General features: G+C 51.2%; 44 protein-coding genes and 1 pseudogene (1 of these 45 running past the window's edge). 8 read left to right on the top strand and 37 right to left on the bottom strand.

Translation table 11 applies throughout. From position 1 onward, the window contains the following. The 5 genes from ACFQ2I_RS12800 to ACFQ2I_RS12780 form a co-directional block, all read right to left on the bottom strand. Window positions 1-854: part of a choice-of-anchor Q domain-containing protein coding region (locus ACFQ2I_RS12800; RefSeq protein WP_377564705.1), annotated on the bottom strand (this coding region is incomplete at its 3' end). The annotated region extends 2,858 nt beyond the left edge of the window; the window shows 854 of its 3,712 annotated nt. Between the two features lie 32 nt (window positions 855-886). Continuing rightward, complete coding sequence (locus tag ACFQ2I_RS12795; RefSeq protein WP_377564703.1) at window positions 887-1,414, bottom strand: phage tail protein; 528 nt, start codon at window positions 1,412-1,414, stop codon at window positions 887-889. A 31-nt stretch (window positions 1,415-1,445) separates the two neighbouring features. Further along, window positions 1,446-1,976 carry a phage tail protein gene (locus ACFQ2I_RS12790; protein ID WP_377564701.1) on the bottom strand — a complete coding sequence of 177 codons (531 nt, stop codon included), beginning with the start codon at window positions 1,974-1,976 and terminating at the stop codon, window positions 1,446-1,448. A gap of 46 nt (window positions 1,977-2,022) precedes the next feature. After that, on the bottom strand, window positions 2,023-2,541 hold the full coding sequence (locus tag ACFQ2I_RS12785; RefSeq protein WP_377564709.1) for a phage tail protein: 519 nt from the start codon (window positions 2,539-2,541) through the stop codon (window positions 2,023-2,025). After that, complete coding sequence (locus tag ACFQ2I_RS12780; protein ID WP_377564699.1) at window positions 2,538-2,840, bottom strand: DUF6916 family protein; 303 nt, start codon at window positions 2,838-2,840, stop codon at window positions 2,538-2,540. The genes ACFQ2I_RS12785 and ACFQ2I_RS12780 overlap by 4 nt, the downstream gene beginning before the upstream one ends. 185 nt (window positions 2,841-3,025) lie before the next feature. On the opposite strand from ACFQ2I_RS12780, the gene ACFQ2I_RS12775 reads away from it, so the two are divergent. Beyond that, a complete protein-coding gene (locus ACFQ2I_RS12775) occupies window positions 3,026-4,543 on the top strand; it encodes a PhoX family protein (protein WP_377564697.1) in 1,518 nt (505 codons plus the stop codon). A gap of 238 nt (window positions 4,544-4,781) precedes the next feature. Here the strand turns inward: ACFQ2I_RS12775 and ACFQ2I_RS12770 are convergent, their stop codons facing one another. Both ACFQ2I_RS12770 and ACFQ2I_RS12765 read right to left on the bottom strand, forming a co-directional pair. Continuing rightward, on the bottom strand, window positions 4,782-7,889 hold the full coding sequence (locus tag ACFQ2I_RS12770) for an ATP-binding protein (RefSeq protein WP_377564695.1): 3,108 nt from the start codon (window positions 7,887-7,889) through the stop codon (window positions 4,782-4,784). A gap of 179 nt (window positions 7,890-8,068) precedes the next feature. Continuing rightward, entirely contained in the window at window positions 8,069-9,025 is a 957-nt protein-coding gene (locus tag ACFQ2I_RS12765) for an acetylxylan esterase (RefSeq protein WP_377564693.1), read from the bottom strand. A gap of 338 nt (window positions 9,026-9,363) precedes the next feature. Here ACFQ2I_RS12765 and gap point away from each other — a divergent pair, with 338 nt between their 5' ends. After that, a complete protein-coding gene (gene gap, locus ACFQ2I_RS12760; RefSeq protein ID WP_377564691.1) occupies window positions 9,364-10,431 on the top strand; it encodes a type I glyceraldehyde-3-phosphate dehydrogenase in 1,068 nt (355 codons plus the stop codon). 63 nt (window positions 10,432-10,494) lie between these two features. Here the strand turns inward: gap and ACFQ2I_RS12755 are convergent, their stop codons facing one another. The 4 genes from ACFQ2I_RS12755 to ACFQ2I_RS12740 all read right to left on the bottom strand — a co-directional run bounded on the left by ACFQ2I_RS12755 (window position 10,495) and on the right by ACFQ2I_RS12740 (window position 15,084). Further along, window positions 10,495-11,493: a calcium/sodium antiporter gene (locus ACFQ2I_RS12755; protein ID WP_377564689.1), complete on the bottom strand. Its 999-nt coding sequence runs from the start codon at window positions 11,491-11,493 to the stop codon at window positions 10,495-10,497. 152 nt (window positions 11,494-11,645) lie between these two features. Continuing rightward, window positions 11,646-12,395, bottom strand: coding sequence for a response regulator transcription factor (locus ACFQ2I_RS12750; protein ID WP_377564687.1), 750 nt, complete (start codon window positions 12,393-12,395; stop codon window positions 11,646-11,648). A gap of 18 nt (window positions 12,396-12,413) precedes the next feature. Next, window positions 12,414-14,093: a sensor histidine kinase gene (locus ACFQ2I_RS12745; RefSeq protein ID WP_377564685.1), complete on the bottom strand. Its 1,680-nt coding sequence runs from the start codon at window positions 14,091-14,093 to the stop codon at window positions 12,414-12,416. 37 nt (window positions 14,094-14,130) lie between these two features. Then, window positions 14,131-15,084: an aldo/keto reductase family protein gene (locus ACFQ2I_RS12740; RefSeq protein WP_377564683.1), complete on the bottom strand. Its 954-nt coding sequence runs from the start codon at window positions 15,082-15,084 to the stop codon at window positions 14,131-14,133. A 90-nt stretch (window positions 15,085-15,174) separates the two neighbouring features. Here ACFQ2I_RS12740 and ACFQ2I_RS12735 point away from each other — a divergent pair, with 90 nt between their 5' ends. Continuing rightward, entirely contained in the window at window positions 15,175-16,035 is an 861-nt protein-coding gene (locus ACFQ2I_RS12735; protein ID WP_377564681.1) for an AraC family transcriptional regulator, read from the top strand. A gap of 162 nt (window positions 16,036-16,197) precedes the next feature. Here the strand turns inward: ACFQ2I_RS12735 and ACFQ2I_RS12730 are convergent, their stop codons facing one another. The 6 genes from ACFQ2I_RS12730 to ACFQ2I_RS12705 form a co-directional block, all read right to left on the bottom strand. Continuing rightward, window positions 16,198-17,784, bottom strand: a complete 1,587-nt coding sequence (locus ACFQ2I_RS12730) for an extracellular solute-binding protein (RefSeq protein WP_377564679.1) — start codon at window positions 17,782-17,784, stop codon at window positions 16,198-16,200. Window positions 17,785-17,865: 81 nt separating this feature from the next. Beyond that, window positions 17,866-18,750 carry a carbohydrate ABC transporter permease gene (locus tag ACFQ2I_RS12725; protein WP_377564677.1) on the bottom strand — a complete coding sequence of 295 codons (885 nt, stop codon included), beginning with the start codon at window positions 18,748-18,750 and terminating at the stop codon, window positions 17,866-17,868. Between the two features lie 52 nt (window positions 18,751-18,802). Continuing rightward, a complete protein-coding gene (locus ACFQ2I_RS12720) occupies window positions 18,803-19,771 on the bottom strand; it encodes an ABC transporter permease (RefSeq protein ID WP_377564707.1) in 969 nt (322 codons plus the stop codon). A 547-nt stretch (window positions 19,772-20,318) separates the two neighbouring features. Next, entirely contained in the window at window positions 20,319-20,807 is a 489-nt protein-coding gene (locus ACFQ2I_RS12715; RefSeq protein WP_377564675.1) for a hypothetical protein, read from the bottom strand. Then, complete coding sequence (locus tag ACFQ2I_RS12710; protein WP_377564673.1) at window positions 20,773-22,569, bottom strand: ABC transporter ATP-binding protein; 1,797 nt, start codon at window positions 22,567-22,569, stop codon at window positions 20,773-20,775. Before ACFQ2I_RS12710 ends, ACFQ2I_RS12715 begins: the two co-directional genes overlap by 35 nt. Window positions 22,570-22,593: 24 nt before the next feature. Beyond that, on the bottom strand, window positions 22,594-23,115 hold the full coding sequence (locus ACFQ2I_RS12705) for a hypothetical protein (RefSeq protein ID WP_377564671.1): 522 nt from the start codon (window positions 23,113-23,115) through the stop codon (window positions 22,594-22,596). 234 nt (window positions 23,116-23,349) lie between these two features. Between ACFQ2I_RS12705 and ACFQ2I_RS12700 the strand changes: the two genes are divergently transcribed. Together ACFQ2I_RS12700 and ACFQ2I_RS12695 are read left to right on the top strand one after the other, a co-directional pair. Next, the gene (locus ACFQ2I_RS12700) at window positions 23,350-25,476 is read left to right on the top strand and encodes an ATP-binding protein (RefSeq protein WP_377564669.1); all 2,127 of its coding nucleotides are present in this window, start codon (window positions 23,350-23,352) and stop codon (window positions 25,474-25,476) included. Then, window positions 25,473-26,216: a response regulator transcription factor gene (locus ACFQ2I_RS12695; RefSeq protein WP_377564667.1), complete on the top strand. Its 744-nt coding sequence runs from the start codon at window positions 25,473-25,475 to the stop codon at window positions 26,214-26,216. Before ACFQ2I_RS12700 ends, ACFQ2I_RS12695 begins: the two co-directional genes overlap by 4 nt. Window positions 26,217-26,269: 53 nt before the next feature. Here ACFQ2I_RS12695 and ACFQ2I_RS12690 read toward each other — a convergent pair whose 3' ends face one another. The 12 genes from ACFQ2I_RS12690 to ACFQ2I_RS12635 form a co-directional block, all read right to left on the bottom strand. Further along, window positions 26,270-27,664 carry an extracellular solute-binding protein gene (locus ACFQ2I_RS12690; protein WP_377564665.1) on the bottom strand — a complete coding sequence of 465 codons (1,395 nt, stop codon included), beginning with the start codon at window positions 27,662-27,664 and terminating at the stop codon, window positions 26,270-26,272. Window positions 27,665-27,747: 83 nt separating this feature from the next. Beyond that, a complete protein-coding gene (locus ACFQ2I_RS12685; protein WP_377564663.1) occupies window positions 27,748-28,788 on the bottom strand; it encodes a zinc-dependent alcohol dehydrogenase in 1,041 nt (346 codons plus the stop codon). After that, window positions 28,788-29,669, bottom strand: a complete 882-nt coding sequence (locus tag ACFQ2I_RS12680) for a carbohydrate ABC transporter permease (protein WP_377564661.1) — start codon at window positions 29,667-29,669, stop codon at window positions 28,788-28,790. Before ACFQ2I_RS12680 ends, ACFQ2I_RS12685 begins: the two co-directional genes overlap by 1 nt. A 12-nt stretch (window positions 29,670-29,681) precedes the next feature. Beyond that, a complete protein-coding gene (locus tag ACFQ2I_RS12675) occupies window positions 29,682-30,644 on the bottom strand; it encodes an ABC transporter permease (protein ID WP_377564659.1) in 963 nt (320 codons plus the stop codon). Between the two features lie 112 nt (window positions 30,645-30,756). Continuing rightward, on the bottom strand, window positions 30,757-32,385 hold the full coding sequence (locus ACFQ2I_RS12670) for an extracellular solute-binding protein (protein ID WP_377564657.1): 1,629 nt from the start codon (window positions 32,383-32,385) through the stop codon (window positions 30,757-30,759). 375 nt (window positions 32,386-32,760) lie between these two features. Beyond that, a complete protein-coding gene (locus ACFQ2I_RS12665; RefSeq protein WP_377564654.1) occupies window positions 32,761-34,266 on the bottom strand; it encodes a glycoside hydrolase family 3 protein in 1,506 nt (501 codons plus the stop codon). A 591-nt stretch (window positions 34,267-34,857) separates the two neighbouring features. Continuing rightward, the gene (locus ACFQ2I_RS12660; RefSeq protein ID WP_377564652.1) at window positions 34,858-35,988 is read right to left on the bottom strand and encodes a cytochrome P450; all 1,131 of its coding nucleotides are present in this window, start codon (window positions 35,986-35,988) and stop codon (window positions 34,858-34,860) included. Between the two features lie 234 nt (window positions 35,989-36,222). Further along, window positions 36,223-37,989: a hypothetical protein gene (locus ACFQ2I_RS12655; protein WP_377564650.1), complete on the bottom strand. Its 1,767-nt coding sequence runs from the start codon at window positions 37,987-37,989 to the stop codon at window positions 36,223-36,225. 17 nt (window positions 37,990-38,006) lie between these two features. After that, window positions 38,007-39,599, bottom strand: a complete 1,593-nt coding sequence (locus tag ACFQ2I_RS12650; protein ID WP_377564648.1) for an extracellular solute-binding protein — start codon at window positions 39,597-39,599, stop codon at window positions 38,007-38,009. Window positions 39,600-39,677: 78 nt separating this feature from the next. Beyond that, entirely contained in the window at window positions 39,678-40,550 is an 873-nt protein-coding gene (locus ACFQ2I_RS12645; RefSeq protein WP_377564646.1) for a carbohydrate ABC transporter permease, read from the bottom strand. 15 nt (window positions 40,551-40,565) lie between these two features. Continuing rightward, window positions 40,566-41,474 carry an ABC transporter permease gene (locus tag ACFQ2I_RS12640; RefSeq protein ID WP_377564644.1) on the bottom strand — a complete coding sequence of 303 codons (909 nt, stop codon included), beginning with the start codon at window positions 41,472-41,474 and terminating at the stop codon, window positions 40,566-40,568. A 195-nt stretch (window positions 41,475-41,669) separates the two neighbouring features. Continuing rightward, a complete protein-coding gene (locus tag ACFQ2I_RS12635) occupies window positions 41,670-44,006 on the bottom strand; it encodes a helix-turn-helix domain-containing protein (protein WP_377564642.1) in 2,337 nt (778 codons plus the stop codon). 336 nt (window positions 44,007-44,342) lie between these two features. Between ACFQ2I_RS12635 and ACFQ2I_RS12630 the strand changes: the two genes are divergently transcribed. The 3 genes and pseudogenes from ACFQ2I_RS12630 (at window position 44,343) to ACFQ2I_RS12620 (ending at window position 47,235) form a co-directional block, all read left to right on the top strand. After that, window positions 44,343-44,501 (top strand): hypothetical protein, encoded by a 159-nt coding sequence (locus ACFQ2I_RS12630; RefSeq protein WP_377564640.1) that lies wholly within the window; start codon window positions 44,343-44,345, stop codon window positions 44,499-44,501. Between the two features lie 87 nt (window positions 44,502-44,588). After that, window positions 44,589-45,320, top strand: a pseudogene (locus ACFQ2I_RS12625) (glycoside hydrolase family 2 TIM barrel-domain containing protein). A 748-nt stretch (window positions 45,321-46,068) separates the two neighbouring features. Then, window positions 46,069-47,235: an IS4 family transposase gene (locus ACFQ2I_RS12620; RefSeq protein WP_377564638.1), complete on the top strand. Its 1,167-nt coding sequence runs from the start codon at window positions 46,069-46,071 to the stop codon at window positions 47,233-47,235. A 346-nt stretch (window positions 47,236-47,581) separates the two neighbouring features. Here ACFQ2I_RS12620 and ACFQ2I_RS12615 read toward each other — a convergent pair whose 3' ends face one another. The 8 genes from ACFQ2I_RS12615 to ACFQ2I_RS12580 all read right to left on the bottom strand — a co-directional run bounded on the left by ACFQ2I_RS12615 (window position 47,582) and on the right by ACFQ2I_RS12580 (window position 57,297). After that, window positions 47,582-48,448 carry a DUF4362 domain-containing protein gene (locus ACFQ2I_RS12615; protein ID WP_377564636.1) on the bottom strand — a complete coding sequence of 289 codons (867 nt, stop codon included), beginning with the start codon at window positions 48,446-48,448 and terminating at the stop codon, window positions 47,582-47,584. Between the two features lie 747 nt (window positions 48,449-49,195). Beyond that, window positions 49,196-49,705, bottom strand: coding sequence for a DinB family protein (locus tag ACFQ2I_RS12610; RefSeq protein ID WP_377564634.1), 510 nt, complete (start codon window positions 49,703-49,705; stop codon window positions 49,196-49,198). Window positions 49,706-49,807: 102 nt separating this feature from the next. Then, complete coding sequence (locus ACFQ2I_RS12605) at window positions 49,808-50,956, bottom strand: Gfo/Idh/MocA family protein (protein WP_377564632.1); 1,149 nt, start codon at window positions 50,954-50,956, stop codon at window positions 49,808-49,810. Window positions 50,957-50,986: 30 nt separating this feature from the next. Continuing rightward, the gene (locus ACFQ2I_RS12600; protein ID WP_377564630.1) at window positions 50,987-52,381 is read right to left on the bottom strand and encodes an L-arabinose isomerase family protein; all 1,395 of its coding nucleotides are present in this window, start codon (window positions 52,379-52,381) and stop codon (window positions 50,987-50,989) included. Beyond that, entirely contained in the window at window positions 52,381-53,442 is a 1,062-nt protein-coding gene (locus tag ACFQ2I_RS12595) for an amidohydrolase family protein (RefSeq protein ID WP_377564628.1), read from the bottom strand. The genes ACFQ2I_RS12600 and ACFQ2I_RS12595 overlap by 1 nt, the downstream gene beginning before the upstream one ends. Before the next feature lie 19 nt (window positions 53,443-53,461). Next, entirely contained in the window at window positions 53,462-54,919 is a 1,458-nt protein-coding gene (locus ACFQ2I_RS12590) for a xylulokinase (protein ID WP_377564626.1), read from the bottom strand. A 16-nt stretch (window positions 54,920-54,935) separates the two neighbouring features. After that, window positions 54,936-55,724, bottom strand: coding sequence for a DeoR/GlpR family DNA-binding transcription regulator (locus ACFQ2I_RS12585; RefSeq protein WP_377564624.1), 789 nt, complete (start codon window positions 55,722-55,724; stop codon window positions 54,936-54,938). Beyond that, window positions 55,702-57,297, bottom strand: a complete 1,596-nt coding sequence (locus ACFQ2I_RS12580; protein WP_377564622.1) for an aminotransferase class III-fold pyridoxal phosphate-dependent enzyme — start codon at window positions 57,295-57,297, stop codon at window positions 55,702-55,704. Before ACFQ2I_RS12580 ends, ACFQ2I_RS12585 begins: the two co-directional genes overlap by 23 nt. Window positions 57,298-57,671: the final 374 nt, after the last annotated feature.

Here is a 57,671-nt window from a genome sequence, read left to right as displayed (position 1 = left end):
TTGCCGCTGAACGTACTGTTCATGATCACCGTATTTGCAGCATAGACAGCAGCGCCTCCGCCGACCCCCATACCTCCGCTGCCCGTTCCCTTTGCCTCATTGCCGATGAATGAGCTATTTGTAATTTCATGCTTTCCAGTACCGGCATCAGGCATGGCAGCCATGCCTCCACCCGCCCATGTGTCCGCTACATTATTCTGAAAGGTAGAAGAATCAATACTTAGATCGATATCGCCGTCAACGAACAAGCCGCCTCCGTTCACAGCAGCAAAGTTGTCTTCAATAACTGCACGGTCCAATACAAGCTTGCCGCCGGCCGGTCCGGATACATACAACCCGCCTCCGGAGCCGTGATTCCCCGTTCTATTGTTGCTCACTACGACATCTCGCAGCGTTAGCGTTCCGTTGCCCGTATCTGCGAATATGCCTGCTCCGCCGAAATTCGTCCCCTCCGGAGCTTGTCCGTTCATAACCGACAATGCTTCTAGATGGACATCCCCGAATGAATCCGATGCATATTCGTTAACAACGACGACACGATCGCCATTGCCAATGAGCCTCGTCCCTCCGGCACCGCTGCTGAATCCGATCAACCTAACGGCCGCTTCCACTTGCAACGGTCCACCGGAGAGTACATAATCGCAAGCCCCCAGCTGAATCGTCTCCACAGCCCCTGATGCGTTGCTCGCCGCAATGGCCGCCCGCAATTCATTCACACGATCCGTACCGCACCCTACCGTTCCCGCTTCTGCCCTCGTCCCCATTCCCGATATCACCAGCAGAGCAACGGCCAACAGTAAGCTTATACGCGCAGCCACAGGGGCTGAGCGTCTCTTGTCTCTATGCAATCCCATCTCCTCGTCTCCTTCTTCCAGGTTGGATCACCTTACGACCGGCTAGGATATACCCCTACCAAGGCAATGACAAAATGGATACCTAAATAAGGGCTCATATTGGCGTGCGCTTGTCCGCCTCCGGCTATGGACAAGACATCGCGGTGCATCACTTCTCCGCCTGCAGGCGCAGCATAAAGCTCGCCTCCTCTTCTTCCCGAGGTTTGACTCGGGAGCGCATTGAGCGGATTTCCTTGCGGGACAACCGCAGATCCATGCTTTAACTGATGGGCATGCTGAGGGATATCCGCCTCTGTTAATGTAATCGTTGATGAGCCCCCTTGCTCCCCTAATCTTCTCATTGTCAACCCCGGCCCCTGCCCGGGATGCATAGGCACTCTTCCCTGCAAGTTCGGCAGAGCGAATGTCGTTCGACCGTCGCCGCCATATGTTGTGCCCAGCAAGGAGAACAATGCTGTATTCTGAGCAAGGGGCAATAGCTGTCCATCGCAAAATGCCCAGCCCCGCGGAGCGAAGTTGCCGCCGAACATCATAATCGTACCGATAAATGGTTCAATCATATGTAAATATCCTCCGTTCTTTTATCCCCAGTTAATTATGCGTAGGGAATATTCCCTGCAGAGCAATAATAAAGTTGATAACCAAATAAGGCTGCCTGTTCTCATGCGCCTGTCCTCCGCCAACGCTCGCCACTGCGGAGCCGCTCATCGCACGATCCACACCGCCGGCGCCATTCCCCCAGCTATGGTAATTGCTGACCGTTGTTGCGCCATAGATAGCACCGCTCGGCGATCGAAGAGAGGCTGCTTCGCCGCTCGCTCTCAACGCATGTGTATGGGAGGGCAGCTCTGCTCCAGTAAGCGTGTGTGTCTCCGAGCCGCTCTTCTGCCCCCAAGCATAATGACCGCCGTAATTCAAATATCCAACATGCAGTGGAGACCTGCCTCTTAAATCCGGCAGGGCAAAAGTCGTACGTCCATCCCCGCCGTACGTCGGCCCAAGCAGACTGAATAGGGCTTGATTCTGATTGATAGGCAGTAGTTGACCGTCACACAGCGCCCAGCCTTGGGGGGCAAAATTAAAGGAAACCATTCGAATTTCTCCTAAATGTGGTTCCGACATTGTATCTCCTCCATCTCATAAACTCTTTCAGTCTTCCAGCCTCTATTTAATACCTTGAAGGGTAAATGCCATATAACGCAATAATAAAATGAACGCATACATACGGCATCATGTTGTTATGGGGCTGACCCCACCCGGTACCCAGCAAAGCTGTGCCGTCCATATCGCCAATTGGAGCACTTCCGGCTTCACTGTAAGAGGCCAATGTCGAAAGAGCCGGCACTGCGCCGACAGGATTGCTCGTATTACCTTGCTCCCCTCGCGCCTGCATGCTGTGACTATGCGGAGGAAGCTGATTGACGGTTAGTGTGACATCCTCCACTCCGCCTTTGGCTCCTAAGTGGTATGTTGACAATCCAGGTCCCGTCCCTTGATGAAGAGGAATCCGTCCGCGCAAATCCGGCAAGCCGAATGTCGTTATCCCATCGCCTCCGTACATGGTTCCGATCAGACTGAATAAGGTATCATATTCCGAGACAGCCAAGAGCTGACCATCACAAAACGCCCAGCCTCTCGGCGCAAAGGTACCTGCAAACATTTGAATTTCTCCAACAAACGGCTCTATGGACACGAATCTGCCTCCTCGTCTCTGTTGTTTACGACAGCCTCATAGATAACGCCGGATTCCGCCCTGGCGATGGGCACCAGGAAGAGATCGTAATCGCCCCGCTCCTCATGAGATAAAGAAATGATCTGCTGCTTCAGCAACGGCTCTGTCGGGCCTTGAAATAATAAATTGTATGTACGAGCGTGTCCGAGACTCTTCACTTCCACAAGTCGAAATGTCGCAATCGACTCTGCAACGCGAGCGATGAAGGGCGTGTTCAGGACCTGTTGCCATTGTTCTTCAGTTGATAACCGCATAGCAGCCTCCTTAAAAGCAGATATATGATTCCATAGCATTATAGAAAGAATAAATTTCTATCTTTTCCCTTCCAATATTATAGCGTCGATTGTATGATAGTGAAAGATAATATACAGAACTAACAATTAATTCTATAAAACTATTCATAATTTAATAACAACAACAAAATAATATGGAGGTTTCCATGAACGAAAATCGTAACCAACAATCCATATCACGCCGAAAATTTTTGGCTTATCTTGGCTCTACTGCAGCTACCGCAGCTATCGCTTCTTCCGGTCTGTCCCCACTGGTAGAATCGGCGGCAGCTTCCGGCTCGGCCTCGTCAGCCGCCGTCAAACCGATTGCATTCCCACAATTAGCTCCGCAAAAAACCAATCGACTCACTGTTGCATCGGGATACATGACAAGCCCTATCACATCGTCGTCTCTTCTATCTAACGCCAACTATATACGTCAGGTAGAATATGGGCAGGGCAACCTCGAAAATACCGGCGTCCTATGGGCATGCGGCCAGACTGTCGCTCATGAAGCGCCGTTGTCCGGTTCCGGATCTCTTCTAATTGATATACAGCGTCGACATAAGGGACTTTGGACGAAGTCGGGCAGCTTCCGGGAGCTGAATGCGAACAGCCGTCTTGCCTTTACCGGACCAGTAAGAAACGCTCGTTCATTGAACGGCGCTTCAATCGCGCAAGGCGTATGGAGCAATGGGTACGGCGGGAAGACGCCGTGGGGCACCATGCTGGCAGGGGAATCGCTATATAACAAGGGCGCTCATAAGGCTGGCATTAATCCGCAATCCTACGGATGGACGGCTGAAATCCACTCCAACGACACCGGCATCACTGCCAATAAACATACCGCCTTGGGACGCTTCTCGCACGGCAGCATGAATGTCGCCATCGCGGCAAGCGGCCATGCTGTCGTCTATATGACGGGGGAACAAGTATTCTTCAAATATATTAGCCGAGGAACATACGATCCGGCCGCAGGCGTTGGAAATTCTCGCTTGCTGGAGGATGGCAAGCTGTACGCAGCCGATCTGAGCAACGGACAATGGCTCGAACTGTCCGTTGAGCCGATAAGACGCATTCTGAGTAACCCGTCATATCGGATGCCGGCAGGGGTACAGCGTTTGCGCGAAGAGCTGCTTGACATGCTGAAGGAGCAAGCGGATGTGCTGGCTTATGCAGAGGAATCGGCACTGGTGCTGGGAGCAACGCTGCTGGAGCACGCTCGAGGAGTCGCGCTTCATCCCGGCGACCATTCCGTATTCCTCTCACAGACGGGCAATGATCGGGCCGGACACGGACACGGCAGCATCATTAGAATGGTGGAACAGAATAACGATGCTGCGACAACCGACTTTCAATCCGACCAAATTGTGACAGGCGGCCTTCGTTCGGCGATCAGCTCTCCCGGTCCGCTGGCATTCGATCCTTTCGGTCGATTATGGGTGGCGACGGATATTGCGGCTGAGCAGCTTCACCAGGGCGCTTATGCTCCTTTTGGCAATAATGCGCTCTATATGCTTACGCCATCAGGCGACGCGTTCGATAAGGCGCAAGCCTTCGCATACGCGCCTGGATCTGCGGTGTTGTCCGCGCCTGCATTTGCACCTGACGGTTCTATCTTTGCAGCCGTATGCTCCTTGGAGCATCCCGAGCATAATGCGGTTATCGCTATAACGAAAGCGTGAAGCACGCTACCAGCCATAGAGGAGTTGTCCCAACTCCGAGACAAATAAGCCTCCAAACCCGCTTGAGAGCGGGTTTGGAGGCTTGCTTCATTACACCTCACCTTATGCTACACATGCTCCAGGTAACGCTCCGGCCCGCTGTATCCGCAATGCCTTCGTATAGCTTCGGGTCCCACCACACATGGAACACGTCGATTACGACGCCGACCTCGATACAGTCTCTTCTCCAGTGCCCGCTTCACACGTTCGGAATACGAATGATGATCGTCGTGCCTTTCCCCTGCTCGCTTTCAATCTCTAATCCGACGCCGTAATGATTGCGCAGCCTGCGCTCGATATTGATCAGACCTACACCGCCGCCTGAATGAGGCCGATTGCTCCCCAGATTCGCGAGCACATTCGCGGAAATTCCGATTCCATCATCGGTAATCGCAATGCACAGCCGGACCCCGTCACGCCGTACAGACAATCGCACCTTTCCGCCTTCCACCTTGCCCATAATGCCGTGCCTTATCGCATTCTCGACCAGCGGCTGTATAATAAGGGGCGGTATGTCTCCCTGCAGCCCCTCCTCTATATCCATTACCATTCGCAATCGGTCGCCGAATCGCGCCTTCTCTATCTTGAGATAAGAGTGCACCAGCTCCAGCTCCTGAGAAATCGGAATAAGCTTGTCCCGGTTGTGGAAGTCGAAGCTATGGCGTAGGAATAGACTGAGCTCGATCAGCAAGCCCTGTGCCTTGCCAATATCCTTATAGCTAACCGATAGAATGGTAGAGAAGGCATTGAATAAGAAATGCGGCTTGATCTGCGCTTGCAGGAAGGCCATCTCGGAGCTGATCAGCTCGCTAATGGACGTCTTCATACTAAGCAACGTCCGAATACGGGCCCGCAATTCACCCGCTTCAACCGGCTTGCTCAAAAAGTCGTTCACGCCTGCATCAAATGCGGCCAGCTTATCCTCCGGCCTGCTTCTGGCCGTCAGAAGCAGCACAGGAAGCTCGGACAGCGTGTAGCGCTTTCGGATAGTTCGGCATACCTCATAACCGGTCAGCCCAGGCATCATCAGATCAAGCACCGCAAGATCGATACGGCGGTTATTCTCCAGCTCCTCCAGCGCTTTGATACCGTCCGGCACAGCTATCACCTGACAGTTGTCAGCGCTCAGCAGATGATGCAGCACCTGTCGATTGACAGGATCGTCATCCGCGACAAGAATCGTATAGGCATTCTCGTCCCGTGACAATAACACATCCTTCGGAAGAATCTCCATCCGGCCAGCAGCCGCTTCCCGCATGTTCGGCGGATACTCCGCCGGCTTCTCCATTCCCTCTAACTGCCCGCCTGCCGCAGCATGTCCGTCACTGTGCTCTGCCTGTGGTAACGTGAAGGTGAACACGGAGCCTTTATTCACTTGCGATGACACGCGAATTGTACCGCCTTGCAGCTCTACCAGCTGCTTGGTCACGGTAAGGCCAAGCCCTGTTCCTCCATTAGAAGCGTCTCCTTGCTCGTAGGAATCGAAGATGCTGTGAAGCTTGCTGCCGACAATGCCGATACCCGTATCATGAACGGCAATGACCACCATGCCGGCTCTCTCATAGGCTTCCACCCTTATCTCTCCGGACTTCGTGAACTTCAATGCATTACCTATGAGATTGTACATAATCTGCAGCACTCTGTCTTCATCCGCATAGATCCAGATCGGCTGGGCAGGCAAGCCGTTGAGTAGCCGAATATCCTTATCGCCGGCCAAGAAACGGAACATGTCCAGCACAACTTGTACAAGCGGTCCCAATTCCACCTCTGCCCTTCTGAGCGCAAGCGTACCATTCTTCATCTTGGACATGTCCAGAATATCGTTAATGAGATTGGACAGTCGCCTGGAGACGGAGATAATCGTGCCCACGTTGTGCTTCTCCTCCGGATTCAGACGATCGGAAGCCCTCTCAAGCACCGATTGGGACAAGTTAATGATCCCATGGAGAGGCGTGCGAAGCTCATGGGAGGTGTTGGCAAGAAACTCATCCTTCAGCCGATCTAACGACAGCAGCTTCTCCGACAGCGTCTCTACCGTACTGAATGCATGGGAGAAACGTCTGGCGAGCTCGCTCGCCTCGATCACGATTAGCGCGAATATGCCAACAAGGAAATATTGCCTCCCTAGCCAATAGTAAGAATCGGGATACTCCAGCAGCAAGATATCGTGGAACATGGCTGACATAAGTATGATCGCCCCGACGACTTGCAGTACGGCGCCGCTTCGCCCTCTCCTGACAGCAAGCATTAATCCGTATAAATAGTATAAGCAACTGGCCAGTATGAATATATGATACATATTCGTCCAGCGCGTATACCATTCCAAAGGGGTTGCAATGACTGACAGCATAAAGAGGCAGCTGACGATCGTCATTCCCCGAACGACCTTGCGCGAGAATTCCTCCGGATACAGCTCGCGCAGGAACAGAGCCGTAAGCGTCATGCCACCGTAATAAGTCATATACTCAATAAAGACAAGTGTTCTAATGGAAATATCAGGAAGCAAGTGAAGCAGGAACATATCCTTCATCGCCAACGTCCGGAACACAACCACTAAGCAGATAAGACCGAAATAAAGAGCGGAACGGTTACTGCGGCGAAGCAAGAAAATAATCAAATGATAAAGTCCGATCATGAACGTGCTCCCTACAATGAACATGCTGACCGCGAACTGTTCCTTGTTCCTGCTTGCAATGCCATCCTCCGTTCCGAGCTCGATAGCGAACCACATGCCCCCTCGGGCGTAAATATAATTGGAAATATGTACAACAATATCAAAATCCTCCGCCGGAGGCCGAAACGTAATCGATTGCGGCTTGTAGGCCGCTTCCGCATGCTCTCGATCTTTCGCCACCTTGCCGTTAACGGCTACGCTTTCTCCATGAATGATAATGTTGTATGCCGTAGACATAATCGGAATTTTCAAGGCCAGATCGGGCAGATTGCCGTCGGTCTTCACTCTGAGACGATAAGTCGCATAACCGTAACCGGGCAAGCTGCGGCCATCGCGTTCATACTGATTCCACACACTTGGCACATTCGCATACATGGCATTCGGCATTGGAGCCTTACCGTTAAAGTCATCGCCTGCAAGCAATTGCTGCCAATAAAAATGCCATTGTCCTGCCAGCATAATCACTTTCGTCCGCTCGTAATCCCACTTCGTCAAATCAAGCTCGCCTTGTTCAACTGTTATCGCCGGCTGCCTGACGACGTTGCCGCGTTGCTGAATGATGAAGCTTCCTGCTGCAACTGCCGCGATCATCGCCAGAATGACGATCAGAACAGTTCTCTTATGCTTAACCATTATGCACTTCCCTCTATTCGAACATAACTAGCAATCTTCTCCCGCTCCAAAGCCGTATCTATTAAAAGTATACCATTTTCTGTCTCGCACCAAAACGAAAAACCCGAAACAAAAGCTGCTGCTGCAACCATGTTCCGGGCTTAAAAAAGTATTGTCGTGTTTCTCCAGCCCCGCTCGACTTATTTCAGGAAAAATGCAATCGTGCGGTCGGATGCGCCGGGCAGACCTTCATGCCCGAAGTCGGGATAAATGACAAGGTCCTTCGGCGCCGTTATTTTGTTATAAGCTGCGAACTGCGTAGACGGCGGACACACGGTATCCATCATCCCCACGAACATGAGTACTTCTCCGCGTATGCGATCTGCCAAATACTGCAGGTCGATGTAACCCAGCTTCTCGAACACCTCGTCCTCCCGCGCATGTGTCGGATCGAAGTGGCGGAAGTAGGTGCGAAGCTCTTCGTAAGCGTCCTTCGCCAAATCCATCTCCCATACGCGCTTAAAGTCGCATAGAAACGGATACAGAGGTGCCAGCTTCTTCACTCTCGGCTCCAGAGCGGCACATGCGATAGTCAGCGCTCCGCCTTGCGAACCGCCCGCTGCATACACTCGTTCCGGGTCGACCTCGGGAAGACCAAGGGCAATATCCGCCAATTGAGCTGTATCCAGATAGATGTGACGGAACAGAAGATTGTCGGGATGGTCGTCCAATCCGCGAATAATATGGCCGCGATGCGTATTGCCCTTCACCCCGCCCACATCTTCAGAGGAACCGCCTTGGCCGCGGCAGTCCATGGCGAGCACAGAGAAGCCTAGCGACGCATAGGACAGCTTGCCGGACCAGTCACCGGCATGACCTGTATAGCCATGGAACAGGACTACCGCCGGATGAGGCTCCTGCACGCCCTTCGGACGGACATATTGGGCGTGAATGCGCGCGCCCCGAACGCCTGTGAAGTATAGGTCAAAGCATTCCGCATTGGGTGTCTGGAAGGAGCTTGGCACCATCTCGATCTGCGGATCTACAGCTCGCAGCTCCGCCAGCGCCCGGTCCCAGTACGCATCGAAATCAGCGGGGCGGGGATTTCTTCCCGTATACGCTTTCAGCTTCTCTAGCGGCATATCTACTAATGGCATTGTCAGGTCAATCCTTTCGATATGTAATACACCCATTCTACTAGCTACTAACATTTTTTACTATTGTCATTTTCGCCGTTATTCCGCGTCAATTCATCATTTTGGACGATTTCCACCAAGCTTCTAAGGTTACACGCCCCAATTTCACTTCTTTTCACCCGCTTTCCTCGCATTCATCACTCTCTAGCCTATGCCGCATGCCTTGCTCCTACCAGCCCTGCATATATAGTGTGTCATATATTCGAAATTAACCCTTGATATATAACATCATATATATTTATAATACAGTTATATACGATATTAATGACTCACATTAAAGAAAAACAAGGGGGATCATCATGACGGGAATCGGCATTAGCGGCACAGGACGGATAGGACGGCTTTTAATTCGCAGCTTGATAGAAAAAGCGGAATTAACGGAGCAACTGAAGGCCATCAACAGCACCTATCCTGCCGAAACAATTGCCCATCTGTTGAAATATGACTCTGTGCACGGCACTTGGAAAGCCGATGTCTCCGCTGAGGATGGCAAGCTGCGGATTAACGACAGGCTGATCCCATGCGTCAGCCATCGCAACCCGGAGGAGATCCCCTGGAAGGAGCTGGGGGTGCAGCTCGTCATGGACGCCACAGGCAAGTTCAATGACAGAGAAGGGGCGATGCGCCATATCGCCGCCGGCGCAAGCCGTGTAATTATTACGGCGCCTGGCAAGGAGATGGATATGACCATCGTGATGGGAGTGAATGACCATCAATTTCATCCCGCCCGACATCACATTCTGTCCGCCGCATCCTGTACGACGAACTGCGTCGCTCCCGTCCTGAAAATACTGGACGACAACTTCCAGGTGAAGAGCGGCTGGATGACGACCGTACATGCCGTCACATCGGATCAGAACCTGCTGGATAACCCTCACAAGGACTTGCGCAGAGCCAGGGCCTGTACGCAATCTATCATTCCCACATCGACCGGGGTACGCAAAGCGCTGGCCGATGTCCTGCCGCATCTTGCGCCATATGTAGAGGGACTGTCCCTGCGTGTGCCGACGCAAGATGTGTCACTGGTTGATCTGACGGTGCAAGTCGGGCGCAGCGCAAGCGCGGCAGACGTGAAGGAAGCCTTCAAGTGGGCGGCGGCACATACTTTTGCCGGTTATGTAGCATATTCAGAGGAGCCGTTAGTATCGGTGGATTACGTCGGCAACAGCCATTCCGCTATCATCGACGGCTTATCCATCATGCAGCAAGGTCAGCAAGTCAAGGTGCTTGCCTGGTATGACAACGAATGGGCTTACGCCTGCCGTGTGGTTGAACTGGCGGGAACGGTAGCCCGACAAGAGAATCAATCAGAACCTTCCAATCATCGCATACCCGCACTTGTCATAGCCGATGAGATTTCCTACTGACAGACGACAAGGGAGGATAGCATGCTCATTAGAGCGCTATCCTCCCTTTCATTGTAAGCCTTACTACCCCCGCATCACCACATATACCATATATCCGATGTAGCTGAGCACGAGCAGCGAGCCTTCGATTCGCCCGACGCGATACTGCGTTCTGGAGACGATAAACAACAGGGCCGTCAGCGCGATGACAATCACAATATCCACTATAAGACCACTCTCTACCTGCAAGGGGAAGATGACAGCGGATACGCCAAGGACGAATAGAATATTGAAGATATTGCTTCCAATAATGTTGCCGACGGCAATATCGTTCTGCTTCTTCAACGCGGCGGCAATGGAAGTGACCAGCTCCGGCAGTGATGTGCCGATCGACACGATGGTAAGGCCGACAAGCGTCTCTGACATGCCCCATGCCAGTGCGATATTGGTACTCTCCTGCACGACCAGATGGCCGCCGTATATAATGGCTCCCAGCCCGGCAATGGTGAACAAGATATTTTTAGCCCAAGAACCTCTGCTCTTGGAATCAGATGCGGATCGCATTATTCCTTGGTCCGATTCTCCTGTTCTGTCCGCAACAGCCTCTTCTTCCCGTCCCTCTCTGGCCACCTCGAACAGATAATACAGGAAGATGCCGAAGAACAATAATAAGATGATACCGTCACCCCGGGTTAATACGCCGAATGCGTCACCTTGCAGTTGGACGTCGCCTACAAGCACCAGCAGCGCTACGCTTGCCAGCAGCGTGAAGGGAATCTGCTTCCTCAGCGTCTCCTTCTCCACCTGTACAGCTAGAAGAATGGCCGTCATCCCGATTACCAGCGTCGTATTGAACACATTGCTGCCTATCACATTGCCGACCGATACGCCCGCACTGCCGTTCAAGGCAGCGATAATGCTTACCGTCGCTTCCGGAGAGCCCGTTCCGAAGGCGACAATCGTTAGGCCGATAATCATGGGAGGCACTTTCATCAGCGATGCTATATTGGAGGAACCCTCCACGAAATAGTTGGCCCCGACAATAAGCAATCCGAACCCGACCAGCAATAACAAGTATTCCATCCCGTCGCGTCATCCCCTTCCCAGCCTTGACGAACATCTGCCATATCAATTATATGGCTATTGTACCACCATACAGGAATAATATGTGCATCCGTCATCTGTAAGGTTGGAGAGCGCAACATAATCGCCAGATCCTTGCTGCAAGAATGACATTACCGCCCATCCTGATCGTTGGCGCTTCTATATTGGCCAGGCGTCATACCCGTCATTTTCTTGAATACCTTGAAGAAGTGGCGGGGCTGCTCGTATCCGACAGCTTGAGCGATATCTCCGATAGAAACAGCATAACCCGCAGCTAGCAGTTCCTTCGCTCTCTCTATGCGGATCTGCCGAAGATAGGCTACAAAGCCGATGCCCAGATCCCGCTTCAGTATGTGACATAAATAATTGGGATGAACGCCAGCATGGCGAGCCACTTCATCCAGTGACAGATCACGCTGGTAATGCTGGCGAAGATAGCGCAGCACGATGTCTATCACTCCGCTATCTTCGCCAGCATCACTTTCCGACGAATTACTCCTTCCTTCTTCTTCTTCCTCGTAGCCGGAAGCTTCGATTATGGCTCCCAACAACTCGTCCCTTTGCACCGGCTTCAGCAAATAATCTTTGACCCCTAGCCGAAGTGCCGTGCAGGCATATTCAAACTCGTCGTAGCCGGTCAGTATAATGAATTTGCTGCAGTAGCCTCTTCGTTGTGCTTCTTCGATAAGCTGAAGCCCCGACATCTCCGGCATATTGACATCAGCCATAAGCAGATCCGGCTTGAAGAAGGGCAGACGCTCCAACGCCTCCGGCCCATCAGCTGCCTCCATTATTTCTAATTGATCGTCCATTCCGCTCCTGACCATAGACGCAATCCCTTTCAAAATAATCGGCTCATCGTCCACAATCATCATCTTCATCATGGTCCCTCCTTTCTCTTATAGCGTCAGCACCACCACCGTCCCTTCACCCGGCGCGCTCTCCAATGCAATTCCAGAGTTCTCGCCGTAATACATGCCGATTCTCTCATGGACGTTCCATAACCCCAAACCTCCTCCTGAAGGCGATGCTTCCGTCAACCCTGCTTCTCCATTCAGTCGCCGTCGCAGTCTCGACAGCGCCTCTTCGCTCATGCCAGCTCCGTCGTCCCGGATACGGACGGCTACTCGCCCCTCCTCCATGACGCATCGGATAGCGATATGGCCCCTCCTGCGCTGCTTCGATATGCCATGCACAATACTGTTCTCCACAATGGGCTGCAGAATGAAGCGCGGACATCGATGCTTGCGAATCGCTTTATCTTCTATCTCAATGTCGAAGGTCATTCGTTCTCCGAATCTCGTACGATGAATGCGCAGATAATCCGCTACATGCTCCAGCTCATCCGCCAAGGCTACCTCATCCTCATGACGCGCCAAGCTGTAACGGATGAAGCGAGCGAAGGAATTAGTCAGCTGCGACACGCTGGCATTGCCGTCTGCCTCAGCCAGCATACGAATCGTCTCCAGCGTATTGTACAGGAAGTGAGGCTTGATCTGCGCTTGAAGCATCATATACTCCGCTTCCTTCCGCATAATTTCGGAGCGCTGCACTTTGTTAATCAGTTCATCGATCCGATTCATCATCAAGTTGAAGGAAGTGGTCAAGTAATAGACCTCATCCCTGCCTCCTGGCTGAATGGGGAATGGCTCCAGATTCGTATGGTCAATGCGTTTCATATGCCTTGCCAGCCTGGATATTCTACGCGTAACAGATGAAGCGAACATATAGTATAAATAGGATAAAACGAGCAATAACAGCGCGATGACGATGACGGATGTATTCTTCTTCTTCCGAATGTCAGTGAACAACTCGCTGCCGGAGTCCGCAATGACCAGATTCAAGTCCAGCTCCTCCACGTACAGCTCCTGGTTCCATAGATCGTCGGATAAGGCGCCTTCTCTCATAGCTGCAAGTGTCGCCGCCTCCGCCAGTGCAATACTCCGTTCTCCTGTCTTCTGCATGACCGCATCGGAGCTTCCCGACAGTCCCTGTATGAACGAACTTAACATACTGCTGTCCACACGAATTTCAAGCAGTCCGATGTCCTTCGAGAATTCCTTATTGTACAGCTTCTGAATAAAACGTAAATCCAGCGCCATCGACTCGTCCCGCATGTCCAGATGCCACAGCCCTTCATCAGGCGGCAGCCGCTTAATACGTTCACGCAGCTCCGGCAAGGGAAATTCCGCAATGCCGGTCACATCGGGTTCTATGACCAGCACGTGGGGCTGGTTCGCATACAGCACAATTTCCTTCAGATGCGGATTGCCGATGGACAAGTGGGAGGATATCGGACTGATGTACTTGAGGAAAGCGTATACATATTCTGCTTCAGAATTATGTGCACCGCTTAAATATTCCGTCACATTCCCGTTATACTGGAACAGCCCGTACGCCGCTTCCAACTGGGCTAACTGCACCTTCAGGTTGCCATAGGACTGCTCCAGTACTTGCTGCTTCCCTCTCATATACTGCTCTGCCAAGCTTTGATAGGAAGTATTGTACAGCCAGAATCCGAATACGAGCACGGGAATAAAGATGATGCAAAAATAACCGGCAATCATTTTTTTGACCATTCCCATACACTCACCGCTTCAATTCATAATCTTGCTGTCAGGCTAAAATGCACTCAATCTCCGCCAAGTCCTCTGCCGACAACCGAACCCCTGCCGCGGAAGCATTCTGTTCCACTTGCTCCGGACGAGTCGCTCCGATAATGCAGCTGGCCACATTCGGCAGCCTCAAGTTCCAGGCAAGCGCCAGCTGCGGCATGCTTATGCCGTTCCGGTTCGCAATCCCTTGCAGTTGTTCGATCTGATCCAATCGATGCTCCGACAGCAACCCTTGGCTCTTGATCCAATGATTATGCTCCGGATTCGCTGCCCGCGTCCCTGCAGGGGGAGTCTCTCCCTTGCGGTATTTGCCCGTCAATACGCCATGTGCAAGCGGGGAGAAGACCACTTGACCGATGCCCTTGTCTTCACACATCGGCACAACTTCCTTCTCTATGCTCCTGGTGAACATATTGTACTCCGGCTGATTGACGACGATGGGGTCAAAATGCAATTGTTTCGCCAGGCCACATGCATCTGCGATCTGTCCGGCGTTCCATTCGCTAATCCCGGTATACAGTACTTTGCCTTGCGTAATCAGGTCGTCCATCGCTCGCAGCGTTTCTTCCAGCGGCGTATTGTCATCGTATCTATGACAGTAATACAAGTCGATATAATCCACGCCAAGCCGCTTAAGACTCGCATTGCACTGTTCGATAATATGTTTTCTCGACAATCCCCGATCATTCGGTCCGTCTCCCATATCGAAGTACACCTTCGTCCCGAGCACATAGGAGTCTCTATCATAGGAGGCAAGCGCACGGCCTACGATCCGTTCAGCTTCGCCCCGCGCGTACATATTGGCCGTATCGAAGTAGTTAATGCCTAGCTCATAAGCTTTGTGAATGACCGCTTCCGCCGAAGCTGCCTCCACCGAGCCTCCGTATGTCAGCCAGCTCCCCAGAGCGATTTCACTTACTTTAAGTCCACTGTTTCCCAATCGGCGATATTGCATAGCTAATACCCTCCCTGCGTTTTTCACTTCTTTTTTCATACGAGTTGTGCTATCTTACTCCTAACATCTCCCGGAGAAAGGAACGCTGCCATGACACAAGCCCATTCTCTAGCGCGAAATCTGATCGAGAATCTGGAGCTCCACCTGGAAATTGTCGAGTACCATGCCGTATCGAAGCATTGGCAAGCCCATGATATCGTCAGCCCATTCAACCGCTTCTTCCTTATCACCGAAGGCGAATGCTGGGTGAAAATCGACGGTGAGGAATTCCGTCCGCGCCAAGGGCAGTGGCTGCTGCTTCCTGCTGGTCGCAAGCTGTCCTTCTCCGCCCTGCACGGCAGCGCGCTGACGAAATACTGGTGCCACTTCACCGCGACGGTGGGGGAGCTTAATCTGTTCCATATGCTCCAGCTTCCCTGGGTGATCGATCCCGATAATACCGACGCTCTTCACAGTCTGTTCGACGAGTTGATAGTCGCCTTCTCATGCGAGGACTGGAACGCGCCGCTTCGTGTCAGATCGCTGCTGTATGAGATCGTCATGCAATACTTCTCTCATTGCCCGAATCAGCTCACGACGTGGAGCACGCCGGCCTACATGGACCGGATCAAGCTCGCGATCCGCCATATCGAGGATCATCTGCACGAAGAGCTGTCCATTGCTCGTCTGGCAGAATCGGCCCACTTCCATCCCAATTACTTCATTCGCATATTCAAGCGTATGACGGGCATGACTCCCGCTCATTACATCCAACGGGCGCGGATTAGGAAGGCGAAGCTGCTGCTTACCTCTACCCGTCAGCCGATCGGACAGATTGCGACGGAGATCGGAATGGATGTCTATTACTTATCCCGCATCTTTAAGCAGCATACCGGTTACTCGCCTTCCGAATACCGCAGCCTGCTTGAAGACGCCGCACCGGCTCCTTACGAACGGACAACGCGGGAATAACCTGCTTTCCGAGAGACTGTCTTTATTATCTTTCTTATGCAGCTCATAGGGAATGGAGGGAATGAACGGCTATTTATCGAATTCTAACCTCTGCCTCTCCATGCCTCGCTTCAGAGATCAAGGCACAGTCTATGCTGTGCCTTGATCGATAGCCTATGCAAGTTATTGGAACAGCTTCATAGCCTCTTCATATTTGACATTTGCCCACTCCACAAGCTTCTCCAGCCCCATCTTCTCCGCCTTCTCTACCATACTGGCGTAAGCCTCACGCGCTTCCTCTTCCGAATTCGCCAGGTAGATTTTCGCTTCCTCATTAGCCATCATTGTCTTAATATTGGCTGCAATGATACTCTCCTCGGAATCGGCCGGCGGCGTCTTTACCATGCCCATCGCCCAGTTGAATGTTGTATTGGCCATAAGCTGCTCTCTCGATTTCGTGGACTCCGTTCCCGGGATATATCCGCCTACTAGCTCATGTACGGCGCTGCCGCCCAGCATGCCCCATACAAGCCCTCTCATACCCTCTTCTTCCGCATCCTGTCTGTTGAACGTATAGATCGGATACCCGCCATCCTCGCTCATGTTGTAATCGACGCCTTCAACGCCCCAGAACGCCAGTCGCTGCCCTTCCTCGGACTGTAGAAACTGCATGAATTTAATGGAAGCTTCCGGATTTTTATTGTTTTTCGTAATAAATGTCCCTTGCCAGCCCGTATCCATCCGGATATAGCGGAATTCGTCGGACAGCTTCATCGGAACACTAGCCCATTCCATCCCTTGTTCCTTCGTCTCCGCATTCAGCGCATCAGCCACATTCGTCGTCCACGTGTAAGCGAATGCTTTACCGCCGGTGGCGAACGCTTTAGTCTGATCTTCATTCTTGATCGCATAGTTCTCTGCGGTAATATAGCCCTTGCGATACATCTCGTTCATGTAGAGATAAGCCTTCTCCAGATTCGGCGTGTGCAGCGCATGCACAAGCTTGCCATCCTGCTCGTCGAAGTGATCCCATGCCGCGCCGAACTGCAGCGCGAAGAAGTGTCTCTTCCAGAAGGCGTTAAGCACTAACGGAATCATGTCGGGATACTTCTCCTTCGCTGCGCCCAGCATATTCATGAAGTCGTCCAGCGTGTTAATCTCCGTAATCCCCAGCTCCTTCGCCAGATCCGCCCGATAAGCAATGCCCGGTCCGGATAATAAGGCATAATCTTTATGGTTCTCCCATTCTTCCGTCGTCGAGAAGTTGTTGCGAATGGTGTAGAATTTCCCGTCTTCCATCGTATTGACAGCTATTCGCTCCGAATGAATGGCGAAGTCCGGCGCATACTGCTCGATCAGACTATTCCAGTCATAAGACAGATCGGGATTCGACATGCGCATCCATTGATTGCTTGTAGCGACCAGGTCGGGCAGTTCACCGGAAGCGATCATAACGGGAAGCTGCTTCTCGTCAGTTGCCACCGTCACATTCAGCTTAACACCGGTGCGTTTCGTAATCTCTTGCGACACTGTACCTTCGAAGTCCTTCACCGGCCACCAAGGCTGGTCGATGAATATATCCAGTTCCACCACTTCATTCGCGCCTGCTCCAGCAGGCGAATCCGTCGTCGTGCCGTTATTCGATCCCTTTTCACTGCCGCCATTTCCGTTGTTCGTGCCGCTGCATGCGGCCAGCATGGAGACTAACAGCGTCATCACCAGGAACGATAATGATAATGAGCGCATAGTCCGTAAGTTTTTCTTTTCCACTGGTATACACAACCCCTCTGATTTTTTTAATTTATGCCAAGAGCTGCATGCTGCTGTCAGCTGCGGCCCGCAAGCATCCGCTTATCCTTTGACGGAGCCAAGCATCATACCCTTTACAAAATACTTCTGCAGAAACGGATAGACGCACAGCATCGGAAAGATGGAGATGACCATTGCCGTCACTTGAACGGATAACTGGGTGACGCTCGCTCGCGAGCTGTATTCTGCCGTCAAGGCGTCCGTAGGCTTGAAATTGGTCTGATTCATCACTTCAATCATTCGGAACGACAACGTTCTTAATCCCTGATCCTGTACGAAATACGCGGAATCCAGCCAGGCATTCCATTGTGCAGATCCCAGAAACAAGCTCATCGTCGCAAGCAGCGGCAGCGAGACCGGCAGTAATATGCGATAAAAGATTTTGACCTCGCCCGCTCCGTCGATGCGCGCCGATTCACCCAGCTCAGGAGGCACCTCCCGGAAGAAGGACACCGCAATCATAAGGAAGAACAGATTCAGCATCGTCGGGAAAATGTATACGCCGAACGAGTTGATCAAGCCAATGCTGCGAAGAACGACATAATATGCAATCAGACCTCCCGACACATACATGGCCACGACAACCGTTATGAAATAAAATCTTCGGAACATCAGGTCCGACCTCGATAAGCCGTACGCCACCAAGCTGGTGAACAAAACGCTTGCCGCCGTACCTATCAACGTTCTCAGTACCGAGATGCCGATCGCATCAATCCACTTCTTCTCCTTCAGGAAATAAGCGTAATTATCCAATGTGAATTCACGGGGGAATACATACATGCCGCCGGCCGCCGTATCCTCCCCGCCATTAAACGAAACCAATAAAATATAATAAAACGGATACAGCGTAACTAGCGTGACAAGGGTCAGCAGGACGAAGTTGACTCCATCCACTACGCGGTCTTCCAGCGTCGCCCTTCTGCTCATACGGGAAACCTCCTTGCTAAAAGTTCTTTCACCTTGCCATCTTCCAAGCCTGTCAGTACAATCCTTGCCCCGAGAAGCGCTTGGCCAGGTAGTTGCTGGACAGCACCAACAGGACGGATATGAACGATTGCACAAGATCTATGGCAGCCGCGAAGGCGAATCTGCCCTGTGCCAGGCCAATGTTGAAGGCGTAGGACTGAATAATTTGCGATTTCTCATTATTCAGCGCATTGCCCAGCAGCATCGACTGCTCGAAGTTGGAGCCGACCAAGCCTCCGCCTAGCATGCTGCCGATGGAGAGAATCGCTACGACCACGATGGATCCCTTCATGCCGGGCAGAGTCACATGCCATATACGCTTGATGCGGCCCGCGCCGTCGATCTCCGCCGCTTCGTACAGCCCGGGGTCGATGCCCGCTATCGCCGCCAGGAAGATGATCGTCCACCAGCCCGCTTCCTTCCAGATTGCCGTGCTTACCGCAAGCGCGTAGTATGAATCCGGATTCGTCAGCCAATCGAACGGTTCGTCGATCACCCCTAGCGATTGCAGCGCATTGTTCACAAGACCAGTCTCCGTAGAGAAGAATGCGAACGAGATGCCCATGACGACCACCCAGGAGATAAAGTGCGGCATGTAGCTGACTGTCTGCACGAACCGCTTCAGGAAGGAATGCCGGACCTCGTTAAGCATAATGGCTAAGGCGATCGGTACGGGGAATGAGAAGACGAGCTTCAATAAGCTGATCGCAATCGTATTGCGAACCAGATTGGGGAAATTGTAGTCGTTAATCAATTCCTCGAAATAACGCATGCCGACCCACGGGCTGGTGAAAATGCCACCGATGCCGGACGTAATCCGGTAATCCTTGAACGCCATTAAAATTCCGAACATTGGCGTATAAGAAAAAATAAGCAGGAACACGATTCCCAATAGGACAAACACTTGAAACGGCAGCTGCTTTCGAAATCGTTTGAGGCCCTCTCGAAAAGCTGCCGTTTTTTCATTTTTCTCAACAGCCATGGCTGTATTCGCTTTCACGTCGTCACCTCCGATGTCTCTGCTCCCATTCTAATGGAACCCCTGCGTCCGCGAATACGGTTCAAAATTCAGATCGCAATGTCCATTTTTAAGGGGCAACATTCCCCGCTGACAGGAACTGGCGCTCATCGTATACAAGCACACCCAGGAGGCCGTTTCCACCCATTAGCGCATCTTGCCAACGCATTGCCGGTTAATTGCTGAACATAAAAAAATTACCCTCTTTCTATATGGGATAGTTAATCCCATATTAGAAAGAGGGTATAGCGCGAACCTACTGTTCATTTATAAGTTTGAACCGTCCATTCTTAAGAAAATGACTGAGAAGCACAAACAAGCCGGGGGTTCCCGGCTTGTCCGCTCACCCTGTACAGGGCTTGCTTGACGTGCTTACTTCGCAGGAGTCGCAACGACTCTTTGCTGCTCGTTTTGCATAAGAATTCTTAGAATTTTGCTTCCAAATTTACCTTCTTTTAATTGCGGTCTAGCTGGATACATAGATGTTCACCTCCTTTCAAGTAGTCATTATTTATAATCTTAAATAACGCCGCAGCTCCTGCATGGAAGTTTCATATACATGTTCAAGGCCGTTCGCCCCTTCCCGCTCGCCTATGCGGCGGGCGAACTTGCCATACAGCCGATTCAGATAGGCATGATCCGTCAGCGCATGGAATCTCACTCTGGACACGCTCTCGTTCTCCAGATCGATCTGCCGCACGATATCACGGAACCCCGAGAAGAAGATGCGGCTGGAGCGATATGTCCTCTCCAGAATGGCGGAATCAATGAGCGCGACTGTCCCGTTATCTTCATACCGATATTGAATGAACGCGCTTAGCTGTCCTTCCGCGTTATCCAGCAACATGAGACGGGAGGATGTTACGGTATCCATCACATACAGCAAGGCATCGTGCAGGGAGTACAGGCTATGGAACTCCTTGCTGTGCGCAATATAAAATCTGGCAAAGCGCGCGTAATCGTCATCACACAGACAATCGTTCGGCTTTAGCTTCAGCATCGCATGCACCTCCTTGTCCCACCGGTTCTATCGTAGAATCGCCTGTCTGTTGCTCCCACATACTGTCGTAGAGCCCTCTCTTCATCCTCAGCTCATCATGCGTGCCCCACTCAGCCAGTTCTCCGTCCCGCAGTACGAATATGCGATCCGCATTCGCTATCGTCGCAAGCCGATGAGAGACGATGACGATTGTCCGCTCGCCGTGCGACAGCTTGCTTATCGTCCGTCCTACCGCAGACTCCGATAGAGGATCGAGAGCGGAAGTGACTTCATCCAGCAGCAGCAAGGCGGGATTCCGCAGCAGGGCTCTGGCCAGCGCGACGCGCTGCTTCTGCCCGCCGGACAGGTTGCCTCCGTCCTCGCCCACCTGCGTCATGTAACCGTCCGGCAATGCCTCGATGGAAGAGGCGATATCGGCTTGTTGAGCCGCCGCTATGACTTCATCCATAGATGCATCCGGCTTGCCGATTCGAATGTTGTCCAGCAGCGTGCCGCGGAACAGGAACGGCTCTTGGAATACGACCCCAATAGAGCTCCTGTATAGCTCACCATCCAGTGCGTGCAGATCGGCTTCGTTCAGCAGCAATGCTCCCCCACTTGGCTCGCGAAGCCCAAGCAGCAGCTGCAGCAACGTACTCTTGCCCGATCCGCTGGGACCGACGAAGGCGACGGTAGAACCGGCTTCGATCGTCAAGCTGACCCGCTTGAGCGCCTCCCTGCCGTCGGAATAAGCATATGACAGGCCCTCCATTCGGAGCTCCGGCCCGGCTTGCAGCGGCAACCCCGTCTTCAAGCCGCTCTTCTCTTCCTCTTGCATATCCAGCAGCTCCGTCACGCGATCCAGGCTCACTCTGGCATCTACGACCGATGGAAGCACGGCGGTCAGATTGTAGACGGCATTGCCCATTGATGTGTAGATCGTGAAGAAAGCTACCAGATCGCCAAGTGATATCACTTGAATGAGGGCCAGATAAGAGCCGAACCCGATAATGCCGAAATTCATCAGCAGCAGGCTAACCATAGGCACGCGATCCAGCGTCGCTGATGCCGCATTGCGCCGGTAGTGGCTAACGAACAAGCCGCTAAGCCTGTCGGCGAACCTTGCCGTAATCGTCCGCTGCAGGCTGAAGCCTTGAATAACGGCCTGACCTCTTACATATTCGCCCACATCGGCCGTCATCTCGCCGAACTCTTCCCGATAAGCCGCGAAGGCGGTGCGCGCGCGCCGCTCCAGCAGCTGGGGACCGAGATAGATGAGAGCCGCCCCGAACAGAATAATGAGGGCCATACTCCATTGGAGCGAGAACAGGACTACCGCGCTCATCGCCACTACAGAAAGCGATTGAAGTCCGATCGTCATCATCGATGTCATCGCACCTTCAATAACGGGGAGATCCACCGAGAATCGGGAGACATGCTCGCCTGATGGAGTTGCCTGGAAGCGCTCCGCCCCCATTCTCTGCATAGCGGAAAACAGCCGCATCCTTAACCGCTGCTGCACCGCAGCATTGATTCGCGCCAGCAAGCGATCACCCGCCACACCTGCTGCGATACCGAAAGTGCCTACTGTGCCGATAATGAGCAGGATGAGAGCGAACGCTTCCCTATCACCGGGTATGATAGCCCGGTCAATGATAAACTTGAAGCTGAGCGGAGCCAGTGCAATAACAGTCATCTCTACTGCAGCGATCAGCAGGAACAGCAGAGCCCTGCTTCTGCATGGCTGCATGAATGACCATAGCTTCCCTAACACTGCCAGCATAAGCTTGTCCCCTTGAGCAATAGTCTAATGGACGGCCACTTGAAATCGTGCAAGATAGTCTCGCAGCTCAGGGACGGTTACTACATAACCGCAGAGTATGCCGCGCTCGCTCTCTATCCGTGCCGTCTGCCGGGCGAACTTCGAGAACAGCCGCTCGGAATAAGCATCCACCCCTGCCCAGAATCGAATCTCTCTCACACCTTCATCCCGCTCTGCCAGAAACTCCGATAGGTATCGCAGTCCCTCCAGGAATAGTCTCGTGCAGCGATGTCCTTCTTTTATATAGGCAACCTGAAGTTGAATCACATGCACATTCTCATAATTCCGCTCTCCTGTCCCGTGAATATAACCGAATGCCCCTACAACCTCATCCTCTTCATCGAAGCACAGGAAGGACTCTCTGCTCAGCAGCACAGGACTTGCAAGATAGCTGAATGCGACAGGGAACGAATAAGGCAGCTTAAGCTCAGTATAGTTCTCTAGCAAGAACTCCATATAGTTACGCATGTACATTTCCGTAGCGCATTCAGCCATGTAATAGCCCAAGTCCATCCTCCTTCACACCCAGGTTCCGTTAGCAATAATAGTTCTAAAGTCTCGCATAACTCCACTTATATTACTCAATAGTAACAGGCTTTGTTTAAGTTCTGTTTAAGTTTTCGACTTTTTTTTGCAAAAAGAACCAATCTGCCTCCCCTGCTCCTGCTATAATGGCAGTAGTAGAAGCGAGATTTTACAAAAGCGTATATGAAGCATGGAGCATAAAGGAGTTCAGGCATCATGGAATTTATCCGCCGTATAAAGTTTGCTGCTATCCCTATCTTCCTGACTGTCGGACTCGTCATCTTTTCCCTTGTCCTATCCTCCTTGTCCACTGCAGCCTCCTATTCGTTGGAGGGAGGAAGAGTGGACTTAAGCGAATGGAAGATGAATGAACAACCCATAGTCCCATTGACAGGTGAATGGAGCTTCTATTGGGAAGAGCTGCTGGAGCCTCAGCACTTCCAAGTCGATGCTGTTACACCGGATGCCGAAGCCGTGTACGTGCCCCGTCCATGGACGAGCTATCAACTGAACGGACGTACGCTGCCGAACGAAGGTTACGCCACGTACCGTCTGCTGATTCGCATGCCGAATGAACTGGAGCCAGGCCTTACGCTCGGCCTCTATCCGAAGAGCATCGCCTCCGCATATCGCTTATGGGTGAACGGCAGCGTCAAGGGCGGCAATGGAATCGTAGGCCCCAATCGAGAGTCGATGACACCGTCCAGTTATCCCGAAGTGATCTACTTCGACCCGCAATCCGGCTGGAACGAGCTGATCATTCAAGTGTCTAATTTCTCACAGCGCAACGCCGGCATTTGGCAGGACATGGAGCTGGGAACGGCCGACGACATCTCCCGTCTCCGTATCTCACGGGTTGCGGTGCAACTGTTCGTCGTCGGCATATTTACGATCATGGCCATCTACTATGTATTCGTCTATTTTAATTACCGGCGGGAGATTTCTGCAGTCCTACTAGGCCTGCTCTGCTTATCAGTTGCTATCCGCACAGTTGTGCTGGGAGAGTCGACGGCGCTCTACTTGCTGCCCCATCTTCCTTGGGAGTGGGCTGTCAAGGCAGAGTATCTCTCCATAGCGGCAACGGCTCTGCTGCTCATGCTTTTCATTCATAAAGAATACCCCGGAGACACTTCGATTCGGGCGACGAAAGCGGCCGGCGTCGTTCTATCCGCCTGCATGCTCTTCTTTCTGTTGACACCGGCTCGCGTCTATACCTATTACTTATCTCCCTTTACGTGGGGGGTGCTGTTTCCTGTGCTCATGTACACAATGGGCGTGTATATTTTATCTGCATTCAGACGTCGAAGGGGCTCGCTCATGAACGCCATTGGCTTCCTCTTCTTCACGCTGTTCGCAGTGAACGACATGCTATTTTACAATAATATGCTTGCAACTGACGATCTCTTGTCCATCGGCTTACTATGCTTCCTGGTGGCGCAAGCGCTCAATCTGTCTGCCCGGTTCTCACGAGCCATGCAAGAGTCGGAGCAGCTGTCGTTGAAGCTGAAGCAATACAACCGCATATTGGAACAGACCGTCGAGGAGCGGACGCAATCGCTGCGAGAGAGCAATGCACAGCTGTCGCACGCTAATGCGCGCATGGCGGACATCGAACAATTCCGCACCCGGCTGCTGTCCAATATCTCGCATGAGTTGAATACGCCAATCACGTCCATTAAGGGCTTCGCCAAAGCTCTGCGCGACGGTATCATTACGGTGAATGCACATAAATATGCCAGCAGAATCTACGAGCGTTCGCTTCTTCTGGAACGTCTCATTCACGATCTGATCGAGCTGACCAAGCTGGAGACGAAGCAGGTCAGGTTCGCTATGGAAGAGCGTGAGCTCGAACCGTTCCTGGAAGAACTGTTCCAGCAGTACGAATGGGAGATGGAGGAGCAATGCCTCCGTTATCACTCCGACTTCACTCCCATGACCACCGGCATATACGCGCGCATCGATCCTATTCGCATGGAGCAAGTATTCGCCAACTTGATCTCCAATGCCATCAGACATACTCCGGAGGATGGAACGATCACGGTTCGCTCAAGGCTATATCCCTTGGAAGACCGCCAATGGATCGCGGAGGTGTCGGTCATCGATACAGGGTCTGGCATACCTCCATCCATGCACGAGCACATATTCGAGCGCTTCGGACAAGTGCTGGAACAGAATGAAGGGAAGCCTCATAACGGTTCCGGCCTGGGACTAGCGATCTGCAGAGAGATTATGGATTACCATCAAGGTGAAATCGGTGTTAGAAACGGAGTGCATGAAGGCAGCGAATTCTACTTCAGACTGCCGGTATACGAACGCATAGAGAAGGGAGCAACAGGCGCATGACCACGGCAGACCATTCAATCGAACCGCATCACATCCTGATTGTCGAAGATGATCGCGATATTGCTGAGCTGATCGCCATCTATTTGCACAACGCAGGCTTTCGCACTTCTACAGCCTTCACGTTGCAGGAAGCCGATAGCTTGCTGGAGAAGCTGAAGCCACAGCTTGTATTATGCGATATTATGCTTCCGGACGGAGAGGGTACGGATTGGGTGAAGAGATTGCGGCAACGCTCCACATTGCCCGTTATTCTCCTGAGCAGTCGGAAGGAGCCGAAGGATATTATCACCGGCTTGGAGCTGGGCGGCGACGATTACATGACCAAGCCGTTCGACCCTGATATTATGGTTGCGAGAGTGAAGGCGCAATTGAGGCGATTCAGATCCGCTGCAGACGCAGGGAACATGCAAGCGGATAAGGAACGACAATGGACGGACGGCAGACTGGAGCTTCACTTCGGACGGAGGGAAGTGCGTGTGAATGGCCAGGAACTAAGCTTGCCTGCGAAGGAGCTGCAACTGCTATTCCTGCTGGCGGAGCATCCTGATCAAGTATTCAGCGTAGAACGGCTATATGAATCCATATGGGGAATGGACGGCTGGAGCGACCAGCGGACCGTTATGGTGCATATCCACCATGTAAGACGGAAAATAGAGGAAGACGTCGGCCTCCCCCGTTATATCCTTACCGTACGCGGCGTCGGCTACAAGTTCGCGGACGGCAATCAGCCGCATCGATAGTTCCCTTTTACATATGAAAGAAGCCATCCCGTCCAAGGATGGCTTCTTTCACTTTACGATTCATTATTCAAGGCTTCCTCTATATTCGCAATAACATTGGAAGAAGACTCCAGGTTCGACCAGTACAATTTCAAATAATGTGTCATCGTACGAAGCTGATGCCGATTCACATTCATATCCGTATAATAGCGGAAGCTCGGAATGATTTCCCGGAACATCGAATAGCGTCCAGGTTCTGCTTCCTTGTCTGATCGCTCTTGCTCCGCCATTTCCTTCAAGCTTGGGATGGACGTGGTATGCATTCGAAGGCTCTCCTGCGCCTCGGACGAGGTCAAATAATTCACGAGCAGTTGGGCTGCTTCCCTATGCTCGGAATGCTTGCTGATGCCGAGTCCAACATTCAGAAGAAGCGTCTTGGGCACATTCACATAAGGAACCGGGGATATATCGTAGTCGAAGGAAGCAGACTTCACATGATTCAACCGAAAGTAGGTGGTTATAATCATCGATGTCCGCTCTTCCAGGAACAACCGTTCCGGATCCTGTGCGCTGTCGAACATAAAGGATGGAACGGTATTCTCTTGCGAGAACAATTCCCTTAACATTTGCATGCTGGCTACAAAAGCCTCGTCATTCAGATCATATCGGCCTTCTTCATTTAGCCCCAGTGAGAATCCATGCTGCAGCAGCCAGAGCGGCCATCTGTTATGGGATAACAGATGGAAGAAGAAGCCATACCGTCTGGCAGACTCCCTGCAATCCGAGAGTCTCGTCGCCGCATGTGCAAATTCCCTCCATGTCCAGCTACTGTCCGGCTCCGGCAGTCCGATATCACGGAAATGATCTCGATTATAGGCCAATATAAGAGGCGAGAAGGCGAATGGCTTTACATAAGACTTCCCATCCACCGTGAACGCCCGATTAAGGAAGGCGTAGATCGCGGGATCTGCCTCCTGCTCCGCCAGCATATTGCTCCCCGCTGCGCTATTGAAATAACTGAAATCGTAGTAATTAAGCATAACCACATCCAGCATCCCATCAACCATGAACGACATGGCTTGATCGGCGTATAAATGCGTGTGCATCGTCATCCGCTTCACTTGTATATGCGGGTATTTCCGCTCAAACGCATTAAGGAGCCATGCAATATTCATCTCCGAATCAGCATCAGGATAATAGCAAAATCGGATGGTTATCCTTTCATCCGTACCATTCGGGTCAATGACCATATTGCCGATTTTAGGCTTTTTGACGATTAATTTTTCCTGAACCAGACTTTCCAGGCCTTTGCGAACCGATTTTTTGCTTAATTGGAATCGCTCACCCAATAAATCCTCTGACGGCAAATAACTGCCTGGCGCCAAATCGCCGGAAATTATACTTTCCCGCAGTTGCTGCACCATCGTCTCCAGACGAATCCGGAATGTTGTCCGGCTCGGCTTTTCCATGCCATGCACTACCCTTCATACGAGCCTCCAATAACCTTTTTTGTTAGCCCGTCCAAATATATACTTGGTAGTATATATCACATCTAGTAAGTTATCAACGTACCGACGGACGAAGTTTCAGCAAGGAAAAGAGGCTCATAAAGACGCTCAATATGATCAACAGCGACTTCTTGCGATATTAATGGAGCCACTTGGATACGGCCTTGCTGCAATAAACGGATGTATTCCGCCATATTCCTGCCTTCCGTCCATCTGGCATATCCGATGGGATAGTCTTGCCCTCCCGCTTCATAGTTGTAATCATAGCGGCCTGGGCCTCCCGCGCGGGAGATGACAATATCCGCTTCCTTCTTGAACATCTTGTCTCTGGAGAAGCTCATCTCCAAATCGCCGACGATGACGATCCGCCCGCGATCGCGAACCCAGTCCAGTCCTCTATCAATCAATCCGTTATTGTTGCCGTTGGCAGCCAGAAGCACAGCATCAACCCCTCTGTTCCCTGTCGCTTCCGCGATGTGCGCTTCCAGACTCTCAATCGAATTAGCCCATCTTCCAGCACTGAGCCGTTCGAATTGCTTGCATCGATCCGCCTGTAGGTCATAGACGATCGTCTCATAAGCAGCTGCACTTGCGATCTGCGCCATAATCTGGCCCAATATACCCAGCCCGACGACAACGACTGATTCTCCGAATTGAATCCTGGCCTGTCGAAGCGCATGAATGGCAATAGCGCCTATACCGACGAATGCCGCTTCCTTCATATCGACAGCATCCGGCACAGATGCAACCAGATGCTTGGGAACGAGCATATATTCTGCATGTCGGACATATGGCGCGCCATAGCAGGCTACCCGGTCCCCGGGCTTGATATGTTCCACTCCTGCGCCGACCTGCCTTACAATGCCAGACGCGCTGTAGCCCAGAGCGATCGGCTTCTCATGCCAGGTCGTCAGCATCAATCGTTCTGTGCCGTTGCTGACGCCGGAATACACCGTTTGCACTAGCACATGATGTTCCTTTTGCGAGGGGATAGGTACACGCTCGATGATAGCTTTTCTTTCATGGCTGAATAGGGCCTTCATTGACTGAACCTGCTGATGAGGCCCGATTTCCTCTAGCATCATTATTCTTTTACTCCTCCTAGCATAACACCTTTGGCAAAGTACTTCTGAAGAAATGGATACACAACCAGAATTGGCAATGTGGCTATGACGATAGTAGCATATTTAATCGTCTCCGATACCGCCGTCACGTCGCCGCTGCCAACGCCCCCCATCATATCATTGGTCTGCGAGGATACGAGAATTTCCCGCAGCAGCAACTGAAGCGGATACAGCGCGCGGTCTTGCAGGTAGATCATGGCATCGAACCAGCTATTCCAATGCCCAACTGCATAGAACAGCGTCATGACAGCCAGAACCGGCATAGATAACGGAACCACAATGCTCCACAATATACGGTAATCCGAAGCCCCCTCAATCTTCGCCGATTCGACTAATCCATCGGGAATGGTAGACTGGAAGAAGGTCCGCATCACAATCAGATTGTATGCGCTGATTGCACCTGGCAATAAGATAGCCCAACGCGTGTCGAAAAGCCCAAGATCGCGAACATTCAAATAAATCGGAATAAGGCCGCCACTGAAGAACATCGTAAACACTATAAATAGCATAATTGCATTTCTGCCGCGCAAATCTCTTCTGGACAGCGGATAGGCGCCTAGCGTCGTTAGTACTAAATTAATTAACGTGCCAACCCCTACATATAAAAATGTATTGCTATAGGCCCTCCATATGCTTTCATCTCGAAACACACGTTCATACGCTTCCAGATTGAACCCATGCGGCACAAGCGTTACATTCCCGGAAGCGATAGCCGATGCACTGCTTACCGAGGATATAAGCACAAACCACAAAGGGTATAAAAACATGATAGAAGCGGCAACGAGAACAATGGCATTCGTAATATCGAATGCTTTTTCGCCGAGCGATTTCTTATATAACATGTGTTCCTCCCCCTACCATAAGCTGCTTTCCGCTTTCTTCTTGGCAATCTGGTTGACCAAAATAAGCAGAATGAAGTTGATTACAGAGTTGAACAGACCTACAGCAGCAGTAAAACTGTAATTGGCCTCCAGAATGCCGCGACGGAAGACGAAACTGCCAATGACATCCGCCGTTTCATATGTTGCCGGATTATACAGCAATATGATCTTGTCGAAGCCCACAACCATGAAGTTGCCGATATTAATAATGAGCAGAATGATGACAGTAGGCATGATGCCGGGAAGTGTTATGCTCCACACTTGTCTCCAGCGACCTGCTCCGTCAACCGCTGCCGCTTCGTATAGGGAAGGATTAATGCCGGCCAATGCCGCCAGGTAGATGATCGAACTCCATCCAATGCCCTGCCATATGCCTGAGCCGATAAAAATGACACGGAACCATTCCGGCAAAATTAAAAAGCTGATCGGTTCGTCAGTAATTCCCATCGTTACAATGAGCCGATTGATTATACCGTCCGACTGAAGAAAATCAATCAGCATGCCGCATATAACAACTAGAGAAATAAAGTGCGGCAAATAGGAAATCGACTGGACAACTCGCTTAAATATTTGATTTTTCACTTCGTTAAGCAATAATGCCAATATGATTGCAGCAGGGAAAGCAAATAGTAACTGATACAAACTGATGATGATCGTATTTTTTAATACTCGGCCAAAATAGTAGCTTTCAAAAAACTGTTCAAAATGCTTGAAACCCACCCACGGGCTGTCCCATACACCCAGAAACGGCCTGAAATCTTTAAAAGCGATGATAGCCCCATACATCGGCTTGTAATGAAACAAAGTAAAGTAAAGAATAACGGGAATAAGCATTATATATAACGATCGATTCCGCATCATTTCTCTCATTGTCGTTCTTCTGAAGCGCTTGCTGAATGGTCCCGCCTTCTTCGCCCTGGAGCTCATAGTAGTCATCTATCCATTCCTTTCCGGAGAACATACATCCTCAGTTATTACATGCACCACATGACCGTAGCTGGAAAAAGACGCCCCCAGCCATTGAGGCGCGTCTTCTCCGACATCCAAGTTAGTTGCTATTTAAGTAGCTTTCATAGGCTTCTTGATAGACAGCGATTACTTCCTCTACCTTCATCTTCTTAAGCTGATCCACGAACTTGTCATATTCGTCGAACGAGCGGTTGCCCATCACGAATGCATTCGCATACTCATCCCGGAACGTCCGAATGTCAGCCAGCAAGGATATAACCTGATCATTTTGCTCGCTCGTTAACGTGACAGGCGGCATGGATTTGTCAAAATCGATATAAGAACCGACCTTCGCTTTCGCCTCAACCGCTTGCTCGATGTCATATTGCTCAAGATAACGCTCATCCGCTACCGTTGCCCACATTCCACCGCCGATTGTATAGTTAAGCAGCGATTCCGTAGAATTCAGACCGTTAGGGTTGTTGAATACAACATCCGAGAACGTAGGATAGCCGTCTACCATTTCATAGGACACGCCCTCTACGCCGAAATTGTTCAGCATAATACCTTCCTTGGAGTACTGGAAATCAAGCCATTTCACCGCTTCTACAATTTTCTCGCTCTGTGCGGATATCGCAACGCCTACATTTCCTACCGGCCATGCATGAAAGCCAAATCGCTTATCGCCATTCGGTCCTGTAGGAGGCTCAGTACCGACAATTTGGAATGACGGATGATCAGCCATCAGATCGGAGAACGATCTCATGTAAGAACCTGACCACCCTGCCCATGCACCGGCACGATCGGTCGTTACCTTCTCTGTCAGGAACTTGAATTCAGTATCTACCAAGTAATTGGGATCAATAAGTCCTTCGGCATATAATTTATTAAACCATTGAAGCATTTCCTTATATTCCGCCTCATATGGAGCAAATTTCACTTTACCATTGTCTATATAGAACTCCCAGTCCGTTCCGAATGCGGGCCCAAACGTTTTCACCATATTGGAAAGATTAACGGATACAAATGGAATTTCATCATCCTTCTTGTTGCCGTTAGGATCCTGCGTCTTAAAAGCCTTCAGCACGTTATACCAATCTTCAATCGTTTTAGGTTCAGCAAGCTCCAGCTTCTCCAGCCAATCCTGACGGATTTGCGGGAACATCTGCACCAGATTGTACTCATGCAGGTTCAATTGTGGAAAATGATATATTTCGCCATCAGCAGTGCTGATCAAGCGTTTCACCTCAGGGTTTTCATCCAGAATTTTCTTGAAATTAGGAGCATACTGAGCGATATACTCGCTAAGCTCCACGAATGCCCCCTGCTGACCATACTTGGGGCCTTCCGTCTTCATTGCATTGTAAGCCACCAAATCCGGCAACTGACCGCTCGCCATGAGAAGATTGAACGCCTCGACGCCGTTCGCTCCGCTCCCTTGTATCCAATTCATATGGACATTGGTAAGCTCCTCCATCTTTTTGAAGGAATCCTTCTCGTTGTAGTCCGAACCGCGGAAGTTGCCATCCGTCAACACCCAAGCGTCAAGCGACACCTTCTCCCCCTTACTCTCTGCGGCTCCATCCCCTTCTTTCCCGGTTGTTGCTGTTGTCGACGGAGCAGTAGACGACTCAGGAGTATTATCTTTACCATTCGAGCAAGCGGTTACAAGCAATACAAATACAAGCATAAGCAATACCGCACTGTTTCCAAATCTGCTAGTTTTCATTTCCATCCCCCACACCCCATTTTTTACACTACATATGAACTAAAATTCGTCATCCTTCGCACATGATCAAAAAAAATCGTATAATTCCCTTAAATTTAAAGAATACTTGTCATGGACTCATTTTTAGTTTATATCTAGTGTATAATTAGAGAATACGCTTTCAAAAATCAGATGTCAATAGATTAATTTATGTTTTCGCAGAAAATAGTGCACTAAATATGCACTTGATGCGGTCGGAATTCCGAGATGTGGTGTGAAGCTTCTAACTTGCTGCAAGAGGAACATTATAGGGGGAAACAAAAAGAGAAGGACGACGCCTTCCCTTTCTTTCTTGCTTGCTTGCTTGCTTGCTTGCTTTTTCATTCTATCCTGTCTTTATTCCAACAAATACTGCGCTGCGGCCAATTGCAGAGACGGTGCTCGGTCGTAAGCCAGCAGACCTCGGCATGAAACCCCTTCCATATCATAGGCTGAACCGAAATGAATCCATATAGCGTCCGCAAATCTGGCAAGCTGAGTATGCAACTGTCCGGTAAACGCAGTGCTCATCCGCTTATTATGAGACAGAGCGATAAGGACACACACATCCGTCGGCAATTCCTTCAATATACACAATACCTCTTCATAGGACTCCGCTTGCTGCTGACGAATGGCTCTTCCATTTCTAATCTCTTGAGCAAACTGTGCCACCCCGCCATCATGAACGATCATCCATTTGTTCACATCGATGTCCTTGAACGCCCGCTTATTCAAGCCGTTAACCGGCGTAATCGCCTTCCCGGCAAGCTCAGCTGCCACAGTAACGGAAGAAGGTTGGTTGAAAGAGCCGGGAGCATAGGGAATAGTGGTAAAATTATCCGGAAGCAAGCCATATTTTTTCTTCATAGCCCATATTCGAGACACAGATTCGTTAATTCGCGCCTCATTGAGCCTCCCCGACTCCACCGCCTTGATCACAGCTTCCAATACCGAGGCAGAATCCTCGTAACAACTCGTTGTCGCCAGCAAGATATCCGTTCCGGCTTGCAGACTGAGCACGCAGGCTTCCTCCATCGAATATTGATTCATTACACCTTTCATAGACAAGCCGTCAGTAACGATTAAACCTTCGAATTTCATTTTTTGTCTTAGCAGCTTGGTCACCAACTCATGGGACAAGGAAGCTGGCTTCATAGTGGAGTCCAATGATGGAACGGCAATATGCCCCACCATAACGGCATCAACTCCGGCTTCTATCGCTTGTCGGAATGGATACAATTCAAACGCTTCAAGACGTTCGAGATCGAATGGCAACACAGGCAGATCTTCATGGGAATCGACACTCGTGTCACCATGTCCGGGAAAATGCTTCGCAGTCGCAATCATGCCATGCTCCTGATAACCTCGGATGATAGCGCTTCCCATTCTGGAAACAAGTTCTCTGTCCTCCCCAAAGGAATGCATTCCAATAACCGGATTAAGAGGATTATTGTTAATGTCCACAACCGGACTGTAATTAAAGTTCACTCCCATAGCTAGCGATTCCTTAGCGGTAATACGGCCAGACTCATAGGCAAGCTGTTCATCCTCCCCGGCTCCTATTGCTCTATTCTTCGGAAAGTGTACCGCGCCTGATCGCAATTTACATCCGGCTCCCGCTACGAAATCGGCTGATATAAATAATGGGATGCCGCTTCCTTCAGCAAGCGCAGCGCTCTGCAGCAGGGTTGTCAGCCGATGCACCTGTTCCGGCACCTGCAAGCTTCCAGTCGGCAGGAATATGCCGCCGGCCTTTAATTCCACAACCATCCTCCTGGTCTCCTCGTCCAGCGTGGGATGAAACGCAGAAAACGCAAACAGCTGCCCTACTTTCGTTCGCAGATCCAATTCCGCTAAGTTCACTCTTATCACCACTCCTGTTCCATCGTTTCATTACACTAGTGTATATCTTGTGTATATGTAAATTATAAGTTGACAGATTTGTTGTGTCAACTTGTCAACCTCCATCAATTTCCAGCCTTCGCCACTTACTCGCGAGGCTTCGCCATCTGCCGGGCTTCACCACTTACGAACCTTCTTCACTCGCAAACCTTCTTCACTCGCAAACCTTCGCTATTTCGAGACTTCTAACTGGATTTTATGCCATTAATGACACTGATTTCGTCGCTCTAACACCCTATAACTGGATTATGTACAGTTGATTTCGGACAAAATGCACACCACCTCTACTTTTAGCCAAATTAGTAGCATGAAATCCATTTCATTGTGGCCAAAAGCAACATTCCCACATCATTAACGACATAAAATCCAGTTAGATGAAACGAACGTCTACCTCCATACACCGTACACCGAGCGTGAAACACCGTACACCGTACACCGAACGTCAAACGTCAGATAATAACACTCTTATTACACTCTCATGTGCAGTCGGACCGCGCACCGACAACAGCCCGGCCTCCATCGACCGGGCTATCTCAGACGTACGATACAAATCTATATAAAGGCAACAGGCAATGACTTCACACCGAATACGATGCTACTGTCCAATCTCTCCAATGGAACTGTGCGGTCTCTGCGCACCACACGGTTGCGGTTCAGCAAAGCGGACAGAGCAATCTTCGCTTCCAGCCGGGCCAATGCGGCTCCCAGACAGTAATGAATGCCCTGGCCGAATGCGAGATGCGGATTGGGCTTGCGACGAATATCGAACGTATCCGGGTTGGCGAACACCTCCTCATCATGATTGGCTGATCCAATCCACACGTTCACATGCTGTCCTTCGCTCAATCGCTGCCCGTAAAGCTCCGTGCTCTTGGCCACCCTCCTTGGCATAGCTTGCACGGGCGAGCAATAGCGAAGCACCTCCTCCACAGTGGGCGGCACAAGCGTTCGATCTGCAGCAAGTTCGTCATATAGGTCAGGTCTTTCATCCAGACATAACATTGCGGAAGAGATTAAATTAGTCGTCGTCTCGTTACCCGCCACCAGCAGTAAAATGCAGAAGCCGATCAACTCCACCTCGTCCAGCTTCTCACCGTCGACCTGAGCATGCACCAGCTTGCTGATCAAATCCTGCTGTGGATGCCTCCTTCTCTCAGCGGCTATGCCGGCAAAATATGCGCTCATCTCCTCCTGGCACAACAAATAGTGGTCGTAATCATTGCCTACAAGCGCGTCCGACCACATTTTGAACCGATCCCGATCCTGATAAGGTATGCCAAGCATCTCCGCAATGACCATGATCGGCAGCGGGCTGGCGAAATCCCGCACGAAATCACAATCACTCTTGTCGACCATATCGTCCAACAGACTCTCTGCTATATTCGCAATATGAGGCGCCATTTCTTCAATCGCCCTCGGCGTAAACACTTTCGACACCAGCGTTCTCATCTGCTTATGCCTCGGCGGATCGATTCTGAGCACACTGGATTCAATCGGCTCTTTAGACGACCGCTCCTTGTTGAATTGCGAGGAGAAATGCTCATAATCGGTTAGCACCGCTTTGACGGCATCGTAAGAGAAGCAGGACCATACGCCTCCCTCGGCAAGAATAAGCGGCGATTCCGTTCTCATCCGCCTGTACCAATTCAAAGGAATAAGTTCGTCCGTCGACAGCCATTCCATTCTCTCCACCATCCTTCATTGGATTTGTTGGATGCATTCATGTCAATTGAATATATTATACTGACTAGTCAGTTATATTTTAACGCCGCTCCCTCCCTTTTGTCAACGTTGATCATGATCGGCTGACACAGCAGAAAAGGAGTATAAGCCGGATCGGATTGCTCCGACATGTCCGGTTCATACTCCTTCTCCATGCGACGATAGCTATGCGAGCAGCTTTCGCCTCTTCATTCCTCAAGCATCCTGATGCATCGCTCCGGTTCGGAGCAGTCCCTCATTCCTCGCTTTATGCGCCCTGTACTTCCCATACCAATCAGGAAGCATGCGATCCGGGATAAGAATATGCCTTAATACACCGAAGCCATATACTTGCCGCCATAACTGCTCGCTTACCTGAAGCCTTCGTTCCATATCTGGCAAGACATGCTCAATACCGTTATCGAGATGGCGCTCAATCGCCTCATCCAAAGCCATCAGACGCGCCTTCAGCACGATATGCTCGTAGGCCCAAGGTTGAAGAGAGCTTACGCGCACGTCCCTTCTGATCTCCTTCAGCGTATCCTCCCAAGCAGCAGCACGAGTAGCATCCAGCCCTTCCATCTCCAGCAGGACAACCACCAACTTATGCAAGGAAGCACCTCTTAAGCCCAATATCATGCGCCCATAGAAGGAAGCTATTTCATATACATCCTCTTCCGCATAATAACCCAATCGGCTGGCCACAAATGCGTTGTAATGATCGCCGAACGATTCGTTATAGGTCATAACCCCTGTGCAACGAAGGCTCGAAAATGACCGGATAACGGATTGCATCCGCTCTCCTGCGCTATGAATGCCCGTTTTTATATATACATCTCCACGATCACGGGAAAACCCGATATGCATAAAGCATCCTAATGCCATGCGCTCTCCTATGACGGAGCGCAGATCAGACGGAAGCGCATAGACGCCGTATGTCGCGCTATACTGGAACGAGCCGAACCACGACTTAGCCGGTCCCTCGACAAATTGCGCCAGCTGCTCTCTCTCTTCCGGCGATGTCCACCATCCGCAAATATCGGCTTGCACATCGGGATAATAGGACTGAACGATCCCCTGCACTTCGCATACCAACTGAAGAAATACGGGATAGTAGGGCTGACACCGCTCGCACGCGCAGCCTCCATCATCATATGGCGCATAGACGACCTTATGGAGGTTAATGCCGGAAGCCTTCAGATCGGCGAACAGTTGGCTGTAATTGTGCAATATGACCTTACGGGCATCGCTGTTCGACGGGCAAAGCACTTGCCCCTGCACCTGCTTCGTATGATCGCGGACGCCTACCCATTCCGGGCGCATCTGATCGACGAACCCCACATTGGGTGTAATGACGAGCACATTGTCGAGACCCAGGCGCTGACTGATTGTCAGCCATTCCTTCTTGCGATTCCAAAGGAACATAGAGGTGCTGTGATACACATGAGAATGATAAGGGTCCGGCATATCGTTAGGGTCGAACCAATCGCCGTAACCACTCGCTCCGGCAAGCGTCAAGTCCTCCAGGTAACGCTGCATTTCACCGCTCCAGCACACTTCGAATGAATTGCCGAAATGCCCGGGCATATAGTGAATTCGTTCTTGCACATCGGCCTTTCTCTCCCATCTGCCAAGCGCAAGCTCACCTGCCTGAACTTCCGTTGAAGCGCACTCGCCGCTGCTCCCGTTCACCCCCTCAATCGGCCCGCTATCGGTCGCAGCAAGCAATCGACGCAGCAATTCCCCAGTTCCCGCAATGAAATTTCGAGGCATGCTCGCTCCTATGATGGCCCTGACACCGGCGGATTCCCCCCCGATCTCAGATAATTCCAAGCCGTATCCATCCAGCGTTTCTTCCCGATAATGAACATGAAGCGTCAGTACGTCAGCCCCATCGCCAGATAATGGCGCCCTCTCTCGCATTATTCTCTCCGCTTCCGCCGCCATCTTCGTCTCTCTGGTGCACACTACCCTCATCTTCACAGCGCGTCCTCCCTTTGCTACTGCACACTTGCCCACCATTCATTGGCTTCTTTCTCCAGCTGCTCCCCGCCGCTGCTTCTCCACAACTTTACGAACGCATCGAATTCATCAAGCGAGCGATCTCCGGTAATGAACGAAATGTAAGCCTCTTCGATTATTTTTTTCAACTCGGTCAAATATCTTCCTTCGGAAGCCAGCGGCGCTTGCAGCTTATTCGTCATGCCGCCAATATTGTATTGCTCCTTCTCCGCCCATTCAGAGACAATCGCAGTTCGCTTGGCAGTATATTCAGGCAGCTCCAGCGATTCCATCACATTGTTTGCTCCCATTCTTTCCAGATCCTGGGATGACATATTGTTTAGAAGAATTGGCACATTATTATCATCAAATTCCCAATGCTTTCCTTCCTTTCCATACATCGCTGTCAGATAATTTTCATACAAAGTAGCACTAATCGTCTCGATCATTGCCAATATTTTGGCCAGCTTCTCCGGCTGCTTCTCCAGATGCTTGCCGAATGCGATGACCTTCCCGCTCATCAAATTCCCCTGAGCCACGCCCATCGCTCCGTCGCGGCCTAACGGAGGCGTGCCATGGACCAAGGCATCCGCAGCTTCCGGGTTCAGCTTCTGCAGTTCCAGGTAGTTATGAGAAGCCCCATCTCCTTCGAACAGCAGCGGCTTCCAGTGATAATAGACACCGAGGCTCGACAAGCCGATCTGACCGTTAATGAATGCGTGCGACAGCGCCCAATAGCCGCCTTTATTCTCGCCCGTCACGAATTCGGGATCGATGACACCGTCCTTGTGCCATTGATTCAGCAGCTTCAACGCTTCCTTCATCTCCGGCTGTATCGCGCCGTGCACAAGCTTGCCGTCCTTCTCCGCCCATCTGTCCGGGAGATAGCCGAATGCACCGTATACGAGATTTAACGCGGAAGCCGATAAGCCGTACGTATCCTTCTTACCGTTCCCATCCGGGTCATCATTCCGCAATTTATACAAGGCCGTCTCGAATTCCTCCAGTGTCTCCGGCGTCTTCTCAATGCCTACATTGCGCAGCCAATCGCCCCGCCATACAATCGGCGAACGGAAGTTATTGTAGTAATTGATGGTGGGAATCCCGTACAGTTTACCGTCCATTTTCGTATAATTGAATGTGTCGGGGAATGCCTCTACCGTCTTGGCATACACGTTGGGAGCGTGCTCCTTCAGCATCTCGAGCGGAATTTCCGCAATAATGTCCTGATCGGCGTATTTCTTCAGGTTGCCAAATCCATGTACGACCATCCGGTCAGGAATTTCTTCCGATGCGAATCTTAAATTCAATACTTCCGAATAATTGGTCGACTCGATATTCCATACGTCCAGATCCACATCGAGCTGCTCCTCCCAATAGGCGACCATCTCTGCGTCTTCCTCAACGGGGGCCGATTGTCCGCTCACCCATGACACGGTATATTTCGGGCTGCTCTCTACCTCTTTCTGAGATGATTCCTCACTGCTCTTCTCCACCTCCGGGGATGTCCCTCCGCTGCAGCCTGCCAGCATTCCCAGTAGCATAACCATCGCACAGCCCTGCATGACGCTCTTTCGAATCCACATTTTCATCTTTCCCATTGCCTCCCCCAACATATATTTTGCATGAAACGCACAAGCAGATAGCTCATACGTGACGCACACATAAGTCTAGCCCTTCAGAGATCCCACCAATACGCCCTTTACAAAGTACTTCTGCAGAAAGGGGTAAAACATAATGATCGGAATAATCGTCACCATAACCGTTGCAGCTTTAATCGTTTCCGGATTGACAGAGGCGTTGGAGTCTTCCAACGTGTTGATATCCACCATATCCTGCGTCCCTTCCAGAACAACGCGCCGCATCACAACCTGCAGTACATGCTTCTTGGTATCCGTCATATAGATCATGCTGTCGAACCAAGCGTTCCAATGCGCTACAGCGGTCCATAACGTCAATGTCGCGATGATCGGCATGGAGATCGGAATGATAATTTTGAATAAAATCGACAGCTCATTCGCCCCGTCGATCTTGGCCGACTCTTCAAGGCTGTCCGGAAGCGACATAAAGTAATTACGGGCAATGATCATCGAGAAGGTGCTAATGAGTCCGGGCAAAATAAGCGCCCAAGTGGTATTCATCAACCCCAGGCTCTTGACTAGCAAATAATTAGGAATGAGTCCCCCGCTGAAAAACATCGTAAATACAATAAACATGGTCCAAAATGTGCGGTGAGGAAAATAGCGCTTGGCTAACGGGTAGGCGGTAAAGACGATCGCAAGCAGTGAAAGCGCCGTTCCCGCAGCGGTTCTCTTCAACGTATTGACGAAGCCGCTCAACACAAAGTCGTTCGTCAACACTTTCTTGTAGTTCGCCAACGTCATCTCCTCCGGTAGAAGCCTTAATTGCGTCATGGACACATTACTTGTGCTCAAGGATAACGAGCCCATATGGAGAAAGGGATAAATCATAGCCACGCACACGGCGATCATGAACAAACTATTCAGCCAATCGAACCAGTTCCACTTCCGGCCTGTTAACATCAGCTTCACCCCCCTCTACCATAGACCGTATTCATTCAATCGTTTAGCGACGGCATTCGCTGTGACGATCAGCGTGAAAGCGATCACATTTTTGAACAAGCCGACAGCCGTTGCGAAGCTGTACTCCATATTCACAAGACCCACGCGGTACGTATACGTGCTAAGCACATCTCCCACGCCCATCACAGCAGGATTAAGCAAATTGAACACCTGATCGAAATCGTCATTTACAATCTTGCCTATGGCAAAAATCAGCATGATGGTAATAACCGGAGTCATGGCCGGCAGCGTAATGTAGCGCATGCGATGATAACGATTCGCTCCGTCCACGGTCGCCGCCTCGTATTGCTCCGGATTGACGCCCGACAAGGCCGCCAAATACACAATCGTGCCCCAGCCCAGCTCCTTCCATACATCTGTCACAACCAGTACGGGCCTGAACCAATCCGAACTGCCCAGGAAAAAGATCGGGTCGAGCCCCATCTGTTGCAGCAGCAAGTTGATCGGTCCCGTGCCTGGAGATAAAAACTGCATCGCGAGTCCGGCCAAGACGACCCATGACAAGAAATGGGGGAAATAGCTGATCGTCTGCACGACTCTCTTGAACAGAACGAGACGTATTTCATTAAGAAGCAGTGCAAAAAGAATCGGTGCGGGAAAACCAAAAATGAGCTTGTACAAGCTGATCAGCACCGTATTCAACGTCACCTTCCAGAAGCTCCCCAGAGCGAATAGCTCCTCGAAATGTTGGAATCCAACCCATGGACTATCCCAAATGCCCAGGCTAAATTTGTACGATTTAAACGCAATCAATACACCGTAAATCGGGACATAGTGAAACAAAATGTAATAAGCGACAGCAGGTACAAACAATAAGGTTAAATACTTGTGCTTCCAGTAACCGTATAGCCACATTTTTCTCATCCAGCGTCTGCCCTCCAACCTGATATGGTGCTTTTCACTCTAGACGTTGGGCGCTTCATCATCAATCGCAATATTTTCGATTATGGCACTATTTCCATATTGGCAGCTATTTCTTTCCACAATAATCGTAAGATTTGCAAATGAGCAAAAAGAAAACAACCGGATAAGGGTTGTTTTCCAAATCGACCGATTATGTTATTGCCGGAGGGAATGATGATACCTGTATACTTTGGGGGTAACGCCGTAGCTCCCTTTGAACTTTTTAATGAAGTAAGTCGGGCTGTTGTATCCTACCTGCTGTGCAATTTGCTCGATCGAAAGCCCAGTGCTGACGACAAGCTCTGACGCTTTCTCCATGCGCAGCCCTGTGACATAATCAACGAAATTGGTACCCGTCAACTCTTTAAACAGCTGACTCAGATAGCCGGGACTAATACCAACTTCCTCCGCTACCTCGCTCAGGCTTAAGCTCATGGCCAGATGCTCTTCGCAATACTTGCGCGCTTTGTCGACCATATCATTCGTTTTATTCAGATTGCGCTCATCGATGTAACGGAACGTCATGGCGATGAGGTCCAAGAGCCACTGCCGGAACTGATGGATATCCTTCACTTGATCGAATTGCTCCATATAATGACCTGTAATCAGCTCGCTTGATGTTAACTGGATATCCTTTACATATTTATGATAGATGCCGACCATCTCCCGCCATCGCTGTTCGCAATGCTCCAGTGAATAGCGATCTTGTTCACACAATTGCACGAAGGAGTCAATGGATGTACGCACCGCATCCATATCCTTATGCTTCAAGGCATTGTGAAGAGCATCGAGATGCTGCTCCGGCATTCTCTCACGACTTTGCTGCCTTCTGCCGTACACAGAGTCGGGGAACCAGTTCGTTAACGGCATATAATATTTATACGCTAAATATTGTCCCGCTTCCCTGAATGAGTGATAGAGCTGAAGAGGATCGTCCGTCCATCCCCCGGCTGCTCCCGAGAGCTGCAATCTAAAGTTCCTTGAAGCATATTCGAAGCAATAGTCCGTCAAGCCCCGGATTGCATCTTCATCCCTACTGCCCGTATTCACGACGACGGCAATATGCCGATCCGACGATGAGGCAGCCAGACATGAGAAGTGGGGATGTTCCCAGTCTTCAAGCTCGCGTATCAGGTTATAGAGAATAATCTGCTTGTTCTGTACGCTTAGCTCATTAATCTGCTGCTCATCGATCTCAATCATAACGACGGTATAATAAGGCTCTGTCATGGCTATCTGTAAGTAAGCCAGCTTATCCCGGAATTCCTGATCCGTATGAACGGTGTTATGCAACAATCCCACAATAAGATGATGCTTGATTAGCGGCACATTGTCCTCCACTGTCGCTTCCAGCTTCCCCACCTTCTCTGACAGCCCGCTTATCGCTTCATTAATTAAGGCGTACTCATTGAGCGAATAATCCGGATGCGGCGCGAAGCGAGCGCCCAGCATACTTCGCACGGACTGCATGACCTTGTTCAGAGGATTGTACAGCTTCGCGATAAAGAAATAAGAGATAGCGATACCTATCGCTATCGCCAGCATACAAATGATGATAAGCTTTCGCTGAATGATCGAGGACTTCTCATAGAACCGTTCAACTGGCGTCATCCCTATCAGCTTCCATCCCGTCGTTGGCAAGGCTGCGTAGGAAATGACGGAGCGAACGCCGTTAATCGATTCCGTGAACGTCCCCCATGTTTGCTCGGAAGCCATCACTTTCTGTTTGAACATGTCTTCTTGCTCTTCCGTAAAGCGCATGTGGGAATCCCCGATCGAAATGACTCGTCCGACATGATCCATGACGAACAATAGGCCGTGCTCATCGGCAGCAGCGGAACGAATCATATCGGTAATGACTGATGTTTTAAGAACAATTGCAATATAGCCCTGCATCTCCCCATTATGTAGCAGGATGGGGTACGTGCGGCCATAGACCACTTTGAGCGGATCATGACCTGCGCTCAGCACCGTGTACTCCCGTTCGCCGCTTTCCCTTCCGATCCAGCGTTCACTGCTATCAGGCTGCGCAAGCACCGTCATCAGATCGCGATGGAACGGATCTGACGAACTGTCTCCATTCAAGTACGTAATCCCGCCGTGGGAGGTGAGTAGGACATCGTGGTTTTGATAGTATATAGAGATTGACTGCACCAGATGAGGATACGCATTCACCTTGTGCTCCAGCACCCTCTTCGCCCTTACTATATTGGCATGGTTACCGGGAATGGCACGTTGGAACAAAAAGGAAATGTCCGCGTTCACCGCCAAGTCCATATACATGGATTCCGTCTTGCGGAAGACGTTATGATCCAGCAGCTCGCCGGTATGAACGACCGTACCTCTATGCATCTTCTTGACTTCCCGATTAAAGTTGGCTGTGAAGAATAAATATGACGCCAGACCTACTATTAATGTCGTTACTATAATCAGAACGGCATAAGATACAAAAAGCTGATACAGCACCGTATTAAATCGTCTCAGCAACTTCATAACAGACTCCCCCCGTTAAAGCCAATTCACGGAAAGTAACCGCTTCCATTATAACACTGTGGCTATTATCCCGCTATTGCAGCGTTTAAAGTATTGCCTTGCCAGCATGTCCGAAAGGGAAACGATGCATGATTCAACAATAAATTTATGGTATACCTGGACGGTTATGACCTTAATGAGTCGATTCTACAATTTGTCGAGCTTATCTTCTATGTTCCTCCTCTCCTGTTCGCCCTACAATAGAATGAAACAGAGGTGCAGAGGTGCATATGGAGGAGATCACTTGCGTACATTCAAGCAACATCATAGAAGACAAACGGTATCATTAAACGGTCTGTGGCAGTTCCTCAGCGACCCCGACGGGGGCGCGTCCCTTACCGCATCGTAGACTGGCATCATTACGGCGGCATTCATCGCAGTGTGGAGCTTCAGCTGCTGCCGGATCACTACATTCATCTTGTGAAAATTGACTACTTGGACGATATCGCCTTATAGCAAGTCGGCAAGCCCGCATTATACACTGTCTCGGTCAGCACCGATCAAGACGACTATATCGATCGCATCGGCTTCCGCAAGATAGAAGTGGCTGATGGTCAAGTGCTCGTCAATGGACAGCCGCTTTATATGCAGGGGGTGAATCGGCATGAGGAGCATCCGGAGTGGGGCTTCGCCTTTCCCGATAAGCTGATGAAGAAGGAGCTGGACATTATCCAGCAGGCTGGATGTAACTGCATCAGGGGCGCCCATTATCCGCAAAACCCTTATTGGCTGGACTTACTGGATGAACGCGGCATCGTATACTGGGCGGAAGTGCCCGTATGGGGAGCGCATATGCCGGTGGAGGTGTTCACCAATTCTGTCTATCAGGAGAAAGCAGCGATTATGATGGAGGAGATGATTCGGCGCGATTATCACCATCCCTCCATTCTGTTCTGGTAAGCGCATAATGAGATCGATATCCGGACAAAGGAAGCCTACCAATTCTCCGAGCTGATGGTGAGCAGAATCCGGAAGCTCGATCGTACACGACTTGTCGCTTACGCCTCGCATTTCCCGATGGAAGATATCGTCATGGATCTGTTCGATGTGATCGGCATCAACAAGTATGACGGATGGTATCGGGGAGATGTGGGAGAGTTCCAGCCATTCCTGGAGCAATTCGAGACTTATAGCCGCCAGCATGGCGGAAGCGACAAGCCATGGATCATGACCGAATTCGGCGCGGCGGGCATCTACGGCGATACAGGCTGGGAACCGCGCTTGTTCAGCGCGTCTATCAGGAGCAGCGCGACAATGAGCATGAGCGGTACGTAGGGAAGGAATAGACTCCGAGCTCTAATGTATGTGGCATTCACTATTCCGCTCAATCGCACCATTCCGGCGCCCTTAATGTATGCCACATACGCTATCCCGGCCCGACGCACCATTTCGGTGCATCAATGTATGTGGCATTCACTATTCCGCTCGACCGCACCTTTCCGGCGCTCTAATGTATGCCACATACGCTATCCCGGCCCGAACGCACCATTTCGGTGCATCAATGTATGTGGCATTCACTATTCCGCTCGACCGCACCATTCCGGCACCCTTAATGTATGCCACATACGCTATCCCGGCCCGACGCACCATTCCGGCGCTCTAATGTATGTGGCATTCACTATTTCGCTCGACCGCACCATTCCGGCGCCCTTAATGTATGCCACATACGCTATCCCGGCCCGAACGCACCATTTCGGTGCATGAATGTATGTGGCATTCACTATTTCGCTCGACCGTACCATTCCGGCACCCTTAATGTATGCCACATACGCTATCCCGGCCCGAACGCACATTTAGGTGCATGAATGTATGTGGCATTCACTATTTCGCTCAATCGCACCATTCCGGCACCCTTAATGTATGCCACATCAGTAGCGTTGCATTAAACTTGACATGGAATGTACCTCTAAAAAGTAACATTGTTACAAAAATGTTAAATATATGTGATGCATGACAGAAAAAAAGCTCCTAAAATTAGAGGTGCAGGTAGCCCTGTCCAAATCTCTAATTTAGGAGACATCACATGGACAAGGATACACTAATTTCGTCATTTGGTAAATGGGTTGCACCCATAAATTCAGAAATTATTCAAGATTGGCAGCAGTTCGGTACGCTCGATCGCTATACGAAAAAATTAAGCACGATGGTATTTCTTCTCCTCTTCGTGGAAGCCCAGCTTCAGAAACGCAAGGGATTACGATCCATTATGAGAGAGATTCAGAGCAACGAGGAGTTTCAGCAAGCAATTGGCATCGATTCAATCAGCGCTGCTCAACTTTCGCGCAAAAACAACAAGTTGGATCCTGTCGTGTTACAAGACATTTTATGTGGCCTCATCTCGCAACTGCATCGCCATGAGCTTCCAGCAACTTCTCGAGTTGGGCCGGTCAAGGTGATCGATTCCACGACCATCAGTCTCTGTCTAAACAAGTACAAGTGGGCAACTTTTCGTTCGACGAAGGCCGGAGTGAAACTGCATCTTCGTGTTACGTTCTCGGAGCCAGGCATCGTCTACCCAGACAAAGCGGTGATGACGACCGCCAACTGTCAGGATCACACTCAGATGGACATGCTGATTGATGAGGCTGACGCTACTTACCTTATGGATCGTGGTTACCTCGACTTACGCAAGTACGATGATTACTGTGTACGCGGCATCCCCTTTGTATCACGCCTCAAAAATAGAGTCACCGTAGAGGAAGTGGAATCCTTTCTCTTACCGATAGACTCCGAGATTGCTCGTGATGTGAAAGTGATCTTAGGTACTGATAAAAAGCGTATGAAGCATCCGCTGCGCATGATTGAAACAACCGACAGCAAGGGGAATCTGGTGCGAATCATCACGAACCGATTTGATCTCACAGCCGAAGAACTGGGAGACTTGTACCGGAGTCGCTGGCAAATCGAAACGTTCTTCCGGTGGGTCAAACAGAATCTGAAAATGACTTGCTTTTACGGAACGTCAGAGAATGCCGTCATGAATCAAATCTGGGTCTGTATGATCGCCTATTGCTTGTTGCTCCTGATGAAGCTCGAGATCGCCAAAGAGAAGTCGTTGACAGAACTGAGTGACCGCCTGAAAACGCTGTTGTGGAAATCATGGCATAAGCTTGAGACCGCCATGAACCACAAGCCGAGTCGAACCTCCAATGGCCGACAGAAAGTAAGGTCCGTCGAAGTCACGATGTAAATGTAGTCACGCAGCTCTTTGACACCAAATATTACCAAATGGACACTGGCTATCTGACATGAAGACCCCTAACGTTTTTGGCCATTGTCCACGGGAAATTATTTTCTGACAATTCAGATTAATACTTGTGTTAGTTTTTATGCAACGCTACTGATGCCACATACGCTATCCCGGCCCGACGCACCATTTCGACGCATCAATGTATGTGGCATTCACTATTTCGCTCGATCGCACCTTTCCGGCGCTCTAATGTATGTGGCACACGCTAATTCCGCCGCAAAAAAAAGTGCTCTCCCTTCAACAATCAGGCGAAGGAAATCGATACCCATCTGCAGCTTACTACAGCTTATGGGCTCACCGGCTCGGGTATCGACAGATGGAACATTCCTCTGGTGCTGGCGCCGCAGCCATCAAGTCGATAAGCGGTGCCCCGCTCGTTCTTCTCTGCTTCCAGCTCCGTGCAATAGTCTATCCGCTTATTCGGCGTGCCGAAGGCATCGTGCGAGTTGTCAAAACGGTAGCGAAACATCTTCCCGTCGAACCGCAGATGATGGAAGATGGGGTCGCCTTCCCTTGTATAAAGCACAACCTGCACCTCCCCTTCCCCGCCGGCCTCCACGCTTTCCACAAAGCTGTCCCACGCCTCTCGGTTGCGCATGTCCCCAAGCGAAGTCAAGACAACGTCTCCATTCGCGGCAGCAGTATCCGGATTGTATGGAAGGTCCCAGATCAGAGTATGCAGCTCTTTCGTCGCCTGCTTCGTCAACCGATAACCTGTTCCCGTATCGTACACATAGGTAAACAACCCCTGCTCGGACTCGGCATCCAGCCACAGGTGAATATCATATTGCTTGCCGTCATGTATAATAGCAACGTCAAAATCAGGATGGGCGATGTCCAGCTTACCAAGCATGCGTTCTGCCTTTCTCACTGCTTTGGCGAATGATGCAACCTCGTCTTCGTCCTGAAATGTGCCATAAGTCTTCTTATTCACACGACCGAAGTCCAGCGAACGGCTGACGGTCACCACATCCTTCACTCTCAACCCCACATCCGGAATCGCTGTCTCCTGGGGCGCATGCTCCAGATTCGAAGCATTATTTATTGGCGCAGTTGCCGCTCCTGAAGACGCATTGTTCCCCGTCAGAGCATCGCATCCCGCTATGAGCAAGATGAGCAGCAGCAAGACTGTATTTATCATCCACTTAATCATGAGCCATCCCCCTTTACCCTATTGGACGTATTACAACAGAGAAAGGGTGCTGCAATCGATGTGGCATTCGACTGATACTGGAATGGAGCTGAGTACTAACCATTCGGTACGAGGCACGCTTGGCGGGGCTATGTGAGCAAAATGAGCGATAGCGCACAATTCCCACTACTTTTCTGCTTCTATGTGACCATTTTGAGCGATAGCTCCTACTTTTCGGCGGCACGAGGCACGCTTGGCGGGGCTATGTGAGCAAAATGAGCGATAGCGCACAATTCCCACTACTTTTCCGCTTCTATGTGACTATTTTGAGCGATAAGCTCCTACTTGTTTAGTAGCTATGTAGTAACGAATTTAGATAAATAAGTGCAGTGACGTCCGTTAAACTATGAACGAGCAGTCGGCGCGGGGGACAGGGCAATGTAGAGTGCGAGCATGATCCGGCACTGGGACGCTGTTGCGGTACATGCGAGGTGTGAGCATGATCCGGCACTTGAGGCGGTACGGGTACAGGTACGACGCAGTGCGAGTTACGAGTATGGTGCGGCGGGGCTGAGTGCGGCGGTACGGCACCTGTAGACGTGAATCAGCTGCCAGCCTCCGAACACATAAGAAGAAGAAAGGACGCCCGGAGCGTCCTTAAATTTCTCAACAGATGCAAGTTAACTGCGTTAACCGTTCCATTTCTTATAGCAGCTCCGTAACTTGCACCTATTCGCTGCTGGCGAGCCACCTGTATCGCGACCATACCTATTGCTGCGGCCGCGCCGCCTGCATCGCGGCCGTCTCTTCTTCGTTCGGGCCGTAGACGCCTGGAGCGGCAACGCCTGCCTGTCGCATAAGAATCGTCATTTGCCCTCTGTGGTGAATTTGGTGACGGACAAGCGTAGTAAGCACTCCGCTGTAGGTCGTATCAATGAATCCGAACAGCTTCAATCCATCCTTCAGCTTGTCATCGCTCCAATGTTCCTTCAGCGCCGCCACAGCCGTTGCACTCATACGGCGATAGCCTTCCGCAATATCGGCTGCTCGGGAAGGTGTAGGCCCCTTATAATCAGGTCCGTCCAGCTGCAAGCCGCTGGAACCAAGAAATACGGCGATACTGCCTACGAGATGCCAGCCCAGATCGCCCAGCGTTCGCGGCTGCGATTCGGATACCACTTGCTTCAAGGAATCGTCCGTCAGAGCATCCAGCACCTTCAACGTCAGCCCTTCCTCATAAGCCCAATCCCTCATAAAGCCTTCTATACTTTGATACATTGTTCATCACTCCTTTAACCAGATACTACCATCAACAAGGAGTTCATTGCAAGAATGATATCACGGTACAGGATTCACGGTACAGGGTCACAGCGTTCACCCTCAGGTTATCTTAATAATCTGATCTTTATACAGCTGGGTCTTCCGGAAGTCCGGCATCTCCATCACCTTGCCGCCATTCATGACCGACAGCTCCGACAATAAGCCGACTGCCGTCCATTCGCATGCGTCGTAAACATCTATTTCCGGCTTCGTCCCCTTCATAATCGCATCAATGAAGTCCTGCACGATGAAGAAGTCGCCGCCCCAGTGGCCTGCAGACCGCTGCTCTTCCGTCACCTGCTTGTATCGATCCGGCAAGTAATCGTAGAAGTCCTTGAGCGGCCTCCACTGCGGATTGTCGCTGCCGCCATGCACGTCCTTCAGCCATATTTTGTGGTCATCGCCCAGTCCCCGCGGCGCTTCGTAGCATCCGTTCGTGCCCTGCAGCGAATAATAGTTCAAGTTATGCGGCCGCTCCGATATGCAGTCTACCCGGATTTTGATCAACTTTCCGCTCTCCAGTTGGCAGAGGGTAATGGAGGTATCCTCTTGCCGCAGATTCTTGGCGGTATGCCAGCCTGAGCCGACACAAGATATCGATTTTATGCGATCGTTCTTGAACCACTGCATGACCGGTCCCAGGCTGTGCGTCGGATAGAAGCTGCCCCTTTTTCCCAGCTGCCAGTATTTCCGCCAGGAGGTTCTGTCGTCCTCCTGATGCTTCCGGTTATACCCTTTCAGCAGCTTTTTGTTTTCGTGCAGATACTCCCCTTCTCCGAAGTAAATGTCCCCGAACATTCCCTTCTCTACCATATTCCGAATGAGCTGGTTTTGCGGAATGTAGCAATAATTCTCCGCCATCATATACACTTTCCCCGACGCCTCCACCGCCTCGGTCAGCCACCACAGCTCATCCATCGTCACGCCGGCGGTTACCTCGCTCATCACATGCTTGCCGGCATCCAGCGCTTGCAACGCCTGGGGTACATGCAATTGCATTGGAGTGGCGATCACAACAGCATCGATATCGGAGTCCAGCATATCCTCGAATATCCGGTATGTGCGTGGAATCCCGTATTGCTGCGATTTCTCCTTCAGCAGGTCTTCATCCAGATCACACAGTGCGACGACCTCCGCATCCCTCGAGACCTGGAATCCCTTCAACGTGCTTAGTCCTCTTGCGCCTGCAATCCCTACTTTAATAGTCATTCTCCCATCTCCTCCACCCTGAATTGAATATCACCTGATTGTTACCGTATGCCAGCCCATGATGTCGCCGAACCGCTCCAGCACCTCGATAACGTCGCCGTAGACGATCACACCGTGATGGATGCCTCCATGCTTGCTGAAGGAAGATAGAAACTGAGCAGTGGGAAGCGATGGTCTGAACCATCCGCGAATACTGTCTTCCATCCTGTCCATCCCCTCGACATCCAGCATCTGTATGCGCGACAAGATGAATGTATAGGCATTGTCCGCTCCCGGAGCCAAGCAGACATACACCGCTTCGCCGCCGCGGAATCTGCCGCAGGCGACAATCGGGTTGCCCGCATCCGTGAAGGGGAATGGCTTCTCCCGAAGCACCGGCTTGTTCGCCGCGACACGCACATTCATCTCTCCCATATGGCTGAGGAATATCGCATCGTTATCCCAGTCCGGACAGAACATCTCCGTGAACGACGTGTCAGGATAGACGGATAACAGAGCGCCCACCAAAGCAGCCGTCAGCACATCCCCTTCCCCGGCGTAGCCGATTCCCCGGCTCATCGCCTTGCTCGCTTCCAGGAAGGGCATAGTGAATAACGCAGATCGTCCCGTAATCGCCATGAAATTGACCGTTAATGCGGTTAATCCTTCCGCTTCGATCAGATGCCGCAGCGACAGGCAGTCGCGAATCGACCGGCGATACGCCTCTTCATCGAAGCTGCTCCATTGATAATCCCGCTTATCTCCCTCCATCTCTTCATCGATCTGATGATCCGACACGGCTTCGAACAGCTCCGCGTCATTATGAAGGTCGAAGCTTATCGTCTCGATCCCAATCGTTGCGCCCAGCACCTCCTCTGACACCAGAAAATCCCCCATGCCTTGGAACGGTTCGCCGATTCTGCCTACCTTCGCCCGCTTCATCTCCTTCGAGATGCGCGCCGCCCTCACGCAAGCCGTAACCCGATCGAGAACATCCGATTTCTCCCAATGGCCCGATTCAATGAGAAAGCGCTTCCCATTGCGCAGCAAAAGATTGCACATATCCTGCACGCCGTGTATGCCGTGATTATACAGAATCTCATCGGGATGCTGAGCAGGACTAAAGTCGTAGGTGGGCGTCGTATTCAACACAATCAATGGAAGCTCGGTTGCCGCCAGTGCGCTTGCCGACTCCAGAGAAGGCGAGTAAGCCAGATGAAGTGTGACGACAGCGTCGGCCCCCTCCCTCTCGAAGCTTTCCATCGCCGCTTCGAATTCCGCCTGTACCCGGCATACGGGCGAAGAGACAACGTCCAGCCCCCTCTTCTCGAACTCGCCGATAATCGTCCGATGAAATGCATCCACGCGCTCCCTCAGCTCAGGCCAGCTGTCGTCGTAAAGCTGAATATACATGGGCAGAAGAGCCATCTTCAGTCTGTTCCCCATTAGCGCCGTCGCTCCTTCTCAATCTGATCGATAAGTGTCTTGGCATTAGCGTAAAAAATATCCTCTACATCCCGTCTCGTCAATCCTTCGGCCTCCGCCGCCACCCGGAATGCATCGATCTCCTCGTACATGAAGAAGGAGAGTTCCTCCGCCTCCCGCTCTTCCGCTTCCCGCATGTTGGGGTCTCCTGATACATCCCCGTACAATCCCTTAGGGACAACATTGACGTACCTGCCGTTCTCGCAATAGCGCTTCATCCTCATTCTTACAATCGGAAGATCGCTGCCGAACAATATTCGCTTCGGACCGACGGCCTTCACCAGCTCCCGGAACACATGCGAATTGGTATTGGCGCTAAAGTCGAATACCATGTTCTTCGTCTCTGCCAATAGGTCGAACGCATCTCCCACATCCTCCGGGCAATACGCTCGGCCGACATGGGCAATGATCAGCTTGACCGCGGGGTACTTCCGCTCGATCTCCAGCATCTGCGCCAGGTTGACAGGGTCCTTCAGTCTGCCGTCCCTCGGAATATGCAGCATGACCATCCAACCGCGACGATTCAGCACATCCAGCTGATGCGGCGGCAGGAAGTCGTAGATACGAATCTCCTTCTCCGGAATGTACGGGTCCGCGAAATTCAGATACACCTTACAGCCCAGAAATCCGCCCCGATCGATACCTTCTTCAAATTCGGCCGCGCTCTGCTGGGGCCGCGTCACCATCAGCGACGGCAGCTTATACCGCTCGGCGCATGATCGAACATATTCATTCCCCGCCGCGATATCATATTGCAGGCTGACTTGAGAGAATATGAGCGGCGTCACTTCCTTCCCGGGAAACATCACTTCATACGTCTTGAACAAATCTGCAATGGAATTGTCTCTTGCGACCAATGACGGCCAAGTAACCGCTCTCACGGGAGCGCCGGGCGCTTCAAGCCGAATGTTGTCCAGCCAGACGTGCGTATGAATATCGATCATCCGATCCGGCAGAAAATGCTTCAGCTTCTGCTCGTAGAAAATCTTGTCTACTTCCTTCATTTCGAATAAGGCATGCATGTCAAGACCTCCGAACCTATTAATAGATGCCGGCAAAACGCCGGTACTGTTCCCTGTACACCTTGTGCGCCGCTTCGTCCGGCGTTCGGACAACCCTTCGGAAGACCAGCTTCCGATGCGCTTCCTCTTCATTCCGATACAGTCCCGCGCCGATCCCGGCCAAGATCGCCGCCCCTACCGCTCCAGCGCAGGAACCGTTAACGGTGACCACTTCCCTTCCGAGAACATCCGCCACGATCTGAGGCCATGGGGCAGTCTCGGACGGTCCGCCGACCATCGTCACCGACGTGAACGATAGACCAGCAGCCGCGAGCTTCTCCACCTGCTGAAGCAATAGATAGGCCGTTCCTTCCATCAGCGCTCTCGCCAATTGTTCCTTCCCATAAGCTCCTCCATCGTCGAGCTCCTGCTCCAGCATGGGATGAATGAGAAGCCCTCCCGCTCCCGGAGCCGCTGCGCTTGCGAGCCTGTCGAACTCGCGATACCGGTCCGGCCCGTCGGCGATATAGCGGCATATGTACTTATCTATGGAAGTCGCGATAGCCGGAAGAGAGAACATCGCTCCCCAAGGTCCTTCCGGCTGGAGGAACGGGTCTACCAGCAGGTTCCCGGCAACCGCCTTCCCTCGATCGGTCGTCGGGAAGAAGCCTACCCAGGAAGTCCCGCAGGAGAGAAGCAGCTGCCCTTCCTCCATAATGCTTGAGCCTCTCGCCGCACAAGGGTGATCGAAGGCGCCCAGCACGATGGGCGTTCCCGCTCGCAGCGTCGTATCCATGGCTGCACTTGGCGTAATGCCTCCCAGCACGCTTCCCACCGGATAGATAGGGGGCAATTGGTCGACGGATATACCTAACCGTTCCACGAAAGGCAAGTGCCATTGCATCGCTTTCTGATCCTGCAAGTAGAAGGTCGTTGCGGTGGAAGCATCGATTCCCCACTCCCCCGTCAAGCGATGCAGCATATAATCCGTGCTCAGGCAGATGCGTGCTGCGCCTGCCAGCGCCTCCGGTTCATGACGCTTCAGCCAGGAGAGATGGGCCAGTGGAAACAGCCGCATGTACGGCCAGCCGATGCGTTCATGAACTTCGCTCGCTTCTGCATCCCCGAATATTTCGTCCAACTCTTCTCTCACTCGCTCGTCCATCCAGCTGATTGCCGGTCGCACCGGCTCACTCCGCTCATTTACAAGCACAGTATTGCCGCTGGCCGAAGCCATGCTAATCGCTGCCACTGTCCCCCCTGACGGAAGCGCGCCCGCCAGTCTGCGGATGATAGCTGTAACGGAGTCGTACCATTCACAGGCATTGAATTGGATCAGACCGTCATCGGACGGCAGATAGCGGGTGGCCGCCTTCTCTCGCGAGAGGATGGCTCCGCCGGCCGACATCAGTACGCCTTTCACTGCAGACGTTCCAATATCCAGTCCGATGACGTACTTCTCTTCATGATCTGTTCGCTTCATTTCGTCGTCTGACATCCCGATCGTCCCCTCGCTACACTAACCGGATTTCAACGCCTTTCTCTCTCATCGCTTCCAATTCTTCCTTATTGGCATTGTCGTTTGTAATCAGGCAATCAATTTTATCCACATCCTCAATTTGCGCAAAATTGCCACGCCCGATCTTCGTGTAATCGGAGACCAAAATTCGTTTATCCGCCTTGCGAATCATCTGCCGATACAACTCCGCTTCAAGATGATGATAGGTGGTGATGCCATGCTCCGAGCTGACACCGTCGGAAGATAGAATAAGCTTGTCGGCTTTATACTTGCTCAGCTGGCGAATCGCGTCATCGCCCGATACAAATTCATACTGGATATTGATGTTGCCGCCAAGCATGACGACCACATGCAGATGGGGGTGGAAGCCAGCCTCATACGCAATCGACAATGAATTCGTAATAATGATGAGGTTTTTATGGTTTTTCAGCTCTCGCATCACATAGAGGGGAGTCGTCCCGGAGCCCAGAATAATCGTGTCCCCATCGGAGATCATGGCGGCAGCTTCAACCGCGATCCGTCTCTTCTCCTCCTTGTTCGTCTCCACCCGGCCACGGAACGTCATATTATAGTAGTTCTTATAAGTGCTGATCGCTCCGCCGTGTACGCGCTGCAGCAGCCCTTGCTCTTCCAGCTCGTCGAGATCGCCTCGAATCGTCACCTCCGAGATACCGAACCGCTTGCTCAGCTCTGTCACCTTCACCTTGCTCTCCTGCTGGAGCAATTCAAGAATCGTCGCTCTCCTCTGGTCAATGTCCAGTTCACCTAGTATCTTCTCTGTCATCAGCTTCCCTTTCCTCTCGGATGGCTTGCAAAGCTTCATCCATTCTGGCAATCATATAATCCAGCATCTTCATTGTAGCAATAATCGGCGGTTTCGTAAGCGCAGCCGGCGGGCAATTCGCTTTATACGTCTGCGCGCTAATGTCAATGCACTGTTCTCCCAACCTACCTGCGAATGCGGCCGCTAGCTTCGCTTCATGGAAGAACAAGGTGGACAGATGTCCCTTGCCTTCCGTCCGTGCAATTATCGAAGGATGACACGAAGCGAGCGCCTTCAGCCGTTCTTCGTAATAGTCGCCCATTGCGCCGATCCACGCAGCATTCTCCTCCGCGAAGGTCATCGTAATGAGATAAGCCAGCGCCGCAAGCTCTTCTTGTCCGTTCGTCACCAATGCGCCGAATTGATTCAGCGTATCCATCTCGGCAGTCGTTATGATGCGCGAGGCCGGATACTGCCCTCCCGGGAAGCCTTTCCCGATCACGACAAAGTCAGGGTTCAACCCGTAAGCCCGGAATAAGAACATCCCGGGATACCACATGCATGACTGGATCTCGTCACACATAATGGGAGTGTCGTTCCTGTGGCACAGGTCATAAGCTTGCTGCAAGTAATGCTGCTCAAGCTTGATGCCGCCGTAATTCATCATAATGATTTCATGCAGGAACCCCGCGACCTTGAACGGCGATTGATTGTATCGTTCGAATTTGAACTTGAAATCCTCATAATCGTTGATGTCAACCGGACATACCTTCCATATGCCTGCATCCTCCAGCTTGCCGGTCATGTCAGGCCACATATTGCGCAGCGTCTGCGCAATGACGCTCGTACCGTGGTAATTAGCGGCGGCTCCGCCGTCGCGATCACCCATGACGAAGAATACCGGTGTTCTCCCCGCATATTTCGGTGCCGGGAAAGTCGCATCCAGGCGATAGAACCTCGCAAGCATCATTTTTATTCCCGCTTCGCACGCTAACGTTCCAGTCTCCAGATTGATAACCCTGTTCAACACATGCGGCTCGCGAGAATCCAGTACACCCTTCAGTGTATCCACATCCTCCCGAGCGAGTCCATTCGCCGTTCTGATCAATTCCCGCTCCAGCAGCCGCGTCGCATGCCCCCGAGTATTATTATGGGTGGCATTGGTTATGCCAAGCACCCTGGCATGGTCGATAAGCTTGTAGCCGGGGAAGTTATGTCCCAGCGGCGTATGGTAGTGCTCGCTTTTCCCTATCAGATAGAGCCTGCCATCCTCTCCCAAGCGGAGGTAGCCGATTCCGCCGAGCGGACTGGCTTTCGAATTACTTGCCCTTCGAAAAGCATCCGTAGGCGCACCGGAAGTAGACGCTTTCATTTCCGGAATGATCCGCTTTCCTACCTGTTCCAATAGCAGGTCCGTCTTATCCCTATACGCATCTGGCAAAAATTCTACCTCTTCCGCCGCAAGCCTCCTCGCCTCTTCGCCGCTCAAGTCGGTTAGCAAGGCAGCTCCCGCCGCGACGGCGTTGGTGTATTCGCTTCCCAACAGTCCGGTCAACGATCGCTTCACTGTTTTCATCGTTTCCATGGTTTTCATGTTTTTTCATCTCGCTCTCGCCGCGTAATGAGCTTCTTTATAACATTTCGTTTAACTTTCGTTTAATATTATTTCACTTTCACTTTATTGTCAATATGTTTTGTTTTGTTTCTTATTCACTTATGCTTCACATTACTTATACTCCGCATTACGCTACTTATCGACTCAGTAGCATCAATGGAAGAAAACGCCTGACAGCGTCCCTTAAAGAAATGAATGGCCTACTCACTTTTGGCTTGCACACACCTGTTCGGCGCTCCAATGTAGGCATCCTCAGTAGCGTTGCATTAAACTTGACATGGATTGTGCCTCTAATAAGTCGTTCTAAATTGTGCTAAATATGTTAAATATATGTGGTTCATGACAGAAAAAAA

Source organism: Paenibacillus chungangensis, from assembly GCF_042675905.1.
Taxonomy (GTDB): Bacteria; Bacillota; Bacilli; order Paenibacillales; family Paenibacillaceae; genus Pristimantibacillus; species Pristimantibacillus chungangensis.
Note: the sequence above shows the minus strand (reverse complement) of the source record. Positions and strands in the feature narration are given on the sequence as shown.

Coding starts and splice junctions, on each gene's coding strand:
- ACFQ2I_RS12795 (WP_377564703.1), bottom strand. CDS start 1,414: ATGATTGAACCATTTATCGGTACGATTATGATGTTCGGCGGCAACTTC.
- ACFQ2I_RS12640 (WP_377564644.1), bottom strand. CDS start 41,474: ATGAGAAAAATGTGGCTATACGGTTACTGGAAGCACAAGTATTTAACC.
- ACFQ2I_RS12700 (WP_377564669.1), top strand. CDS start 23,350: ATGGAATTTATCCGCCGTATAAAGTTTGCTGCTATCCCTATCTTCCTG.
- ACFQ2I_RS12775 (WP_377564697.1), top strand. CDS start 3,026: ATGAACGAAAATCGTAACCAACAATCCATATCACGCCGAAAATTTTTG.
- ACFQ2I_RS12670 (WP_377564657.1), bottom strand. CDS start 32,385: ATGAAAACTAGCAGATTTGGAAACAGTGCGGTATTGCTTATGCTTGTA.
- ACFQ2I_RS12615 (WP_377564636.1), bottom strand. CDS start 48,448: ATGATTAAGTGGATGATAAATACAGTCTTGCTGCTGCTCATCTTGCTC.
- ACFQ2I_RS12635 (WP_377564642.1), bottom strand. CDS start 44,006: ATGAAGTTGCTGAGACGATTTAATACGGTGCTGTATCAGCTTTTTGTA.
- ACFQ2I_RS12765 (WP_377564693.1), bottom strand. CDS start 9,025: ATGCCATTAGTAGATATGCCGCTAGAGAAGCTGAAAGCGTATACGGGA.
- ACFQ2I_RS12600 (WP_377564630.1), bottom strand. CDS start 52,381: ATGGGGAACAGACTGAAGATGGCTCTTCTGCCCATGTATATTCAGCTT.
- ACFQ2I_RS12645 (WP_377564646.1), bottom strand. CDS start 40,550: ATGTTAACAGGCCGGAAGTGGAACTGGTTCGATTGGCTGAATAGTTTG.
- ACFQ2I_RS12690 (WP_377564665.1), bottom strand. CDS start 27,664: ATGGAAAAGCCGAGCCGGACAACATTCCGGATTCGTCTGGAGACGATG.
- ACFQ2I_RS12675 (WP_377564659.1), bottom strand. CDS start 30,644: ATGACTACTATGAGCTCCAGGGCGAAGAAGGCGGGACCATTCAGCAAG.
- ACFQ2I_RS12580 (WP_377564622.1), bottom strand. CDS start 57,297: ATGAAAACCATGGAAACGATGAAAACAGTGAAGCGATCGTTGACCGGA.
- ACFQ2I_RS12715 (WP_377564675.1), bottom strand. CDS start 20,807: ATGCTGAAGCTAAAGCCGAACGATTGTCTGTGTGATGACGATTACGCG.
- ACFQ2I_RS12595 (WP_377564628.1), bottom strand. CDS start 53,442: ATGCATGCCTTATTCGAAATGAAGGAAGTAGACAAGATTTTCTACGAG.
- ACFQ2I_RS12780 (WP_377564699.1), bottom strand. CDS start 2,840: ATGCGGTTATCAACTGAAGAACAATGGCAACAGGTCCTGAACACGCCC.
- ACFQ2I_RS12745 (WP_377564685.1), bottom strand. CDS start 14,093: ATGGTCAAAAAAATGATTGCCGGTTATTTTTGCATCATCTTTATTCCC.
- ACFQ2I_RS12755 (WP_377564689.1), bottom strand. CDS start 11,493: ATGGAATACTTGTTATTGCTGGTCGGGTTCGGATTGCTTATTGTCGGG.
- ACFQ2I_RS12680 (WP_377564661.1), bottom strand. CDS start 29,669: ATGTTATATAAGAAATCGCTCGGCGAAAAAGCATTCGATATTACGAAT.
- ACFQ2I_RS12650 (WP_377564648.1), bottom strand. CDS start 39,599: ATGAAAATGTGGATTCGAAAGAGCGTCATGCAGGGCTGTGCGATGGTT.
- ACFQ2I_RS12735 (WP_377564681.1), top strand. CDS start 15,175: ATGACACAAGCCCATTCTCTAGCGCGAAATCTGATCGAGAATCTGGAG.
- ACFQ2I_RS12790 (WP_377564701.1), bottom strand. CDS start 1,976: ATGTCGGAACCACATTTAGGAGAAATTCGAATGGTTTCCTTTAATTTT.
- ACFQ2I_RS12750 (WP_377564687.1), bottom strand. CDS start 12,395: ATGAAGATGATGATTGTGGACGATGAGCCGATTATTTTGAAAGGGATT.
- ACFQ2I_RS12695 (WP_377564667.1), top strand. CDS start 25,473: ATGACCACGGCAGACCATTCAATCGAACCGCATCACATCCTGATTGTC.
- ACFQ2I_RS12710 (WP_377564673.1), bottom strand. CDS start 22,569: ATGCTGGCAGTGTTAGGGAAGCTATGGTCATTCATGCAGCCATGCAGA.
- ACFQ2I_RS12590 (WP_377564626.1), bottom strand. CDS start 54,919: ATGTCAGACGACGAAATGAAGCGAACAGATCATGAAGAGAAGTACGTC.
- ACFQ2I_RS12720 (WP_377564707.1), bottom strand. CDS start 19,771: ATGGCTGTTGAGAAAAATGAAAAAACGGCAGCTTTTCGAGAGGGCCTC.
- ACFQ2I_RS12620 (WP_377564638.1), top strand. CDS start 46,069: ATGGACAAGGATACACTAATTTCGTCATTTGGTAAATGGGTTGCACCC.
- ACFQ2I_RS12585 (WP_377564624.1), bottom strand. CDS start 55,724: ATGACAGAGAAGATACTAGGTGAACTGGACATTGACCAGAGGAGAGCG.
- ACFQ2I_RS12605 (WP_377564632.1), bottom strand. CDS start 50,956: ATGACTATTAAAGTAGGGATTGCAGGCGCAAGAGGACTAAGCACGTTG.
- ACFQ2I_RS12660 (WP_377564652.1), bottom strand. CDS start 35,988: ATGGAATGGCTGTCGACGGACGAACTTATTCCTTTGAATTGGTACAGG.
- ACFQ2I_RS12740 (WP_377564683.1), bottom strand. CDS start 15,084: ATGCAATATCGCCGATTGGGAAACAGTGGACTTAAAGTAAGTGAAATC.
- gap (WP_377564691.1), top strand. CDS start 9,364: ATGACGGGAATCGGCATTAGCGGCACAGGACGGATAGGACGGCTTTTA.
- ACFQ2I_RS12770 (WP_377564695.1), bottom strand. CDS start 7,889: ATGGTTAAGCATAAGAGAACTGTTCTGATCGTCATTCTGGCGATGATC.
- ACFQ2I_RS12610 (WP_377564634.1), bottom strand. CDS start 49,705: ATGTATCAAAGTATAGAAGGCTTTATGAGGGATTGGGCTTATGAGGAA.
- ACFQ2I_RS12725 (WP_377564677.1), bottom strand. CDS start 18,750: ATGAGCAGAAGGGCGACGCTGGAAGACCGCGTAGTGGATGGAGTCAAC.
- ACFQ2I_RS12685 (WP_377564663.1), bottom strand. CDS start 28,788: ATGATGCTAGAGGAAATCGGGCCTCATCAGCAGGTTCAGTCAATGAAG.